General features: G+C 35.9%; 48 protein-coding genes and 2 tRNA genes. 32 read left to right on the top strand and 18 right to left on the bottom strand.

Going from position 1 to position 54,158, the window contains the following annotated elements:
• From A8L32_RS09025 to A8L32_RS09015, 3 genes are all read left to right on the top strand, one after another.
• Positions 1-741: BadF/BadG/BcrA/BcrD ATPase family protein (locus tag A8L32_RS09025; protein WP_158027218.1), on the top strand; the 741-nt coding region annotated here is incomplete at its 5' end.
• 22 nt (positions 742-763) lie between these two features.
• Positions 764-1,939 carry a methyl-accepting chemotaxis protein gene (locus A8L32_RS09020; protein ID WP_075590452.1) on the top strand — a complete coding sequence of 392 codons (1,176 nt, stop codon included), beginning with the start codon at positions 764-766 and terminating at the stop codon, positions 1,937-1,939.
• Positions 1,940-2,063: 124 nt separating this feature from the next.
• Positions 2,064-2,492, top strand: a complete 429-nt coding sequence (locus A8L32_RS09015; protein ID WP_075590451.1) for a hypothetical protein — start codon at positions 2,064-2,066, stop codon at positions 2,490-2,492.
• A gap of 102 nt (positions 2,493-2,594) precedes the next feature.
• On the opposite strand, the gene A8L32_RS09010 is transcribed toward A8L32_RS09015, so the two are convergent.
• From A8L32_RS09010 to A8L32_RS09000, 3 genes are all read right to left on the bottom strand, one after another.
• Entirely contained in the window at positions 2,595-3,677 is a 1,083-nt protein-coding gene (locus tag A8L32_RS09010) for a hypothetical protein (RefSeq protein ID WP_075590450.1), read from the bottom strand.
• 24 nt (positions 3,678-3,701) lie between these two features.
• Entirely contained in the window at positions 3,702-6,449 is a 2,748-nt protein-coding gene (locus tag A8L32_RS09005) for a TonB-dependent receptor domain-containing protein (protein WP_158027217.1), read from the bottom strand.
• Positions 6,450-6,880: 431 nt separating this feature from the next.
• On the bottom strand, positions 6,881-9,160 hold the full coding sequence (locus tag A8L32_RS09000; protein WP_075590449.1) for an inorganic phosphate transporter: 2,280 nt from the start codon (positions 9,158-9,160) through the stop codon (positions 6,881-6,883).
• A 304-nt stretch (positions 9,161-9,464) separates the two neighbouring features.
• On the opposite strand from A8L32_RS09000, the gene A8L32_RS08995 reads away from it, so the two are divergent.
• The 3 genes from A8L32_RS08995 to A8L32_RS08985 all read left to right on the top strand — a co-directional run bounded on the left by A8L32_RS08995 (position 9,465) and on the right by A8L32_RS08985 (position 11,878).
• A complete protein-coding gene (locus tag A8L32_RS08995) occupies positions 9,465-10,502 on the top strand; it encodes a sensor histidine kinase (RefSeq protein WP_075590448.1) in 1,038 nt (345 codons plus the stop codon).
• A 126-nt stretch (positions 10,503-10,628) separates the two neighbouring features.
• Positions 10,629-11,330 carry a response regulator transcription factor gene (locus A8L32_RS08990; protein ID WP_075590447.1) on the top strand — a complete coding sequence of 234 codons (702 nt, stop codon included), beginning with the start codon at positions 10,629-10,631 and terminating at the stop codon, positions 11,328-11,330.
• A 122-nt stretch (positions 11,331-11,452) separates the two neighbouring features.
• On the top strand, positions 11,453-11,878 hold the full coding sequence (locus A8L32_RS08985) for an SPOR domain-containing protein (RefSeq protein WP_083631242.1): 426 nt from the start codon (positions 11,453-11,455) through the stop codon (positions 11,876-11,878).
• Positions 11,879-11,987: 109 nt separating this feature from the next.
• On the opposite strand, the gene A8L32_RS08980 is transcribed toward A8L32_RS08985, so the two are convergent.
• Positions 11,988-12,626, bottom strand: coding sequence for an HAD family hydrolase (locus A8L32_RS08980; RefSeq protein ID WP_075590446.1), 639 nt, complete (start codon positions 12,624-12,626; stop codon positions 11,988-11,990).
• Positions 12,627-12,712: 86 nt separating this feature from the next.
• Between A8L32_RS08980 and A8L32_RS08975 the strand changes: the two genes are divergently transcribed.
• From A8L32_RS08975 to A8L32_RS08955, 5 genes are all read left to right on the top strand, one after another.
• Positions 12,713-12,786, top strand: a tRNA-Ile gene (locus A8L32_RS08975).
• A gap of 343 nt (positions 12,787-13,129) precedes the next feature.
• Positions 13,130-13,327, top strand: coding sequence for a sulfatase/phosphatase domain-containing protein (locus A8L32_RS08970; RefSeq protein WP_075590445.1), 198 nt, complete (start codon positions 13,130-13,132; stop codon positions 13,325-13,327).
• A 62-nt stretch (positions 13,328-13,389) separates the two neighbouring features.
• On the top strand, positions 13,390-14,889 hold the full coding sequence (locus tag A8L32_RS08965) for an alpha-L-fucosidase (protein ID WP_075590444.1): 1,500 nt from the start codon (positions 13,390-13,392) through the stop codon (positions 14,887-14,889).
• Between the two features lie 3 nt (positions 14,890-14,892).
• Entirely contained in the window at positions 14,893-16,125 is a 1,233-nt protein-coding gene (locus A8L32_RS08960) for an extracellular solute-binding protein (RefSeq protein ID WP_075590443.1), read from the top strand.
• 285 nt (positions 16,126-16,410) lie between these two features.
• Positions 16,411-16,914, top strand: coding sequence for a MaoC/PaaZ C-terminal domain-containing protein (locus A8L32_RS08955; protein WP_075590442.1), 504 nt, complete (start codon positions 16,411-16,413; stop codon positions 16,912-16,914).
• A gap of 81 nt (positions 16,915-16,995) precedes the next feature.
• Here the strand turns inward: A8L32_RS08955 and A8L32_RS08950 are convergent, their stop codons facing one another.
• The 5 genes from A8L32_RS08950 to hpt all read right to left on the bottom strand — a co-directional run bounded on the left by A8L32_RS08950 (position 16,996) and on the right by hpt (position 22,181).
• On the bottom strand, positions 16,996-17,874 hold the full coding sequence (locus tag A8L32_RS08950) for a helix-turn-helix domain-containing protein (protein WP_075590441.1): 879 nt from the start codon (positions 17,872-17,874) through the stop codon (positions 16,996-16,998).
• A gap of 314 nt (positions 17,875-18,188) precedes the next feature.
• Positions 18,189-20,015: a MutS-related protein gene (locus tag A8L32_RS08945; protein WP_075590440.1), complete on the bottom strand. Its 1,827-nt coding sequence runs from the start codon at positions 20,013-20,015 to the stop codon at positions 18,189-18,191.
• Positions 19,973-20,983: a GTPase ObgE gene (gene obgE, locus A8L32_RS08940; protein ID WP_075590439.1), complete on the bottom strand. Its 1,011-nt coding sequence runs from the start codon at positions 20,981-20,983 to the stop codon at positions 19,973-19,975. Before obgE ends, A8L32_RS08945 begins: the two co-directional genes overlap by 43 nt.
• Positions 20,984-21,055: 72 nt before the next feature.
• Complete coding sequence (locus A8L32_RS08935) at positions 21,056-21,628, bottom strand: adenylate kinase (RefSeq protein WP_075590438.1); 573 nt, start codon at positions 21,626-21,628, stop codon at positions 21,056-21,058.
• A 16-nt stretch (positions 21,629-21,644) separates the two neighbouring features.
• On the bottom strand, positions 21,645-22,181 hold the full coding sequence (gene hpt, locus A8L32_RS08930) for a hypoxanthine phosphoribosyltransferase (protein WP_075590437.1): 537 nt from the start codon (positions 22,179-22,181) through the stop codon (positions 21,645-21,647).
• Between the two features lie 121 nt (positions 22,182-22,302).
• On the opposite strand from hpt, the gene purE reads away from it, so the two are divergent.
• The 3 genes from purE (at position 22,303) to A8L32_RS08915 (ending at position 25,737) form a co-directional block, all read left to right on the top strand.
• Entirely contained in the window at positions 22,303-22,809 is a 507-nt protein-coding gene (gene purE / locus A8L32_RS08925) for a 5-(carboxyamino)imidazole ribonucleotide mutase (RefSeq protein WP_075590436.1), read from the top strand.
• A 100-nt stretch (positions 22,810-22,909) separates the two neighbouring features.
• Positions 22,910-23,734, top strand: a complete 825-nt coding sequence (locus A8L32_RS08920) for a PorV/PorQ family protein (protein WP_075590435.1) — start codon at positions 22,910-22,912, stop codon at positions 23,732-23,734.
• Entirely contained in the window at positions 23,734-25,737 is a 2,004-nt protein-coding gene (locus A8L32_RS08915) for a helix-hairpin-helix domain-containing protein (protein ID WP_143525045.1), read from the top strand. Before A8L32_RS08920 ends, A8L32_RS08915 begins: the two co-directional genes overlap by 1 nt.
• A 22-nt stretch (positions 25,738-25,759) precedes the next feature.
• On the opposite strand, the gene recQ is transcribed toward A8L32_RS08915, so the two are convergent.
• A complete protein-coding gene (gene recQ / locus A8L32_RS08910) occupies positions 25,760-27,940 on the bottom strand; it encodes a DNA helicase RecQ (protein WP_075590433.1) in 2,181 nt (726 codons plus the stop codon).
• Positions 27,941-28,270: 330 nt separating this feature from the next.
• Between recQ and tatC the strand changes: the two genes are divergently transcribed.
• The 6 genes from tatC to clpX all read left to right on the top strand — a co-directional run bounded on the left by tatC (position 28,271) and on the right by clpX (position 33,604).
• Positions 28,271-29,086, top strand: a complete 816-nt coding sequence (gene tatC / locus A8L32_RS08905) for a twin-arginine translocase subunit TatC (protein WP_075590432.1) — start codon at positions 28,271-28,273, stop codon at positions 29,084-29,086.
• Between the two features lie 25 nt (positions 29,087-29,111).
• Entirely contained in the window at positions 29,112-29,873 is a 762-nt protein-coding gene (gene lptB, locus A8L32_RS08900; protein ID WP_075590431.1) for an LPS export ABC transporter ATP-binding protein, read from the top strand.
• Between the two features lie 94 nt (positions 29,874-29,967).
• Positions 29,968-30,052 (top strand) — tRNA-Leu (locus A8L32_RS08895).
• 138 nt (positions 30,053-30,190) lie between these two features.
• Positions 30,191-31,552 carry a trigger factor gene (gene tig, locus A8L32_RS08890; protein ID WP_075590430.1) on the top strand — a complete coding sequence of 454 codons (1,362 nt, stop codon included), beginning with the start codon at positions 30,191-30,193 and terminating at the stop codon, positions 31,550-31,552.
• 75 nt (positions 31,553-31,627) lie between these two features.
• Positions 31,628-32,305, top strand: a complete 678-nt coding sequence (gene clpP / locus A8L32_RS08885) for an ATP-dependent Clp endopeptidase proteolytic subunit ClpP (protein ID WP_075590429.1) — start codon at positions 31,628-31,630, stop codon at positions 32,303-32,305.
• Between the two features lie 84 nt (positions 32,306-32,389).
• A complete protein-coding gene (clpX, locus tag A8L32_RS08880; RefSeq protein WP_075590428.1) occupies positions 32,390-33,604 on the top strand; it encodes an ATP-dependent Clp protease ATP-binding subunit ClpX in 1,215 nt (404 codons plus the stop codon).
• A gap of 63 nt (positions 33,605-33,667) precedes the next feature.
• Here the strand turns inward: clpX and nirD are convergent, their stop codons facing one another.
• The 3 genes from nirD to A8L32_RS08865 are packed head-to-tail and all read right to left on the bottom strand — an operon-like array spanning position 33,668 to position 40,075.
• Entirely contained in the window at positions 33,668-34,012 is a 345-nt protein-coding gene (nirD, locus tag A8L32_RS08875) for a nitrite reductase small subunit NirD (RefSeq protein WP_075590427.1), read from the bottom strand.
• Between the two features lie 46 nt (positions 34,013-34,058).
• A complete protein-coding gene (gene nirB / locus A8L32_RS08870) occupies positions 34,059-36,551 on the bottom strand; it encodes a nitrite reductase large subunit NirB (RefSeq protein WP_075590426.1) in 2,493 nt (830 codons plus the stop codon).
• A 20-nt stretch (positions 36,552-36,571) separates the two neighbouring features.
• Positions 36,572-40,075, bottom strand: a complete 3,504-nt coding sequence (locus A8L32_RS08865) for a nitrate reductase (protein ID WP_075590425.1) — start codon at positions 40,073-40,075, stop codon at positions 36,572-36,574.
• Between the two features lie 226 nt (positions 40,076-40,301).
• Here A8L32_RS08865 and A8L32_RS08860 point away from each other — a divergent pair, with 226 nt between their 5' ends.
• Complete coding sequence (locus A8L32_RS08860; protein WP_143525044.1) at positions 40,302-40,844, top strand: molybdenum cofactor guanylyltransferase; 543 nt, start codon at positions 40,302-40,304, stop codon at positions 40,842-40,844.
• A gap of 9 nt (positions 40,845-40,853) precedes the next feature.
• The gene (locus A8L32_RS08855) at positions 40,854-41,378 is read left to right on the top strand and encodes a P-loop NTPase family protein (protein ID WP_075590423.1); all 525 of its coding nucleotides are present in this window, start codon (positions 40,854-40,856) and stop codon (positions 41,376-41,378) included.
• Here the strand turns inward: A8L32_RS08855 and A8L32_RS08850 are convergent.
• From A8L32_RS08850 to A8L32_RS08840, 3 genes are read right to left on the bottom strand one after another with little or no spacing between them, the layout of a single operon-like run.
• On the bottom strand, positions 41,375-41,908 hold the full coding sequence (locus A8L32_RS08850) for a molybdenum cofactor biosynthesis protein MoaE (RefSeq protein WP_198931748.1): 534 nt from the start codon (positions 41,906-41,908) through the stop codon (positions 41,375-41,377). The genes A8L32_RS08855 and A8L32_RS08850 overlap by 4 nt on opposite strands.
• Complete coding sequence (locus A8L32_RS08845) at positions 41,865-42,104, bottom strand: MoaD/ThiS family protein (RefSeq protein ID WP_143525043.1); 240 nt, start codon at positions 42,102-42,104, stop codon at positions 41,865-41,867. Before A8L32_RS08845 ends, A8L32_RS08850 begins: the two co-directional genes overlap by 44 nt.
• Positions 42,105-42,108: 4 nt before the next feature.
• On the bottom strand, positions 42,109-43,053 hold the full coding sequence (locus A8L32_RS08840; RefSeq protein ID WP_075590421.1) for a GTP 3',8-cyclase MoaA: 945 nt from the start codon (positions 43,051-43,053) through the stop codon (positions 42,109-42,111).
• A 359-nt stretch (positions 43,054-43,412) separates the two neighbouring features.
• Between A8L32_RS08840 and A8L32_RS08835 the strand changes: the two genes are divergently transcribed.
• The 8 genes from A8L32_RS08835 to A8L32_RS08800 all read left to right on the top strand — a co-directional run bounded on the left by A8L32_RS08835 (position 43,413) and on the right by A8L32_RS08800 (position 52,107).
• Positions 43,413-44,018: a Crp/Fnr family transcriptional regulator gene (locus tag A8L32_RS08835; RefSeq protein WP_198931747.1), complete on the top strand. Its 606-nt coding sequence runs from the start codon at positions 43,413-43,415 to the stop codon at positions 44,016-44,018.
• A 397-nt stretch (positions 44,019-44,415) separates the two neighbouring features.
• A complete protein-coding gene (locus tag A8L32_RS08830) occupies positions 44,416-45,768 on the top strand; it encodes an alginate export family protein (protein WP_158027216.1) in 1,353 nt (450 codons plus the stop codon).
• A 61-nt stretch (positions 45,769-45,829) separates the two neighbouring features.
• Complete coding sequence (locus A8L32_RS08825) at positions 45,830-47,215, top strand: CmpA/NrtA family ABC transporter substrate-binding protein (RefSeq protein WP_075590419.1); 1,386 nt, start codon at positions 45,830-45,832, stop codon at positions 47,213-47,215.
• A gap of 142 nt (positions 47,216-47,357) precedes the next feature.
• Positions 47,358-48,446 (top strand): ABC transporter permease, encoded by a 1,089-nt coding sequence (locus A8L32_RS08820; RefSeq protein WP_075590418.1) that lies wholly within the window; start codon positions 47,358-47,360, stop codon positions 48,444-48,446.
• A gap of 23 nt (positions 48,447-48,469) precedes the next feature.
• Positions 48,470-49,330 carry an ABC transporter ATP-binding protein gene (locus tag A8L32_RS08815; protein WP_075590417.1) on the top strand — a complete coding sequence of 287 codons (861 nt, stop codon included), beginning with the start codon at positions 48,470-48,472 and terminating at the stop codon, positions 49,328-49,330.
• Between the two features lie 11 nt (positions 49,331-49,341).
• Positions 49,342-50,127, top strand: a complete 786-nt coding sequence (locus A8L32_RS08810) for an ABC transporter ATP-binding protein (RefSeq protein ID WP_075590416.1) — start codon at positions 49,342-49,344, stop codon at positions 50,125-50,127.
• A 12-nt stretch (positions 50,128-50,139) separates the two neighbouring features.
• Positions 50,140-50,847, top strand: coding sequence for a Crp/Fnr family transcriptional regulator (locus tag A8L32_RS08805; RefSeq protein WP_198931746.1), 708 nt, complete (start codon positions 50,140-50,142; stop codon positions 50,845-50,847).
• 54 nt (positions 50,848-50,901) lie between these two features.
• Positions 50,902-52,107: a molybdopterin molybdotransferase MoeA gene (locus A8L32_RS08800; RefSeq protein WP_083631238.1), complete on the top strand. Its 1,206-nt coding sequence runs from the start codon at positions 50,902-50,904 to the stop codon at positions 52,105-52,107.
• Between the two features lie 8 nt (positions 52,108-52,115).
• Here A8L32_RS08800 and A8L32_RS08795 read toward each other — a convergent pair whose 3' ends face one another.
• Together A8L32_RS08795 and A8L32_RS08790 are read right to left on the bottom strand one after the other, a co-directional pair.
• Complete coding sequence (locus tag A8L32_RS08795) at positions 52,116-52,934, bottom strand: MBL fold metallo-hydrolase (RefSeq protein WP_075590414.1); 819 nt, start codon at positions 52,932-52,934, stop codon at positions 52,116-52,118.
• A gap of 15 nt (positions 52,935-52,949) precedes the next feature.
• Complete coding sequence (locus tag A8L32_RS08790; RefSeq protein ID WP_075590413.1) at positions 52,950-53,393, bottom strand: DUF2147 domain-containing protein; 444 nt, start codon at positions 53,391-53,393, stop codon at positions 52,950-52,952.
• A gap of 53 nt (positions 53,394-53,446) precedes the next feature.
• Here A8L32_RS08790 and A8L32_RS08785 point away from each other — a divergent pair, with 53 nt between their 5' ends.
• Entirely contained in the window at positions 53,447-53,737 is a 291-nt protein-coding gene (locus A8L32_RS08785) for a hypothetical protein (RefSeq protein ID WP_075590412.1), read from the top strand.
• A 133-nt stretch (positions 53,738-53,870) separates the two neighbouring features.
• Positions 53,871-54,062, top strand: a complete 192-nt coding sequence (locus A8L32_RS08780; RefSeq protein ID WP_027472784.1) for a cold-shock protein — start codon at positions 53,871-53,873, stop codon at positions 54,060-54,062.
• The last annotated feature ends 96 nt before the right edge of the window (positions 54,063-54,158 follow it).

Raw genomic sequence — 54,158 nt, 5'->3', positions numbered from 1 at the left:
TTGCTCGATGAGCTTGATGAGGTAGTTCAGCAAGGACTTTTTGCTTCAGGTATTGATTATCCCGGATTATTATCCGAAATTACAGGTAAAATCAATTTAACCAAACCAGTAATGCTAGGCGTTGCTGGTGTAGGAAGTGATAATCCAATCTTTAAAGAAATGGTTCACCGCCAAACCACTGAAATGAACGCTTTAATAAATTCGTGTCAGAAGCTTTTTAAAAGCCGCGAAGAGTTGCTTGTTATGGACATAGGAACTCAGGATGTTAAGATTCTGAACTTTGCTGACATGAATTCTTCTCCTTGGATAAATACCAATAAAAGTTGTGGTGCTGGTACAGGTATGGTGTTAGTCCAAATTCTTGAAAGATGGAAACAAACCAATTCATCATTTACATTTGAAACATTAGATAATTTGGCATACGAAGCCGAAAGTGGAGAGATTATAAATACTACTTGCGGAATATTTGCGGTAACCAATGTGGTATCTGCATTAATACAGGCTTCGGATGAAAAACGTAAAGCTATATTAAGAGGTTTATATGAATATGTAGCTACTCAGGCTATAAAACTTTTGCCAAGAGAATTACAAAAGGGCGGAGAAGTTTTCTTAACTGGGGGTGTTGCTAACCATAAAACGCTTCAAAAAGTCTTTATGGAAAAGGGATTTAAACTGATTACGCCAGAAGTGGAAATTCACCCACAGTATTTGGTGGCTTTTGGTTCAGCCCTATCAGTCTGATACTATTTTAAAACTTTATATTATGGATATTTTTATTTTGGGTAATGTGCTTATTATGCTGGCAGCAGTTTTATGTTGGGGCTTGTTATATATGGCATTCAAACGCACGTTTGTTTTATTAATCGGTTCTGTATTTTTATTCGTTATTGCATCAATTGCATGTTTTGCTTTCACGGTTGGTCAAAAAGGGCTTATTCATCTAGCTTGGGCTGTACCTGTTGCCATTGTAATGATATTAAGTAGTTACTTCTTATTATCAAAAAAGGTAAAGGATCCTATTCAGCATTTAACGCATGTGATTAAATTAATGAGTAATAAAAACCTGACGGTTAATATCGACCCAAAATATTTTAATGAAAAATATGAGATAAAAGAGATTGTTGATTCTATGCAAGCATTAATTGTTTCTAATAGAGGATTAATGTCTAATTTAGATACCAGTTCTACAACGCTATTAAATTCGAGCGCTCATATTAATTCAAGTTCTCAGAGTATTAGTAATGGTGCCACGGAACAAGCTAGTGGTATTGAAGAAATTTCATCTTCAATAGAAGAGATGACTGCTAATATTCAGAATAATTCTGACAATGCCCAGGAATCCAAGAATATAAGTTTAAATGCAAATAAACAGCTTTCCTCATCTTATAAAGGGGTTGAGGAGGCTGTTGTTTTAATGAATAAAATTAATGCTGAAGTGGGGGCTGTAACGCAAATTGCGGGACAAACAAATATATTGGCGTTAAATGCGTCTATTGAGGCCGCAAAAGCTGGTGCTGCAGGTAAAGGTTTTGCAGTTGTAGCAACAGAGGTGCGTAAATTAGCTGAACTTTCAAGTGAGTCGGCTAAGCAAATTACAGAATTAGCTAAAGAGGGAGTTTTTAAAGTTAATCAGGTTATGGCAGAGATTGGTAAATTGGATAAAGAAACATCAAGATCTTCTGAATTAGTTTCTGAGGTAGCTGCTGCAAGTCAAGAAATGAATATTGGTGCAAACCAAGTTAATTCATCGGTACAAGAACTAAGTAAGGTAGTTCAGGAAAATGCTGCTTCGAGTGAGGAATTAAGTGCTACTTCGCATTCGCTGTTAGAGACTGCTCAGAAACTTGCTGATATTGTAAAAACATATGATTATAAAGAGGCTCAGATAATCTCAATTGATAGAAAACTTAAAAAAGGAAAGAGAAGTAAAACCGCTTAATTGCTGTTTAATTATATCGACACAACAACAACAATTTTAAAGTTTAATAAAAAGTATAGAATGAAAATTAGTTTTTAATTACGTATGTGGTTAAACCAAACCGCCTACTCAAAATGAAAATATTATGGTGTCGTTTAATTATAATCATAACAGTGCACATGTTGATGCAAGGTTTATTGGTGATGTAAGCCAAAGTGAGATTATTAATTTTATATATGACCTTAGGGTATGTGAGACTTACCCTTGTGATCTGAACATACTAATTGATGCTACAGATGGAGCCTTATCTATAAAACCCAATCAGTTATATAGGATATTTGAGGAGAATGCTAAGATGTTTGGAAAGTATTCTTCGTTAAGAGTGGCCTTGGTTATGAAAAGACCTTTAGATACTGCCTTAGCTTTGATATATACCAAAATAAGTAATATGGAGGATTACAAATATCAAGTTTTTAGTACAAGAAGTGCTGCTTTAGTTTGGTTGCATAATGGGTGTCAGAACGACAAGTATACAATTGGATCTAATGGTCCTAGGCCTAATGTGGCGCGCTAGATTATAATAAATACAATAAGAAATTTCTGTTTTTCCAAATCAATAAAAAGGGGCTTTGCAAACGTGCAAGCCCCTTTTGTATTTTATCAGTAATACGTTGAATTATTCAACAGGAATACCAGTAACATCAGCTGGTGAACCTTCTACTATTACATTTGCAGTTGGCCCGTCATCTTTCATATCCAATTCAACATCATAACCATCAATATAAAGACCAGTTATTGTAGCTCCTGATTCTTTTTTGAATTGTAGAGCAGTTCCTCCAGTAGAAGAAATACAAGTTACGTTAGTGAACATTGGGTTTGCATTGTCTTTATCTGCTTCAAAAGCAGTAGAAAAACCATCAATGTTATGTTTGATGTAGGTGTTCTTTACAGAACCATCCCATCCTTCTGTCCAATCTACAGCATCATCTTCGTTATCTACAAGGTAGATATTCTCTACTATGGCTGATCCACCAAAGAATTCGATACCATCATCTGCACCGTTAATCACGGCAATGTTCTCAAAAGTTGTTCCTGAACCTACAGCGTATAAAGAAACACCATTATATTGAGATTCAGAGTTGATAGCTGCACCCGTTCCTTTAATAACAAGGTAAGTTACAGAACCTGAGTTGTCAGTAGGCTCAGTTCCACCGTATCTAAAACCACCAACTTCTGCTTCTGCATTCTCTCCTGCAGTGGTAACAGCTTTACCACAAATGGTTAAACCACCCCAGTCACCTGGCTTAGCGGTTTTTGATGACATTACAACAGGTGAAGTAGCTGTTCCTTGGATGTCAATTGTTCCACCCATCATAACTGCGATATATACAGAAGTAGCTTCCGTGTTAGCATCAACTATTACTTCAATCTCTGTACCTGCAGGAATAGTAAGTTTTAAACCTTCAGGAACGATATATGCTCCGGTTAATTTGTATTTAACATTAGCATCCAATGTTACGTTATCTGTAATTGTTCCTTCTAAATTTTCAGTTGTAGGATCATCGCTTAAAGAAGCTTCTGTCCAAGTCCACCCCGATACGTCAACGGTAGCAGCATCTTGTAAACCAGAGTTGAAAGTATATTTACCTGGTTGTAACTCAGGTTTTGGATCTGGATTATCATCATCATCACAACTTGTTAGTAATGGTGCTACTAATACTCCTAATAAAAGCCAGTTTAAAAATAATAACTTTTTCATTTTCGTTTTTGTTTAAATAATAGTTTAGTTCAAATTAATTTTTACGCCTAAATTTAGGCTTATACCCTTTTTGTATGATTGTACTATAGCGGTTGAGCTAGGGCGCGATAAAGGCTCAATAACTTGAGTCTGCTCAATGGTTGGGTTTAAGAGGTTTTTACCTGTAAATTTCAATGAAACTCTTTCGGAAACCTTTTTAATCAACACTAGGTCAACTGTTACAAACCCTTTTTCTATAATTTCATTGTTAAAATATCTATCACTGTTAGTATAGTCTTCTGGTGCACCAAGTGCAAAAATTTTATCCGACGAATAGTTTGCACTCAAAGTTGATATAAACTCTTTAGGTTTATGATTATTAAAAGTTAAACTTCCGTTAAGTATAAGGTCAGAAGCACCTTGTAAATCAGAGTTTGTTTTGTTATTGTATTGAAATTCTTTCAGCAAATCTTGCTCAAACCACATTTTGGTAGCATTAAAAACTAAGCCTAAGCTTGGCTGGCCATCTTCTTCAGCTTTAATTAAATCAAATCTTCCTTCAACCTCGAAACCATAAATATTGGCCTGCTCACCTGTGTTTGCATAGTAGAAGTAACCAGATGAACCTCTCGTTTGAGTCATATTTATAGGATCGTTAATAATTTTATAGAAAGCTGTAGCAGATATTAGTTGTCCTCTTGATGGGAACATCTCATATTTTAAATCGAAATTATAGTTGTCCGATTTTTGTAGATTCGGATTACCTTTAGTAACACGACCCGTCGGAGATACGTACTCAAAAGGAGCTATTTCTTTAAATTCTGGTAATGTTATTGTTTTGCTTGTAGCAAAACGAAGTGCACTCTTGTCGTTTAAATTATATTTTAAATTGAGCGCTGGTAAAAAATTATTATAATTGTTGGTAACTGAGCCAATGCGACTTTCTCCAGTTTCAGGGTTAATATAGTTAGCCACGTCCCATGCTACATTAATTTTGTCAACTTCATAACGTGCACCAATGTTGATAGCTAATTTATTAACATCGTAAGTAAAGTTGGCAAACCCACTATAAACCGAAAGATCTGCGTTATACAAGTCGGAATTTCTATTTTTTATTTGTAACGAACCATTATTGTAAAGTTCTTCATCTAAAAGAACTTCATCCATATTGTCGATGGATTCAAACTGAACACCTTTACCTTTAACTCCAACAAATAAAGAATTAAAGTCTCTTGACTTATTTCTGAAATTTGCACCTACATCAACCTTTATTAACTTATTGTCCTCGTCAATAATTTTAATTTCATCCTTAAGGTATCCGTTAAGCTCGTTATCATTTATTCCTTGAGTTGATTTCCTTTGTTGGAAATCTCCAACGTGAGCGAATTGGTTGTACGAGTTATACATATTTGCCTCGTTACGAATTCGATTGGGCTCTTCGGCATTTACCGTGTTGTATCCCAAGGCCCATTTCACTGTATTATTACCTAAAGTATGTGTACCCAAAAGTTGATTGACAAAAATACTTGTTTGCTTAAGGTTTTGATCTCTCACAAATGCTTCAGTTTCTTTCGGATCCTGATCATATACAAAACCATTCCCATTTCTTCCTTGCTCGTAATTGATATCTGTTGTTTTGTGAACGTAGAGGCTATTGAATGATAATATATTATTGATATCGAAATCGTATGTTAGGCTCGCTAATGCTGTTGTATTATACTCTGTTTGAAATTGCTCTACATCATCAAAGGATGTGTTTAATACATTGGAACGATAACTCTTAAACTCACCTATGTAATAATCTGATGAAGCTGTCTGAGAAAGAGAACCAAAAAATGATAGTTTATCTACTTTACCACCTCCTGCTAAAGAAACACCATAATTTAAAGGCATTTTTTTTGTAGTTGTATTCCAGCTTTGCTGAGTGATTGCATCTTTGGTATTGTATGGAGCGCTATAATAACCTAAAGTTTGGTCGTTATAGTTTTGAGAGGCCTTAAAGTCACTGAAAACACCATTTGTAAATACGTTTGTGTTTGCGCCTCCTGCAACACCTAAAGTTACTTTACGGGCAGTCGTTTTTGTGCTGATGTCAACAATACCTGATGTTTGATCTGCATAACCATCCGGACTGTATGTTTTACTAATCCCAACGTTTTTTATTACACCCGTTCCAAACAAGTTAAGGTCAATGTTTTTCTTCTCCACATCATCAGAAGGAACAGGTAATCCGTTAAGAGTTGTGGTTAAGTAACGGTCTCCAAGACCACGAATATATACATCGCCAGAACCTTCACTTTTAGTAACTCCTGATATTTTTGAAGTAGCATCAGAAGCATCGGAAACACCTAATGTTGCCATTCTTTTTGCTCCAATACTTTCTTTAATGATAGAGGCTTTCTTTTGTTCCATCATTAGGTAATTCTCAGACTCTCGGTTTGCTTTAGCAACAACTGCTACTTCTGCAATATCCATGGTAGCCTCAGCTAGTTGAATATTTAATTCAGTTTCTTTACCTGCTGTAATAACTACGTCGTTAAATACTATAGGATCGTATGAAATATACTGCACTCTTATTGTATATGTACCAGCGTCAAGTGCTGGCATAATATATTCTCCCATGAAGTTAGTAATGGTTCCAGTTGTGGTTCCATCAATAACTACTGCTGCTCCTACTAGTTCTTCACCTGTGTTTTTATCGGTGATTTTCCCTTTTAAAAAACCTTGCTGTGCAATTCCTGTTCCCATTCCAACCATTAAGAACATAACTACAGCAAATAACTTCTGTCTCATTTTTATTTCTTTTTGCATTCGAGACTCATTAATTTTCCTTCCCGTGTGTATAAGGTTGAAATTGTATAATGAGTGCTTTGTTTTGTAATTATTACTTTAAAACTCGCCAGCAAAAATATGTCTTGACTGTGATGGAACCGATAAGTAAATATTAAGGGTATATGAAGTATTGATTAATGTAGGAAAGAGTGAAGTGGGTTGATATTGAGTAGTGTATGTGTTTTATCTGATAAAATACAATGTTAAAAAATAGACCAGTTAACATTTTAATAATACTGCAGTAACTTTAACAAAGTATTGAAGCTTTATTACCTATTTTCGTTGTCTAGTTTTTGTAAAAGTGAAACGTGTTTTCTGAAATATTTAGGTATTTTATATGCATTTCATCATACCAAAATACAGTAAGCTTTAGTGGACTATACTAATATCAACTATCTGCTAATTGTATTGGTATGGAAATCGCGATGCGACTTAAGTAGGTTTAGTGTATAATGGATGAGGTTTTTAGATTCCGCATAACATTCTAAGAGAAGAATGCTAGAGCGCGTTTTACCATCACCATCCATGATTCTTTTAATCTGTTTAGTTCTTAAATCCTCAATTAGTGCAACGATGTACTTTTGCTTTTCAACCATCTCAGGTACCGAGCTGAAACGTTTTTCTTTTTCAATATGAACCAAGAAGTTGAAGAAGCTCATAATTTCTTCCAAAAGTAATAATACATCTTCTTTCTGTGTGTCAGATAAACCTTTGTGTTGATTCTCTATATGGTTGTAAATAGGTTCAGCAATCTGAATTAAAGTATTAGAAAGCTCTCCCAAATAATCAATGGCCTGTATAAAGTAATGGCCCGAATCAAAAGTTTCAGTATCCATGCTAGAAAAGCTATTGAATAAATCTCGCTTTATCGATTTGGATACTTTTTGTAGATACTTACTTTTTTCGCAAGTTTCCTTTACTTGTTTTTCATCATCTTCAACAAACCCTTGAATGATGAGTATATATATTTTAGATGTTTCAAGAATGTGTTTTCTTATTCTTTCATTGCCCGCATCTAATAAATTGTCAATGTCGCTGGCAATCTGTTTAGTTCTTTCATCCTTAAGTTCTATACGCTGTAGCCTAGCTTTTTTATGTATTGTGTTGGTTCGGTATATAACGATGCAAACTGCTATTAAGAGTGGAATTATTGCGTAAATATTACCCCACCAAATAAATACGGTAATTATAAACGCACCAACAAAACCTGCACTGGCTGTAATAAACCATCCTCCTAAAACGGATAAAACTCCAGAGATTCTGTATACAGCACTTTCTCTACCCCAGGCCTGATCTGCCAATGAAGTGCCCATGGCTACCATAAAAACTACAAAAGTGGTGGATAGTGGAAAATGTAAATAGGTGCCGATGGTAATTAATATACTTGCAACTACTAGATTAACGCTAGCTCTAACTGTGTCAAAATATACTACGGCGGCATCCGAGTCCTGTTCAGCATCCTCAATGTTACGCTCATATCTGTTAGAAAAAAAATCTACCCATTTAACAGGCATGTTTCTTCTGGTGTAATTATATAAGCTTAAAAAACTTTTAACTAAAGTTCGCGATAGTTGTGATGGTTCAAATTCTTCTTGACCAGCATCTTGCTTTCCTAAGTATAATTCCGTATTGGTTACAGTTCTTGCCTTTTTTGAATAAAAAAGAGTGATCACCATAATTAAACCTGAAGCAAAATATATGAGGCGGTACGAACTACTCTCCCAAAGTGTGTTATTTAAAACGCCTCCTTGCCAAATATTCATCAACAGCATACTTGGATTACTAAGTCCTGATTGCTTAAATACATTAACGCCTTCAAAAGCGGATAGAGGAACGCCGATAAAGTTAACAAGGTCGTTAGCTGCGAATGATAGTGCTAAGGCAAACGTTCCGCAAAACACTACAATTTTAGGAATGTCTGCATTAAACACATAAGCTAGCAATGTAAATAAAGTAAAAGCGATTGCGAAGAACACTAAAAGTACCAGTGCTAGACTTTCGTGAACCAATAGATCTATATAGCCTGTTAAGTAATTAGCAAATGCGATATCTTTTTTGAGCAGAAGAAAGACAATAGAGGTAAGTGCAATTGCTCCTGCTAATGAGAACATAATTTTAAATCTTCCACGATATCTGAAGGTGAAAATATTACGTGCAACAAATTGAACCAGTGAGCCTGTTGCAAACGCAAGTATGATGGATATTGTAATACCTGCTAAAATTACCAATACTCGTTGTGTGTTGATTAGATCGGTTATTACCAAACCGTCAGGATTTTCGCCACTTATAATAATAAGTCCCATGGCTAAGGCCCCACCTAATAGTTCAAATACAATAGCAATGGTTGTTGAGGTAGGAAATCCAAAGGTGTTAAAAAGATCTATTAATATGATATCGGTTATCATAACGGCTAGAAATACCACCAATAACTGATTGAGATAAAAGTTCTCAGGATAGAAAATACCTTTTCTGGCCACTTCCATCATATCTCCTGAAAAACCAGCGCCTAGCAATAAGCCTGCTCCAGCAACTATATAAATATAATGTCGCTTAGCCACGTTGGAACCAATAGCTGAGTTTAAAAAATTCACAGCATCATTCGAAACTCCAACTACCAGGTCAACAATACCTAGGGCTAATAATACAACTATTATAAAATATAGGTAATCCATTCAATTTTATTTATTGAGCTGCAAATATAATTTGGAAATACCTAAAAAGCTAAAAGACCTACTTTTATTAACGTTTTAATAATTTAGTAACACTTGCGGGTAAAATATAATGTAAAAATTACCTTCGTAACTTGTCAGTTCTATATTATTGGCATTATTTTGTTTTCATTAATTTGGTCATGGTATGACCTGACAAATAGAAATTGTAAAATGAAACTGGCATGGCCAGAGCAGATATTAATAGGCACACAGGAGCTTGATTAAAATTTGCGTTTGTTGTTAAGGTTTTGCTAATTTTAAACATATGAAAAATATTACTTCAAAGAAACTAACTGCTTTATCCACCTCTATTTATTTTTTTCTTACAATTCTATTTTTTCTGGTTAATTATTTTTCGTCTGATATTATTATCTCTTTAGTGATATCTATACCCATATTATTGGTTTTGTATAGCTTGTATGCTGGTTACTTTATCAATAGTTTTATAAAGTCTAAAGTAAAACCCATTTATAAGACAATCCATCATTTTAAACCATCTACCACTGGTGATGAGCCAGATAATGATAAAGATCCGTTTGCAGAAGTTAATAGGGAAGTGGCTGATTGGATGCAAGGAAAAACCAAGGAGATTCAGCAGCTAAAGCAGATGGAGAAATATAGAAAGGAGTTTTTAGGTAATGTATCGCACGAGCTAAAAACACCTATTTTTAATATTCAGGGATATATACTTACGTTGCTGGATGGAGGAATTGATGATGCAGATATCAATATGTTGTATTTAAATCGTACAGAAAAAAGTATTGATAGAATGATTACCATTATTGAGGATTTAGAAGCAATATCAAAACTGGAGGCAGGAGAATTAGAGATTAATTCTGATGGATTTAATGTTTTTCAATTGATTGAAGATGTTTTTGATTTGCAAGAAATTAGGGCTACGGATAAAAATATAGAACTCAGTTTAAATAAAGCAGGCGAAAAGCAATTGATGGTGAATGGTGATAAACAGCGTTTGTTTCAAGTGTTTAGTAATTTGGTAGTTAATTCCATTAATTATGGTAAGCAAGGAGGAAAAACCACTATCAACTATTACGATATGGATAATCGTTACTTGATTGAGGTGAAGGATAATGGAATTGGTATTAAAGCCTCTGATTTACCCCGAATATTTGAGCGTTTTTATAGGGCCGATAAAAGTAGATCGCGAGAGCAAGGAGGTACAGGTTTAGGCTTGGCCATAGTAAAACATCTAATAGAAGCGCATAATCAAACCATTAATGTAACCAGTACTTTTGGTAGTGGAACAAGTTTTACCATAACGTTGGATAAAGCTAAAGCCTAGTCATTTAAGGCTTGGTTTTTGGGAATTATAAATAATATAACTTTATATTTACAATCAGTTAACAATTGAAAAGTGCAGAAATGAATCATTTATGTACCTTTCCCACCGAATTCAAATGCTTTAAATATGATAGAAGCTGATAATTTTAAGATTTTATTAGTTGATGACGAACCCGATATTTTGGAGTTTGTTAGTTACAACCTTAAGAAGGAAGGATTTCAAGTAATTACTTCTCAAAACGGAAGTGAGGCTATAGAAATAGCAAAAAAAGAAATTCCAGAGTTAATAATTTTAGATGTTATGATGCCTGAAATGGATGGCATTGAGACATGTGAAGAAATAAAAAGAATACCATCTTTAAAAAATACCATTGTTGCCTTTTTAACAGCACGTGGAGAAGACTATTCTCAGATAGCTGGTTTTGATGCTGGTGCTGATGATTATATCTCAAAACCAATTAAGCCAAAGGTGCTAATCTCTCGGGTAAAAGCATTGCTAAAAAGGTATAATCCTGAGAATGGAAGTGCTCCTGAGGAAAAGTCGGATGTGATAAAAATTGGTGATTTAGTTATCGATAGAGAAAAATACATCATTATTAATAAAGGAGAGGAGTTGGTACTTCCTAAAAAGGAATTTGAGCTACTTATGCTTTTAGCCTCCAAGCCAGATAAGGTTTTTACACGTGATGAAATTTACAATTCTGTTTGGGGTGATAGTATTATAGTGGGAGATAGAACCATCGATGTGCACATCAGAAAGGTAAGAGAGAAAATTGGGCAAAACCATATTAAAACAATTAAAGGAGTAGGGTATAAATTTGTTGAGTAACAATATTCTACAACTATTAAGGTAATATAAAAAGGGAAGCCAGTAGGTTTCTCTTTTTTTATACTCGCAAAAAGAATTATCTTACGCTAGTAAAATAAGATCATATATCATTTTAAGAAACTATGATGTACAGAGCAATATTTATATGCATTGTCTTATCGATAACATTTGTTGGTTGTGGTAAGAAGAAAGAAGAGCCTAAGAAAAAGGTAAAGCAGGAAACGATTAAACCAAAGCCTGTAGTAAATAAGGACACGGTAAAAGTAGTGGAGAAACCAAAGCCTGTGGTAGTTCCTCCAAAACCTGATAATAAGTACTTTTTAATTGCTGCAAGTTTTGTGAAAGAGGCAAATGCGATTAAGTACAAAGACGAGCTTAAAGAGCAAGGTTTTGATTCAGAAGTGATTGTGCGTAGTAGAGGTGTAAATCAAGATTTCTATAAAGTGTCGTACAAAGGCTTCTATGATAAAGATGAGGCTTTTAAAGAGCTAGCCCTTGAAAAAAGAAATTCACAGTACGAGGGGGTTTGGTTATTGATTAAGAAATAAGCGAATACATCATCGTTAATCTATTATGGCATTAACGATGATTTGTATTAGGAGTATGGTATAATTGTTTTTCGAAGCAGATGATTAACGCTTACTCAGAGTCTATATTTTAATATCCAGCTTCTTGAATTAATGCATTCATACGAGGCACCCATTCGTCGGGATGCTCTATGAGCCACGATTCAATTCCTAGGCGTTTTGCAGTCTCTATATTAGCTGGCCCGTCATCTAGAAATAGCGTTTCTTCAGCCTTAATGTTTGCATGCTCCAATAGGGCTGTAAATATGTTTTCGTGAGGTTTGCTCATATTCATTTCATAACTATAGTATACCTGATGAAAAAGATTGCGGAGATTCCCGACAATCGGCACAGAGTTTTCGCAAGAATCAATGTGTAACTCATTGGTATTGCTTAATACATATATATTATGTGTCTCCTTTAGTTTTAGGATAGTTTCTATTCTTTCGGTTTTATAATTCAATAGCAAGGCATTCCAGGCATCTTTTATCTCATCACTACTTACCTCATCCGGCATACGTTTTTTAATTTCCTGAATAAACTGTTCGCTATTTATTTTGCCTTCTTCAAAATCGCAGAAAACACCTATTTGTTTGTACTTACTTAAAAAATCACCTTTCTCGCTAAAACCTAGTTTTCTAAAGCGTTCATAGGTGATATTCAGATCGATATCTATAATTACGTTTCCTAAATCGAATATAATATTTTTTTTATCTCTCAAATTTGTCATAAAATGTTGATATAGTATTTGAATTATTCAGATAACTTACTATTTTTGCATCCGCAATATACAAAACGCTTTTTGTATAACAAGCCGGGCCTATAGCTCAGTTGGTTAGAGCACCTGACTCATAATCAGGTGGTCCCTGGTTCGAGCCCAGGTGGGCCCACTATAATAAAGCCACTTACGTTATTTCGTAAGTGGCTTTTGTTTTTTCTGCATACGGCTTTTTAATATACCCTATGAATTAGAAATTCTACACGTATATTCTTCTCTTTAAATATCGTTTGCTGCAATTAGTAATTCGATTCCTTATTCAATATTCTTTGTTTCAGTGCATGTTGGCCATTACTTCTGTCAATTTTATGATATTCTATGTTCTAATATCGGAAATGGACTATGATTTACAGGTTTTGTGGTTTTATAAAAATACCTTTTCAAATAATTTTACATACCAATAAATAGGGATAATTCAACTACCTTATAATAGAAGGAAATATGGTGTAGCTGACATGACTCCTCACTCTTGGGAGTTTTACGTTTTAAGGAATGATCCCCAGGAGTTAAACAATTGTTATGATGGCCTAGAATACAAGTGTACAATGAAAGAATTAAAGGCTGAATTACTGAAACAGAGGGAAGAGTTGAACGAAACGGGTGTGAATTGTCCAGAAATTCAAACGATTGTTGATAAACATTGGAATGAATAATAGAGCCAGATGTCAATTCAAAATAAGCTGAAGCAAACTAATATTTGATAAATAATATACATATGAAAATTAGCAATTATATCATCATGTCTTTATTGCTTTTGGCCGTTTATAGCTGCCAGCAGAAGGAAGCAGAGAAAAAAGAAGTAAAACATTTTGAACCTACTTGGGAATCGTTGCAGCAATACGAATGTCCAGAATGGTTTAGGGATGCTAAGTTTGGTATTTATACACACTGGGGTGTTTATTCGGTTCCTGAAGATGAGTCGGATTGGTATGGCACTTATATGTATACCGAAGGACATCCAAATAATAAGACCCATAAAGAAAATTATGGTGATCCTAAGGAGTTTGGGTACAAAGATTTGGTACCACTTTTTACTGCACCTAAGTTTGATGCTGATGAGTGGGCTGACCTATTTGTAGAGTCGGGAGCACGTTTTGCAGGTCCTGCAGGTGAACATGCTGATGGTTTTTCGATGTGGGATTCAGAAGTGAACCCATGGAATTCAGTTGATATGGGGCCTAAGCGCGATATTGTGGCTGAAATGGAAAAGGCCATTCGTAAGCGTGGCTTAAAATATGTTGTAAGTCTGCACCATTCATGGTTATGGGGATGGTTTCCAACATGGGACGAAAATACGGATTGTTCTGATCCAGCAAATGCATCCTTATACGGAGAGAAAGTACCTGTATCGGCTTGGAAGGTAGAAGGCAGCAAAGGTTATTATACGGTGGATCCAATGCCAAGTGCCGAATTTGAACGTGTATGGCTCGAAAAGGTAAAGGAGGTTGTAGATGGCTATAATCCAGATTTACTTTGGTTTGATAATAGAGTGCAGATATTATCTGAGAAAACTCGCCAGAAGATGATGGCTTATGCCTATAATAATGCAGCTAAAAACGATCAGGAATTTGTATTAACGTTTAAGCGCCCTGACTTTCCGTTAGGAACAGGAACGGTTGATCTTGAGCGTAATCGTATGCCAAAGATATATCCAGACCCATGGTTAACAGATAACTCAATCTCTAAACAACGATGGATTTGGCACAAAGACTTAAAATGCTACCCTACCAATAATCTTATTGATGACTTGGTTGATATTGTGAGTAAAAACGGGAACTTACTATTGAACGTGGCACCGCACCCTAATGGCACCATTCCTGATGATCAAAAGCAACGACTTCGCGAAATGGGTAAGTGGTTAAAGTTGAACGGGGAAGCTATTTATGAAAGTCGTCCATGGTTGATATTTGGTGAAGGTCCTACCGAAACAAAAACGGGGCATTTAGCCGATATGAAGTTTGATGGTTTTGGTGATGAGGATATTCGTTTTACAACACGCAACGGGCAGTTATATGCCATTGCTTTAGGGTGGCCCAAATCAGGTATTCTTCCAATTAAATCATTAAGTACCACATCTTTTAATGGAAGCATTGATAAAATAGAATTGATTGGTTGTGATTCTCCATTGACATGGAAACGTAATACAACAGCCTTAGAAATTCAATTGCCGGATACTAAGCCTTGTGAGCATGCCTTTGTGTTTAAAATTAATTAGTAGATGAGTACAAACAAGCTAAGAGTTGCAGTTAGGAAATATGATCCTTTTCAATCTGCAATGAAAAAAATATGGCGCAAGTTTAAGCAAGAGTATAACTGCACCATCGAGGCAGAATTTGTTGCCTTAGATTTGCATCCTTTATATGAGGAGCTTATTGATAAAAATGGATTGAAAAATGGCGATTGGGATATCACTTTTATCAATACCGATTGGATTGCGGAAGCAGTTGAATATGGTCATGTAGAGAATTTAAACCAGTTTTTTGAGAAGTCGGCACCGCAGCAATATCCAGATGCATGGTCGCCATCTTTGTTGAGAATGCAAGAGTTTAATGGTTGTGTTTATGGGCTTCCCATGCATAATGGTCCCGAGTGTTTGATTTATAGAAAGGATCTTTTTGAGAATCCGATAGAGAAAACAGCATTTAAAGAGAGGTATGGTAAGGAGTTGAAGGTGCCAAGTACCTGGGAAGATTTTAATATTATAGCTGAATTTTTTCAACGACCTGAAGAGGATTTATACGGGACTGTTTTTGCTGCCTATCCCGATGGTCATAACACGGTTTTTGACTTTTGTTTGCAATTGTGGACAAGAGGAGGTGAATTGATGACATCGGATGATAAAGTGGTGCTGAATTCTAAAGCGGCAATAGAAGGTATGAATTATTATAGAGCTGTTTTAAATAATAGCAAAGTGATACATCCTAAGTCTCGCGATTTCGATTCTGTACAGTCGGGAATGGCTTTTGCGAATGGCGAGGTTGCTATGATGGTAAATTGGTTTGGTTTTGCACCTATGTGTGAGGTTTCCGATAAGTCCAAGGTAAAAGGTAGGGTGGATGTGGCTAATGTTCCTGCAGGAGAAAATGGGCAAGGGGTTTCGCTTAATGCATATTGGTTGTATGCTTTAGGTTCAGGCAGCAAGAATAAACAGCTGGCCTACGATTTTATGCAATATGCCATTCGTCCTGAAAATGATAAGTTAATGACGATGGAGGGAGGAATAGGCTGCAGAAAGCAAACTTGGCAAGATGATGAGGTGAATGAAATTGCACCATATTTTCATAAGTTAGAGGAGTTGCATAAAAACACAAGAGCCTTGCCGTGTATGGCTGATTGGGCCAAAATTGGTGAAGTAATTGATAAAGTTGTTCTGGATGTAATAAATACAGATGAGGCTATTGAGCAAATATTAAATAGGGCACAACAAAAGCTTGACAATATTCAAATATAGAAGTCTGTGAATATCGATTATAAACAGACTTTACCTTAAAAAAATAGGACCATCATTATTATAGTAGGTGGAGGCATTGTTAATGATGCTCACTTACCTGCATATAAATTGGCTGGTTTAAAGGTTTATGGTATTACCAATAAAACAAAGGAAAGAGCTATTAGCTTAGCCAAAATTTAATATTTCGAGAGTTTTTGATAGCGCAGAAGCAGCTTGCATTTCAAGTGATAATGGAAGTGTGAAGTCATTAAATAATAAGAATAATTAACTTTTAATTTTACAGATATGCCAGAAAATACACCAGTAGAAAAGCATAACGACATTAAGCTTTACAATACAGAGGATTGGCTTTATGAAGATTTTGTAATCGGTCAGAAAGATCGTTCTATAAGTAGAACCATTTCAGAAGGGGAGTCTATGATGTTTAACGGACTTGTATTAGATATGCACCCTTATGTTGGAGATGAAAAGTTTGCCCAAGAGCAAGGGCTTTTTGGAAAGCGCTTGGTAGCTGGAGCTATGGTCTTTAGTTTAGGTTTAGGTTTAATGGCCAATAATAATGTGAATACATTTAGCTATGGATATGATAAACTTCGCTTTATAAAACCTGTTTTTATTGGTGATACTATTTATACCATCAGAACACATCTTAACAAACAACCAAAGTATGATGAGATGGGATTGATTACAGTAAGTTACGAGGTGTACAAGCAGCCGGGAGAATTAGTGTTGTATTGCGAACACTTACAGACGGTTAAGTATCGAGATTCAGAGAGTTTTAAAAAATAATATTAAGCCTATTAGTTGTGGATTATTGAAAGCGGAGGGTTTGGTTTAATACTTCCCTCTGTTATTCAACTTTTAAGTTTACTAAAACGGATTAAACTCGTTTGTTAAGTTGTTTTTGTATTCTCTTGGGGCTTGATGAATATACTTTCTAAATACTTTTCCAAAACTGGTAGTCGACGAAAAACCACATTGATGGGCTATGTCAGTAATTGAGTTTGATGTTGTATTTAATAACATTAAAGATGTTTCAATACGTTGTTTGTTAATGTAGTCCAAAGGAGTTTGAGCTGTTAATTCTTTAAACTTTCGCGTAAAATGGTCTGGCGACATATAAGTAGATTTAGCTAAATGTGCAATCGTAATATTCTCATGCAAATGCAGATGAATGTATTTTATTGAGCTTGATATATGATTATCAGTTTCATTGCTCAGCTTCATTCGCGAACCTTCTATAAATTCAGATAAAAACAGGTTCAGAATTCCTGCAGATTTTAGGATGTCACTAGCATCACTATCTATATTTCTATTAATACCTAGTTTCATCTGCTTTTGATAAACCTTAGGGTTGCCTGTTGGAAGTCCCATTCCTTTATTTATTTCACAAAGCTCTTTGAAGTATTCGTAATGGTGCGCAGCTGCTTTAATTTCATTCTTGAACCTATACAATAAGTAGATACTTAAATTGTTGGGTAGATTTATGCTGAAGGTAGCATAATATTGCTCCATAAATTCAGGACATTTGTATGTACACTGAATGTAACTTGGAATTAAATAGAGGTAGCCTTTTTTAAGCTTAACGGATGTTTCGCCAATCTGAATAAACCCTTCACCTTCCGTAATTAAATACAATCGCGAAAATGGACTAATGATATTCTTATAGTCCCATTCTTTACCTAGCTTACAGTGGTCAATAGAAGAAAGGTTATATGATGTGCTATTTAATATGCTAAAGACGTTCATGTGATATAGCTTCAATTCTTATGTTCAGGCTGTTATCCTTCGTTTTTTACGATTGTAAATTAGTGATATTATCGGAAATAAACGAAAGTGAAATTGTGTAAAAACGATGAGACATAAAAAAACGAGTCCAAATTAATGAACTCGTTTATTGCAAATTTTGTGAACCGAAAATAATTTAACGGTAAATAACTCTCCTTGTAAATAAGTTTATAAAAACTTAGTCAATAGGAGATTGAGTAATATCAACGTAAAAAAAATCAAAAAAATTATTAAAACATAACGTTTTAGGGTTTTTTTTACTGAAAATGAAAAAATTAGTTAGATATGATAATTCCCATTTTTTTCATGAGGTAGGTGGCGTTATGATTTTGCGTAACTCCATCATGTAATTTGTAATCAAAAATAAGTTGGTTATTTCTGTTTTCAACCTCAAAGCATAGGTTGGTGATTTTACCTTTGGTTTCCTCTTCAAGCACGCCTAATTCAAGGTCGTGGGTAGCAATCATACCATAGGCATTGAGTGAAAGCAAATGTTTAATTAACTCCATGGAGCCATAAGTTTTATCTTTGGAGTTGGTGCCTTTTAATATCTCATCCAAAATGATAAATACATCCTTGCCTTCTTTTAATTGGTCTATGATATATTTTAATCTTTTTAGTTCGGCATAAAAATACGATTCGTGTTTCATCAGCGAATCGGTAGTTCGCATATTTGAAATTAAAGGCATAGGTTTAAAGACCATTTCTTTAGCACATACAGGCATGCCACTTCTGGCAACAATATAATTTAATCCTACGCTACGTAAAAAAGTACTTTTCCCCGACATGTTGGCTCCTGTAATCAAAGAAAAAATGGAATCTTTAAAGTCGTAATCATTGCAAATACGTTCGTTTCTATCTAACAAAGGGTGACCTAGTTGAGTAGATTGAAGCACAGTGGATGAGTGGGGTGTAGGATAAGTGAAATCGGGATGGTTATAGGCATAGCCAGCCATACTATTTAAAGCGTCAATCTCATGAACTACATCCAGCCATACTTCCATATTTTTAGTATTGCTTTTTAGCCATCCTTCAATTTTAGCCACCCATTTAAAATCCCATAACATTATTCCATTCAGTATAACTCCAGCAAGCATGCCGTTTCTTTGGTCAAATTGACCCATATATTTACTCAGCTGTTGAATAACTGCAGAAGCCTTTGTTTTATCTGAAAGTAAATTTTTTTGCAGTTGATTTAACTTTTCTGATGAGAATTTCTCTTTTGAAATAAGATCGGTTAAAATGGCGTATTTCTGAAGTATTCCTGTTAATGAAGAAAACTGATGATTGATTCTGTTAAGGCTTTTTAGGTTAGACCCGATGAAACTTAAGTTTAAGAAAAACAACATTGTAGGGACGGAGGCAGGCAGTCCAACGAAAGTAAGTCCAATAGAAATAAAAAATACCCAAGGTAGTATAGCGGTTAAAATTTTAAATGCCTTTCCTTTGCCTTCAATAAAAGGAGTGTAGTTTTTAAAACCATTGAGTTTGTCTAAGTCTTCTTTAGTTTCGTTCAGCATATTCCCTTTGGCATAGAAATTCTGACGGAAATCTAATCGGGTGGAGATTTCTTTTATACTCTCTTGTTCACTCAGTATGTCTTCTTGTTCTAGCAAAGGATCACTAATCTTTTGCTTTAAGCATTCAGTTCCTGCTAGTGTTGAAGACCTGTTGATGAATTGAAAAAAAGATCCTGGACCATATAAATCAAGATCGTGGGCAAAGTCGTGCTGAGGATTAATAAACTCTTCACCCGATTCAAATACGCTCCAATCGCGATGTAAAGCTTTAAGTTCGTTTTTATTGAGTTGAATGAGAGACTGGAGTTCTGCTTTATGTTTTTTTAATAGGATAAAGCGCTTAACTAGCACTCCAAAACAAACTGCAAATCCAATAAATAAAAGCGCTGCAGCTATTGGTGAATAATCGTAAATATAAATTGGAGCGGCAAATAACGAAAGGAAGATAAGTACCCTTATCCAGCCCGACTTTATAATCTTTTTAGATATTTGCTGCAGTTGGCCTTCATACAAGGAACTTAATTCCTCGTATTTACTTTCTATTTCGTTATATCCTTGTTGGATTCCTCCAGTGATTTCCATATCATATCTTTTAGTTCGGTAATGCCCAAATTGGCCACCGAAGATATAAAAGTATATGGAATTTCAGGAAGGTCTTGTTTAATTTCAGTCATTAACTCTTCGTCAAGCAAATCGCATTTCGAAATAGCTAATATTCGTTGTTTATCCAGTAATTCAGGATTGAAGTTTTTAAGTTCGTTTAATAGAATTTCGTACTCTTTCTTAATATCATCAGCATCCGACGGAACTAAAAATAAAAGAATGGAGTTTCTTTCGATATGTCTTAAAAAACGCAGACCTAAACCTTTTCCGTCACTAGCTCCTTCAATAATCCCAGGGATATCTGCCATTACAAAAGATTTGTAATCTCTGTAGTTTACAATTCCCAGGTTAGGCACTAATGTAGTAAAAGCATAATCTGCAATCTCGGGTTTTGCTGCAGAAACCACCGAAAGTAAAGTCGATTTCCCTGCATTGGGGAATCCCACTAAACCAACATCTGCTAATACTTTTAATTCCAGAATAACAGGTACTTCAACTAAATCCTGACCAGGTTGTGCATAACGAGGTGTTTGATTTGTGGAGGTTTTAAAGTGCATATTACCTCTACCTCCTAAACCACCTTTAGCTAAAATGTATTCTTGGTTTTCATCGGTAATCTCGCAGATTACTTCTCCCGTTTCTGCATCTTTGGCAATGGTTCCAAGCGGAACGAAAATCGTTTTGTCTTCTCCTTGTGCTCCATAGCTGCCCTGGCCACTACCCGACATACCATGTCCAGCAAAAACGTGGCGTTGAAACTTAAGGTGTAATAAAGTCCAATGGTTACGGCTACCTTTTACAATTACGTGACCACCTCTACCACCATCGCCACCATCGGGTCCACCCTTAGGGATAAACTTTTCGCGACGCATATGCATAGAACCAGCTCCACCCTTTCCTGAACGACAGAAAATTTTAACGTAATCAACAAAATTGCTGCTTGCCATAACCTAGTTTTTAAAATAATAAGCCACGGTAAGATATAACTTCCGTGGCTTTTATAAAATTATTGTAATTTCTTATTTAGCTGCATCAATAGCTTCGGCAATTGCACCAAAGATATCATCAACAGAGCCAACACCTTGAATTGATTTATATACTCTTTTCTTTTTATAGAAATCAATAACTGGTTTAGTTTGCGTTTCGTAAACGTTGATTCTTTTTTCAATTGTTTCTAAGTTATCATCAGAACGACCAGAAGTTTCACCTCTCTTTAATAAACGCTCCACTAACTCTTCTTTAGGAACTTCAAGGTTTACCATTACAGAAACCTTTGTTTTGTACTCTGCAAGTAATTCGTCAAGAGCAGTAGCTTGTGCCTCTGTTCTTGGGAAGCCGTCAAAAATAACACCGTTAGTGTTTGATAAAGATTCAATTTTGTTGTCAATCATTCCAATGATAGTCTCATCAGGAACTAATTCTCCTTTGTCGATGAAGCTTTTAGCAATTGTGCCTAATTGAGTATGGCCGCTAATTTCGGCTCTCAATAAATCTCCGGTAGAAATATGAGCTAAGTTATACTTCTTAATAATATTTTCACTTTGGGTACCTTTACCCGACCCCGGAGGGCCAAAAATCACTACATTCAACATTTTAACTATATTTTATTTATTCAACAACGGTGTAAATATCAGGTAAATTCCTTCCGTAACCATCATAGTCAAGACCATATCCAACAATAAAATCGTTAGGAATATCCATGCCTACATAATCCACATCAATATCAGCTTTGCAAGCCTCTGGCTTAAACAGCATGCTGGCTACTTGTAAATCCTTTGGATTATAACCTTTTAGTTGTTTTAGGATTTTTTCAATGGTTATACCTGTGTCAATAATATCTTCTAGTATAACAATAGTTCTACCTTCAATATCTTCGGTTAATCCAATTAATTCTTTAACCTTACCTGTGGTTCCTGTTCCTTCGTAAGACGATAATTTAACAAAGCTTATTTGGCAAGGAAAATCAAGTTTCTTCATCAAATCTGCAGCAAACATAAAAGAGCCATTTAAGATACAAATCATTAATGGGTCCTTATCTGCTAATTCTCTATTCATTTTGTGGGCAATTTTTTCAATTGCCGCGTCAATTTCTTTAAAAGGAATAGACAGTTCAAACTCTCTGTCTAATAGCTTTATACGCTTCATTAAATGGGGGAATTTTTAATTTAATGCCGCAAAAATACAAAAAATTACCATGTAAGAGGTATTTTATTTTTATAACTTGTTAATTTTGCGCTAGTTTAAACAATTTACAAACAGAATTACTATGCAAGCAGTAGTTAGTATTATTATGGGTAGCACATCCGACTTGCCTGTTATGGAAAAGGCAGCTCAAGTGCTTAATGATTTGAAGATTCCATTTGAAATTAATGCTTTATCGGCACACAGAACGCCTGAAGCTGTTGAGAAATTTGCAAAAGGTGCAGAGGAAAGAGGAATAAAGGTAATTATCGCTGCTGCAGGTATGGCTGCGCATCTTCCTGGTGTAATTGCATCTATGACTAAGTTACCAATTATTGGTGTACCTATTAAGGCATCTTTAGATGGTTTAGATGCATTGTTAGCAATCGTTCAAATGCCTCCCGGAATTCCTGTAGCGACAGTTGGAATTAATGGAGCTCAAAATGCAGGTATTCTTGCAGCACAGATGATTTCTTTAGGAGATCCTGTTTTAGCTGAAAGAGTAGCTGATTTTAAAGATAACCTGAAGGTTAAAATCGAAAAAGCGAATAAAGAGTTAAGTGAAATTAAATATGATTTTAAAACAAACTAAGATAAGTTTGATTATTGTACATATTTATTGACTTCTTTATTTGGTCAAATTTTATAAAAAAGGTAACTTTTAAGGTGCAAACTTAAAGTTACCTTTTTTTATGGGCCCAAACCAACTATTACTATGGATCTATTTTATGCTGTTGTCATCTTCAGCCATAGGACAATCTAGTTTTTTTATTTCACCAAATGCCATGGGCAAAGGTGGTGTTGGAGTAACAGATAATGATAGCTGGAGTAGCATTATAAATCCTGCAGGTACTGCTCAATTAAAAAGTGCGAACATTGCGGTTGCTTATCATCTTCCATATTTTGTGGATGAATTAAGCTATAAGTCTATCTCAGGAATACTTCCCTTCAAATTTGGTGTTATTGCAGCTTCCGTAAATCAATACGGTTTTTCTCTCTATCAAGAAAATACATTCAATTTGGCTTATGCTAGGGGAATAACATCAAACTTGGATGTAGCCTTTCAATTCAATTATTTACGGACTCACATTAGTCAATCTGGATCTGGAGGCAATTTATACGCGGGCTTAGGATTGCGATACGCCGCTCTAGAGAACCTCGTTTTGGCGTGTTATATTTCTAACCCTGAAAAAGCAAATATTCAAATTAATGATGAAGTAGAAAAAATTACATCCTTGTTTGTGCTTGGTTTTAAGTGGTTAAGCTCTGATAATTTTAATGTTTCTGCTGAAGTTGAAAAGCAAACAGACTTAGAGTTGATATATAAGCTTGGTTTAGAATATAGCATTAAAAACAGAGTTTGGTTAAGGACGGGTATTTTAGGAAAGCCATCTGTTTATACAATGGGCTTAGGTTTTAATGTACATCATTTTAATTTGGATACGGGTATTGCTATTCATCCAAGCTTGGGTGTTTCATCATGCTTTGGTATTTCTTATCAATTTAATAAAAAGTGATGAAACAGTTTCTGCTTCTTATAATGTTTCTGTCGTATATGGTTGTCGTTCATGCGCAAGAGACCATTAATCCGGTAAAAGTTATCGAGGATTTATTGGAGTCTATGGCCGAGAATAAAAATAACTTAAAGAATAATGCACAGGTATTTGATGACTTGGTAGAATTATATGAACGCCCTGTTGAGTTAAATTTAGCTAATAAGGATGATTTAGAAAAGTTGGTATTTCTATCGGATATTCAAATAGTTAATTTGATGGAGTATGTTAAAAATGCCGGGCCAATATATTCAAAATATCAATTGCAAGGTGTGGATGGTTTTGCCAGGTCTGATATTGAGCGATTAATGATGTTTACCTTTGTTGGTGAAGCTAAAGCTGACAGTTATAAGCCAAAGTATATAAACGGTCAAGTTATATTTCGCGATCAGTTTAATGTTGAAAATGCTAAAGGATATTTAGCTGATGAAGGAGCTTTAGGATATGAAGGCAATAAGCATCATTTATATTCACGCCTTCAATTATCTTACGGTAGCAAATATAGCGGAGGTTTAGTAATGGATAAAGATCCAGGAGAGAAAATGTGGCCTCCTGATTTTATTTCGGGATACGCCATGTATAACGGTAAGGGTATTGTAAAAACAATAATAGTAGGCGATTATCATGCAAATTTTGGTCAGGGTTTAGCTATGTGGACAGGCACCAGCATGGGGAAATCTTCAGAGCCTTTAAGTATTCGGAAAAGAGGAGCGGGTATTCGTAAATATTCATCGGCCAACGAGTTTGCTTTTTTAAGAGGCGTTGCCACTGAGGTTAGTGTAGGAAAGTTTGATGTGTCTGGATTTATTTCCCATAAACAAAGAGATGCAGGTCTTTCAGAATTAAAATTGGTTTCGTCCATGCCTGAGACAGGTTATCACAGAACAGCCAATGAATTGCAGAATAGAAATACCCTTAGGCAATCTATTTATGGTGTCAATGTTAATTACCGACGCAGTCATTTAACATTATCAGCTGGTGGTTATTGTCAAAAATTTAATGCTGATTCGATTGAAGTTGGTGATTTGTATAAATATTTGTCACATGAAAGAATCCAATCTAAACAGGGGTGGTTATCCTACAATTACGGACTCCATAAAGTATTGATGTTTGGAGAGCTAGCTTATGCAGATAACGGTGGATTTGCCATGCTTAATGGACTCCAATTTAAGCCTGTAAATAATGTTTCTTTGGCCTTGTTGTATCGGTATTTTTCTAATAATTACTATTCAACATGGCAAAATGCTTTGACTGAAAATTCTTTAGCTGCAGGCGAATCTGGGTTTTATTTAGGGATGGATATCTATCCTGTTTCAAAAGTGAGAATATCTGGTTATGCTGACTTCTTTAAAACCAATTGGTTAAAGTATTCTATAGATAAACCTTCATATGGCTATGATCTTTCCTTGCAAGCAGATTACACCTTTAATAGGCAACTTAAAATTTATTTGAGGTATAGAGAAAAAGATAAGCTAAAGAATCAGACACTTGAAGAGTTGTCTGGCTTTAATGTAGTGCAGACAAATATTAAGAAGCTTCGATTGCATGCAGATATGCAAACCAATGAAAACTGGATGTTGCAGATGAGAATAGAAAAGTCGTTTTATAAAGAGGAGAATAAGACTGATTCGCAAGGTGTATTGTCCTATGCAGGAATAAAGTATTCTTCTTCCAATACTAAGTGGGCTTGCTGGGTGCGTTATTTAATTTTTGATACGGATAATTATAACACTCGTTTATATGCATACGAAAACGACTTGTTGTACAACTTTTATACTCCATCGTTTCAAGGAGAAGGTTCAAGAGTTTATGCTATGCTTCGATATAAGCCATTGCCTAAAGTTAAGCTATGGCTAAAAGCTGGGCAAACCAGATATAATGATAGAGAAGAGATGGGCTCTGGTTTGGAAACTATATACTCAAGCACCAAAACAAATATTCGCTTACAGATGCAAATTAAGTTTTAAGTAGTATGTTATAGCATTTGAATTAATTGCCTACCTCCGATAAAAATTTGATTCTAACCAAACGAATGTTCTCTTCAGAGTATTCGTCCTCACCAAGTTCATCCAATGCGCTACCTATATCATCGGTTTCAGCATCTTCCTTGAAGTAGTAAAAAATATCATCTCTGTGGTCTTCATCCATCACTTGATCGATAAAATAATCAATATTCACTCTTGTGCCAGAATATACAATTGATTCAATTTCTACCAGTAGTTCTTGCAAATTTAAACCTCTTGATTCAGCAATGTCATTAAGCGGGATCATTCGGTCGATGCTTTGAATAATGGCAATTTTATTTTTAGATTTGTTGGCTACGGATTTAACTACCATATCAACAGGACGCTCAATTTCGTTTTCCTCAACATGGTTTTTAATCAGTTGAACAAATTCTTTTCCAAAACGATTGGCTTTACCAGAACCAACACCTGGAATATTCATCATTTCTTCCAAGGTAATTGGGTAATGAATGGCCATGGCTTCCAACGATGGGTCTTGGAAAATAACAAACGGAGGAAGATTTTTCTTCTTGGATATCTTTTTACGTAAATCCTTTAGCATGTTAAAAAGCTGTGGGTCGACTGCTGCTGTGCCACCTACTGCTTTTTCTTCCATATCGTCAACGTCAAACTCGTGCTCCTGTGTAATCATAAACGAACGAGGCTTTTCTAAAAAAGCTTTTCCTTTATCGCTTACTTTAAGGATTCCGTAGTTCTCAATTTCTTTAACTAATAAGCCCGCAACTAATAACTGACGAATAACTGCATTCCAGTATTTTGACTCCTTTTCTTTTCCAGCGGCAAATAACTTGTGCTCATGATGCTTGTACGATTTAATGGCAGAGTTAGCATCTCCTGCAAGGAATGGGGAAATATGGTCTGCTTTAAAACGCTCTTTAAGCTCTAGCACCGTTTTTATCATTAATACAACGTTGTCTTTGCCTTCACTTTGTTCTTTCGGATTAGTGCAGTTGTCGCAAGTATCACAATTATCTTCATGATGGTGTTCACCAAAGTAATGCAGTAATATCTTTCTACGGCATATTGAAGATTCTGCATAGGAAACCGTTTCTAACAATAGTTGCTTGCCAATTTCTTGTTCGGCAATAGGTTTCCCTTGCATAAACTTCTCGAGCTTCTGAATATCTTTGTAGCTGTAAAAAGTAATACACTTTCCTTCGCCACCATCTCTACCAGCTCTACCTGTTTCCTGATAATATCCTTCTAAACTTTTCGGAATGTCGTAATGCATCACTAACCTCACATCAGGTTTATCAATACCCATTCCAAATGCAATGGTAGCAACTATAACATCAGTTTCCTCCATCAAAAAGGCATCCTGATTTCCTGCTCTAGTGCCAGCATCCATACCTGCATGGTACGCTCTTGCTTTAATACCATTTACCACAAGCATTTCTGCCAGTTCTTCAACTTTTTTTCTGCTTAAGCAATATATGATGGCCGATTTGCCAACGTTTTCTTTAAGGATTTTGATGATTTGTTTAGTGGCGTGCTTTTTAGAGCGTACCTCGTAAAACAAGTTTGGTCGGTTAAACGACGATTTAAAAACCAAAGAGCCCACCATGCCTAAGCTTTTTTGAATATCGCTTTGTACTTTGGGCGTAGCTGTGGCCGTAAGTGCCATCAGTGGTTTAGTGCCAATCTCTTCAATAATTGGTCGTATTCTTCTATATTCTGGTCTAAAGTCATGACCCCATTCTGATATACAGTGTGCTTCGTCTACTGCATAAAACGAAATCTCAACTCTTTTTAAGAATTCTATATTTTCTTCTTTAGTCAGTGATTCAGGAGCTACATACAAAAGTTTGGTTTTGCCAGAAAGCATATCCTCTTTAACCTTTGCTATAGCTGCTTTTGTCAGGGATGAATTCAGGAAATGAGCAATGCCATCGTCTTCACTGAAATTACGCATGGCATCCACCTGATTTTTCATTAAAGCAATTAATGGAGATATGATTATCGCTGTGCCTGGTAGTATTAATGCCGGCAATTGATAACATAAGGATTTACCTCCTCCAGTAGGCATTAATACAAATGTATCATTACCTTTAAGTACATTCTCAATAACTTCTTCTTGGTTTCCTTTAAACGTGTCAAAACCAAAGTGTTTCTTTAGATGAGCTCCAAGATCAACCTTTTTTCCCATAACAATCTATCATTATCCTCTTACTTACCGCATCAAACGGACAGGAGACTAAAATGTTTCTTTTTATTCCAAACGATCACCATAAACAAAAATACTTTTTATTCGAGAAATTCTTGTACTTATCTCAAAAAAAACTACAAATATCTAATTTTTAGTTAGCAAGATATGCTGTAATTGCTGCTATATCTACAATTCGGAGATTTAAATAAAGAATAAGAAGTCCTAATTCCTATTATTGGCAATGTAAAATTACTGTGTTATCTTCGCAAACATTAAGAAAACTATTTAAATTTTGTTTTTAGCGTTTAAGCTAATCTAAGAATACTTTCAATGGCAGAATCAGAGAAGGAAGAAATGACATTTTTACAACATCTTGAAGAGTTGAGATGGCATTTGGTAAGGGCATTTGTATCGGTTTTTATTGTGGCTGTGCTTGCCTTTATGTATAAGGAGATACTGTTTGATGTAATTATTTTTGGCCCCAGTAGGCCTGATTTTTTCACCAACATAAAGCTTTTTGAGTTAGGTCAAATGATTAATATGCCAGCACTTGGTATAAATCAAACAAAATACGATTTTCAGAATATATTAATGGCTGGCCAGTTTACCATGCACTTAAAAGTGTCATTTATTGCTGGATTAGTGGTTGCCTTTCCATATATCTTTTGGGAGTTTTGGAGGTTTATAAAACCTGCTCTTTATCAGCAGGAAGTAAAGCATTCCAGAGGAGCCATATTTTTTGCTTCGGTGTTATTTTCGGTAGGTGTATTATTTGCATATTATGTGATTTGTCCATTGTCTGTTCACTTTTTGGCAAACTATAAAGTAAGTGCCATAGTTGAAAATGATTTAAACCTGGGGTCTTACATATCAACAATAACGTCTATTGTGTTAGCTGGGGGAGTCATTTTTGAATTACCTATCCTTATTTATTTTTTAGCTAAAGTAGGCCTTGTTACAGCAGTAACATTAAAAAAATATCGAAGACATGCTATTATCGTTAGTTTACTTTTAGCAGCAATAATTACACCTCCTGATATTATTAGTCAGGTGTTGGTATGTTTTCCTTTAATATTTTTATACGAAGGCGGCATACTAATTGCTAGAAATATTGAGCGTAAAAAACTAAAAGAACAAATGCAGTAGGTCTCGATTAAAAAATAGTAGAATTATGTCTGAAGAAAATTTAGTACTACATACTAGCAAACTGGTTAAAAAATATAAAAGTCGAACTGTTGTAAAAGGTGTTTCGGTAAGAGTGGAGCAGGGAGAAATTGTTGGATTATTAGGTCCTAATGGAGCAGGTAAAACAACAACTTTCTACATGACGGTGGGTTTGGTTACCCCCAATGAAGGAGAAATTTACCTGAATGATACAGTGATTACTAAAGAGCCAGTATACAAAAGAGCGCAACGGGGGATCGGATATCTAGCACAAGAGGCGTCTGTTTTTCGTAAATTAAGTATAGAAGATAATATTAAGGCTGTACTTGAGATGACCGATTTTACGAAGGAATATCAGAAGGAACGTCTTGAAGAGCTTTTGGATGAATTTAGTTTAGGACATATTCGTAAGAGTTTAGGAATTCAACTTTCAGGAGGAGAGCGTAGACGTTGCGAAATTGCACGTGCATTAGCGATTAACCCAAAGTTTATTCTTTTAGATGAACCGTTTGCTGGGGTAGATCCAATTGCGGTTCAGGATATTCAGGAAATTGTAGCCAAGTTGAAGTATAAAAACATTGGTATATTAATTACGGATCACAATGTACACGAAACACTTTCGATAACTGATAGAGCCTATTTATTGTTTGAAGGTAATATTTTAAAGGCAGGAACAGCCGAAGAATTAGCTGAGGACCCTGAAGTAAGAAGGCTTTATTTAGGAAATGATTTTGAATTGAAACGCAGAGTTTTTGATATAGGAGGTTGATAATTAGAGTGTAGTAATTTAATTTGCTTTTTTTTGAAAATAAATTTGCAGATTAAAATAAAAAGAGCTTATCTTTGCATCGCAAAAAAATAACGCGGATGTGGCGTAATTGGTAGCCGCGCTAGACTTAGGATCTAGTGCCGAGAGGCGTGGGGGTTCGAGTCCCTTCATCCGCACCAAGCAAAAGATACAAAAACCGTCTCACTTACGATGAAAATCGGTAGTAGGACGGTTTTTTTAAGTTTAAATAAGTTGATAACGACCTAAGGTAGGTCACAAGTGGTCACACAAAAAGTTCACTAATAATATTTTAGCTGATGAACATCTCAAAAGAAAACATTGATGACTTAAATGCAGTACTAAAGCTTACTGTAGAGAAAGAAGATTACGAGAGCCGCGTTGATGAGGTATTAAAGGATTATCGTAAGAAAGCCAATATGCCAGGTTTCCGTCCTGGGAAAGTTCCTACTGGCATGATTAAAAAGATGTATGGGAAACATGTGTTGGCCGAGCAAGTGAACAAAATTGTTTCTGAAGAAATTTCGAAATATTTATACGAGAGTAAATTAAATGTTTTAGGTGAGCCACTTCCAAGTGAAAACCAAGAAACAATTGATTTTGAAACGCAAGAAAGCTTCAACTTTAACTTTGATGTAGCAGTTGCTCCTGAGTTTGAAGTGAAGTTATCTAAAAGAGAAAAGCTTCCTTTTTACTCTATCGAGGTAACTGACGAAATGTTAGACCAACAAGTAAAACAAGCTACTAGCCGTTTTGGTACTTCTGAAAATATTGAAGAAGCAACTGAAGAAGCTATGTTAAAAGGTGATTTCGTTCAGTTAGATCAAGATGGAAAAGTATTAGAAGAAGGTGTAATTACTGAAGATACTGTACTTTCTCCTGTTTCTATTAAAAACGAAGAAGCTAAAGCTAAATTAGTTGGTGCTAAAGTAGGTGATGTTATTGTGTTAAATCCTAAATCTACATTTGAGGATGCTACGCAAGTTTCATATATGTTAAAAGTTACTGCTGAAGAGGCAGAGCAAATTGACGGTGATTTTCAATTTACTGTTAAAGAAATCACAAACTACGTTGCTGCTGAGATGAACCAAGAGTTGTTCGATCAGGTATTAGGAAAAGATGTGGCTTCTACAGAAGAAGAGTTTGTAGCTAAAATTAAAGAAGATTTAGAAAAGACTTTATCTTTTGAAAGTGACTATAAATTCTCAATGGATGCTAAAGACAAGTTGATGAATAAAATCGACATCGCTTTACCAGAGGCATTCTTAAAACGTTGGATTTTAACAATCAATCACGATAAAGAAGAAATTACTCCTGAGTCAGTTGAAAAGGATCTACCAAAATATATGGAAGATTTAAAATGGCAATTGATCAAGAATGAAATTCTTCAGAAAAACGAGATTAAGATTGAAGAAGAAGATGTTCTTGAAGTAGCTAAGAAAAATGCTAAGATGCAGTTTATGCAATATGGTTTATCTAATATTCCAGAAGAGCATTTAATAAGCTATGCACAGGATATGATGAAGCAAGAGGAGCAACGCAGAAATATGTCTGAAACAGCTGCTCAAGAAAAAGCGTTAGCGTTTATCAAAGAGTCTGTTAAGATTGAAGATAAAACGGTTAATCGTGAAGAATTCAACAATCTGTTTGAAAAAAATTAAGCGATTAAGCTAAGCAAGGTTATTTTTTTATAATTTAGCTTTTCGTATTTGTAGAAAAGTAAAAAAATAAAAATCATGATAGATCCAAAAGATTTTCAAAAGTTCGCCACTAAGCACGTGGGGGTCAATAGCCTTGCATTAGATAAATATACATCTATTACAAGCGGGTATATTTCACCAACTATTATTGAGGAGCGTCAGTTAAACGTTGCTTCAATGGATGTTTTTTCTCGCTTAATGATGGATCGTATTATATTTTTAGGTTTGCCTATTGACGATACTGTTGCTAATATTATTCAAGCACAGCTATTGTATTTAGAGTCGGCAGACCCACAAAAAGATATCTCAATTTACTTTAACTCTCCTGGAGGTTCGGTATATGCAGGATTAGGTATTTATGATACCATGCAATATATCTCTTCAGATGTGGCTACTATCTGTACAGGTATGGCGGCATCAATGGGAGCTGTTTTATTAACAGCTGGAACAACAGGAAAGCGTTCTGCTCTTCAACATTCAAGAGTAATGATTCACCAACCAATGGGTGGTGCTCAAGGACAAGCTTCGGATATTGAAATCACAGCACGTGAAATTCAAAAACTGAAAAAGGAGTTATATACCATTATTGCGAATCACTCTGGAAATACTTATAAAAAAGTAGAGAAAGATTCTGATCGTGATTACTGGATGACGGCAACTGAGGCGAAAGAGTATGGTATGATTGATGAGGTATTGACAAGAGATAAAAAGTAAAATAATAACTGATATTGCACATGCAGAATACTGTATTTATACGGTATTCTGCATTGTTGTTTATATATTTTCAACGGGTGATTTATGGATAAGTGTTCATTTTGCGGAAGAGAGAGAAAAGATACAAACCTGCTGATTGCTGGTGTTTCGGGGCATATTTGCGACAGCTGTATCGAGCAAGCTCATGGAATTCTTGAAGAAGAATTTAAAAAGAAGGGAGGATTTAATGTGGAGGATATTACCCTACTTAAACCAACTGAGATTAAGCTTTTTCTTGATCAATATATCATCGGTCAGGATGAGGCAAAAAAATACTTGTCGGTAGCAGTTTACAATCATTATAAGAGATTACAGCAACGTAAGAGTACTGATGATATTGAGATTGAAAAGTCGAATATTATTTTGGTTGGTGAAACAGGTACAGGAAAAACGCTATTGGCGCGTACTATTGCCCGTATGTTACATGTGCCATTTACCATTGTTGATGCAACCGTGTTAACTGAAGCTGGATATGTAGGTGAGGATATTGAAAGTATATTGACTCGCTTGTTACAAGCTGCAGATTACAATGTTGAAGCTGCAGAAAAAGGGATTGTTTTTATTGATGAGATTGATAAGATTGCACGTAAAGGCGATAATCCAAGTATTACACGTGATGTATCTGGAGAAGGTGTTCAGCAAGGACTACTTAAGTTATTAGAAGGTTCTATTGTAAACGTTCCACCGCAAGGAGGGCGTAAGCATCCAGAGCAAAAAATGATTCCGGTAGATACTAAAAATATTCTTTTTGTTTGTGGTGGTGCCTTTGATGGTATTGAGCGCAAAATTGGTCAGCGATTAAATACTAAGGTGGTTGGTTATGCAGCAAGTAAAGCCAAGGATAGAGTAGATCAGAAGAATCTGTTACAATATGTTGCTCCTCAAGATTTAAAATCGTTTGGTCTGATTCCTGAAATTATTGGTCGTTTACCAGTATTGACTTATTTAAATCCTTTAGATAGAGACATACTGAGAAGAATTTTACATGAGCCAAAAAACTCAATAATCAAGCAGTACGAAAAACTATTTGGTATAGATGATATTTCTTTAACCTTTACGGATGAGGTGCTAGATTATATTGTTGATAAGGCTGTAGAGTTTAAATTAGGAGCACGTGGATTGCGTTCTATCTGTGAAACGATAATGATGGATATGATGTTTGAAGCGCCATCACGTGATGATAAAGAATTGGTGATTACTGTAGAGTACGCCAAGGATAAAATCGATAAAGAAAGCTTAGCGCGCTTAAAAGCAAGTTAATAGCTTAAAAAATACATCAAGTAAAAGCCCCTCTCCTTATTAAAGTTGAGGGGCTTTTGTAATCTAATCTAAACCTATATAGACTAAATCTCCTTCTACCTTTACGGGATAAGTGTTAATCTCGTAATCCTCTCCTGATAGGCATTTACCCGATTTTAGAGAGAATGATTTTTTGTGGAAAGGACAAGCCACCTTAGGCTCGTCTCCATCGCTCCCAATCATACCTCTGGATAAGGCTTGTTGTTTTTGGTGCGGACATTCGTTATCTGTAGCATACCATTCGTCTCTATCTTGAAAATAATATACGGCAATTTGTTTGCCTTCAATAATAACTGCTTTTCCTCCATCTACTTCAAATTCAGAAAGAGGGGCTACTTCTATCCATTTTATTGTTGCTGTATCTGTCATGTCTGAATGTTTTATTGCTTTATACTAAGTGCTTTAATTCTATAGATTACCAATTGGCTGGCTTTTTCATTTCGCGCATTGGCGTAAATTTGATGGAATCATCTGTGGCATCTGAGTTTACAAATGGTCTGAATTTTTTAATCATCTCAGGGTCTTCAACTACCTTTTTCCATTCACAAGCATAAGTATCAACTAGTTTCTCCATGTCTTTGTCTAATTGCTCGCAAATGCCCAAGGAATCTTCGATAACCACCTCTTTCAGATAATCTATTCCACCATCCAAATTGTCTAACCACTTGGCAGTTCTAGTTAATGGAGCGGCTGTTTTAATGTAGAACATTAAAAATCTATCCAAATATTTAATACAGGTTTCTTCATCTAAATCCGTGGCAAAAAGTAAAGCATGTTTTGGATTTGCTCCACCATTACCGCAAAGTAATAAGTTGTATCCTTTATCGGTAGCGATAATACCAAAGTCTTTGCCTCTAGCTTCGGCACATTCTCTAATACAGCCAGAAACCCCTCCTTTTAATTTATGCGGCGAACGAAGACCTTTATATCTATTTTCAACTTTCAGCGCAAAGGAAACAGAATCCTGCTGCCCGTATCTGCACCAAGTTGAGCCTACGCAACTTTTTACTGTACGCAGGGATTTTCCATAGGCATGACCGCTTTCAAACCCTGCTTCAATAAGCTCTTTCCATATTTCAGGAAGTTCTTCTACTTTGGCGCCAAATAAATCAATACGCTGACCACCTGTAATCTTAGTATATAAATCATATTTTTTAGCCACCTGACCAATAACAATCAATTTATCAGGGGTAATTTCACCACCTGCAATCCTAGGTACAACCGAGTAAGTTCCTCCTTTTTGGATGTTAGCTAAAAACTTATCGTTGGTGTCTTGAATATTAGAATGCTTGGTAATATGCTCATTCCAAATGCTGGCCAATAAGGATGCAGATAGAGGTTTACATATTTCGCAACCACTGCCAGTTCCGTGTTTTTTTAGTAACTCAGGATAGGTCTTTATTTCTTCTACTTTAATAAGATCGAATAATTCCTGACGTGTATAATCAAAATGTTCGCAGATTACTTTTTTGACTACTTTGCCACTGGCTTCTAGTTTTGCGGTTAGTAAATCATCTAACATAGGAACACATCCTCCACAACCAGTTCCTGCTTTAGTCGCTTTTTTAAGCTGGCCCACTTGAGTAAAATCAAACTCATCCACAGCTTCAATCAAGCTTTTTTTGGTGACATTTTCACAAGAACAGATAACAGCTTCATCAGGTAAATCAAGCACACTTAATTCAAATCCTCCACCATCACTTTTGATAATTAGTCCTTCTGGGTTAGCAGGTAGTTTTATTTTTGAAGCATAGGTTTGATACAGCATGTTGTAATCTTCGGCATCGCCAACCAAGATTCCTCCTAATAGATGTTTGCCATCTTCCGAAATAAAAATCTTTTTATAAATACCGTTGGGGATATTATGGAAGACAATCGGTTTAGCTCCTTCTGTAACACCAAAAGCATCTCCAAAACTGGCCACTTCAATACCTATTAATTTAAGTTTGGTGGATAAATCTGCGCCTTCAAACTTAGCCTCTTCTCCAAGTAGGTTATTGGCACACACATCGGCCATGTCGTAGCAAGGTGCCACTAAACCCCATATAGACCCCAAAGCTAAAGCACATTCGCCAATAGCAAAGATAGATGGGTCGGAAGTACGCATGGTTTCATCTACTAAAATACCACCTCTTTCACCAACGGTTAGTCCACATTCGCGAGCTAACTCATCACGAGGTCGGATTCCCGCAGAAACAACCACCATGTCGGTTTCTAAAATGCTACCATCGGCAAATTCCATGGCCGTAACTTTTCCATTGCCATTTATACTCTTGGTGTTTTTACTCAAAAGAATATCTAAGTCCAGTTTCTCTAATTCGCTTTTTAACATATTAGAACCATCGTCATCAAGCTGACGAGGCATAAGTCTTGGCGCAAATTCAACAACGCTGGTTTTAAGCCCATCATCCATAACAGCTTTTGCCGCTTCTAAACCTAATAGTCCGCCACCAATAACGGCTGCAGATTTTGCGTTGGTAACATATTCTTTAATGGCATCTAAGTCTTCAATTCTACGATAAACGAAAACGCCTTTTTTATCTACGCCTGGGATAGGTGGTACAAAAGCATCGGACCCTGTTGAAAGTACCAAGGTGTCGTAGGTAAATTCATCACCATGCTGATTGTAAGCAATTTTCTTATCTCTATCTACGCTTGTAATCTTATAGCTGGTTCGTAATTCAATACCGTTTTCCTCGTACCACTCACGCGGCGCCATCTTTAAGTCACGTACCGAAGTGCCCGTATAATAATCAGTTAAGTGAACACGGTCGTAGGCCGCCCAAGGCTCCTCACCAAATACCGTGATATCATATATTTTAGATAATCCTTTTTCAATAAATTTTTCGCAAAACTTGTAGCCAGTCATTCCATTTCCTACTACAATTAATTTCTTTTTAGTGCTCATACGTTTTGTTTTTTAGTGACTTATGATTGAGCATAAGCGTTGGTGTTTTTTGCTTTTTCTATCATCATGGTAATTTCGGGTTTGCAGCTTCCGCAGCCAGTTCCCGCATTGGTTTTTTCGCAGATTAGTTTAAGGTCTGTGATGCCTTTTTCAATCAGCTCACTGATATTTCCTTCGCCCACATTATTGCACGAGCAAAGTACTTTCCCTTTTACTTCAACTGCTGAGGTTCCTCCTCGCAGTAGGGTTTTGCGCTTGGCAAATAGTTCTGTTTTAGATTGAATAAGGCCTTTGTATTCGCCAAATTCAGCTCTGTCACCCATCAGTACGGTGCCCACCATCCTATCTTTGTGGATGATGCATTTTTTATAGTATCTGTACTTTTTATCCAGTACAGTAATTTCTTCGTATTCGTCATTGTCTGGTGTTATGACCATGCCCACTGAGCAAAGTTCTATGCCTGGAAATTTTAAGATATTCATCGGCACTGAGCCTGTATAGATGGACATTAAATCGCCCAGAAAATATTTGGCCAGAATAGAGGCTTGCTCTTCGGCGGCTGAAGTAATACCGTATAAGTTGCCTTGGAATTCAGCAATTTCGCCCATGGCAAAAATATTTGCCTGGGAAGTTTCTAATCGCTCATTAACAATGACTCCTCGGTTGGTGTTTAAGCCTGCCTCAATGGCAATTTCAATATTAGGCTTTGTACCTATGGCATAAACCAAAGCATCAGTTTTAAACTGTTTACCCGATTTTAATTCTATTTCAATGCCCCCATTAACCAAGGTTTCTGATGTAAGAATTTCATCTTTCAAGTACAGATTCACATCCATCTCACCTATGGTTTCGCTCAACATTTGGCTTGAAATTTCATCCAATTGTTTGTCCATCAATCGCGCATTGCGATGAATCACATTTACCTGAATGCCAAATTCGAGTAAGGAACTAGCAATCTCCAAACCTAATAACCCTCCACCTACAATGGTTACAGAGTTCTTTCCTTTTAAATTCTCTTTTAGGCGGTCGGCATCTTCTTTACTTCTGATAGTATAAGTAGACTCAAAATCAATCTTAACTTGAGGAGGAACGTTTGGACGAGAGCCTGTACAAATAATTAATTTGTCGAATGCATAGTCGTTACCATCACCATCAACAATGTATTTTTTCTCCTTATTAATTTGAACGATTTCACATTCTGTATGTAACTTGATATTCCAATCCTTTATATCGCTAGCCTTATGTTTTTGAATATCTTCCCACGACTTGTGTTCGGTCAAATATTCAGGTAGCAAAATACGGTTGTAAAATGGATGCTTCTCTTTAGAAAATACCTCTATACTATCCGTTTTATTAGATGTACGGTATTCCGAGATAAACTGATAGGCCGCAGCTCCAGCCCCAATAATAGCTATACGTTCTTTTGCTTTTACAAACTTTTTAACCTCAACGGCGGCAAACTTAAAATCGGGTTCTTTCGATTTTGGGTCTGTTACATCACTGGTTAAATTGTTGGCTCTGGAAAAATCAGAATTCAACATTTTTCCCCAATGCATTGGCAGAAATACTACGCCTTCGCGGATGTTTTCAGTAATTACCGTCTTAACCTGAACTGTACCTCTAATGTTTTCTACAACTGCCGTTTCTCCGTCTTTAATACCTCTGATTTCTGCATCTTTAGGGTGAATCTCTAAAAATGGTTCTGCAATATGTTTGTTGAGTTTCGAAAGCTTACCAGTTTTGGTCATCGTATGCCATTGGTCTCTAATGCGGCCAGTGGTTAAAATCAATGGAGCCTCTTCGCTTAAAGCTTCCGATTGGTTATCCATGTCAACAGCAAATAGCTGTGCCTTTTGGTTAGGTGTATAAAACTTGAAGTCTGTAAATAAACGTTCTTCACCTTTGTCGGCACCTTCGATAAACGGCCATTGAGCCGAACCATTTTCAATTAAATGACGATAGTCAAGCCCACTAATATCGATGTTGGTTCCTTTGGTTAGCCCTTTGTGTTCGTTGAATATAGCTTCGTTATTTTCAAAATCCATATTCTTAAAACCCATCCTTTGGGCAAAGTCCAATAGAATATCTACATCAGAACGGCATTCGCCAGGAGCATCAACAGCTTTGGGTAAATAACTAATTCGTCGATCTGAATTAGTCATGGTACCTTCTTTTTCAAGCCAAGCTGCGGCAGGTAAAACGATATCAGCAAACTCAATAGAAGTGGTGTTTTTAGAAATATCCTGAACCACCACTAAGTCAGCCATTTTTAAAGCCTTTTCAACTCTTCTGGCATTCGGAAGACTTGTTAATGGGTTAGTGCAAATAATCCAAATGGCTTTTAACTTACCATCTAAAATAGCATCAATCATTTGAGTGGCGGTAAAGCCCGGTTTAGCAGGAATAGTATCTACTCCCCAATAATCTGCTACTTCTTGTCGGTCATTGGCATCCGCTAAATTGCGGTGAGCAGGAAGTAAATTGGCCATTCCTCCAACCTCGCGTCCTCCCATGGCATTGGGCTGACCAGTTAAAGAAAATGGTCCATTACCTGGTTTTCCTATCTTACCCGTAAGGATAGATAGATTGAGCAAGGAAAGATTTTTGTTTACTCCAATGCTACTCTGGTTAAGTCCCATAGCCCACATCGAGATAAACCCTTTCGATTGCCCAATAAGTTCTGCTGTTTCGTGAATAAGTTCAATAGGAACACCGCATGATTCTGCCAAATCAGCTATGTTAAGTTCGTCTAGTTTTTCTTTAAGCCCTTTAAATCCATCGGTGTATTGCTTGATAAAATCAATATCAGCATAACCCTTTTCGATGATTAATTTTGCTATTGCATGATTCAAGAATACATCCGTACCAGGCTTTAATTGCAGATGAATATCAGCCATAAAACATGTTTGTGTTTTACGCGGATCGGCCACTATAATTTTTACATGAGGATTTTCTTGCTTGTGCTTTTCAATTCTCCGGAATAGAATTGGATGACACCATGCAGGATTAGCTCCTGTAATAAAAATACAGTCTGATAATTCAATATCGTTATACGAAATAGGTACAGCATCCTCACCTAAGGCCATTTTGTAACCAACTACTGCCGAACTCATGCAAAGGCGCGAGTTGGTATCAATATTATTGGTTTGTATACAAGCCTTAGCGAGTTTGTTAACTACGTAATACTCCTCGGTTAAACATTGACCGGAAACATAGAATCCAACCGCGTCGGGTCCATGTTTTTCAATAATGTTTGAAAAAGAATTTACTACCGTATTTAAAGCATCTTTCCAAGAGGCTTTTTTAAGCTTGTCGGATTTTTGCTCGCGTATAAGAGGATAGAGAAGTCTATCGGAAGTGTCGTTTACAACATGTCCTAATCCCAAACCTTTGGAGCATAACATACCCTTATTTACCGGATATAATTTATTGCCCGAGACTTGAATGTTGTTTTGATTATCCTTAACTATGGAAACGCCACAACCAACACCGCAATATGAACAAGTTGACTGATATTTCTGCATGTTTTGTTGATTTTAAAAGTCATGCAGTATTCTTATTAAGAGAACCGAGATGACTTTTGATTTCAAACTATTAGCAGAATCAACTCAAAAGTAAGTATTTGTAAGTGGGAACAAATATAAAGCATTTTTATCGAACAATAAAAGATAAATAACTCTTTTATTTAAAAATATATATTTTTGAAGTCGTAATGTGTTATTATTGCAGGGTGTAAAAGTTAAAATAGCTATGAAAAACATAACAGGAGTATTAATTGCAGGGGGTAAGAGTATAAGAATGCAAAAAGATAAAGCTTTGATGCTTTATAAAGGTAAAAAGATGGCCACCTATAGTGCAGACCTAATACGTCTGTTTTGTAATCCTGTGTTGGTGGCTAGTAGTAATGCTGGTCATGCGGAGTTTGGCGATTGGCTAGTAAAAGATATGATTGGCGCCGGACCTATTGCAGGATTATATGCAGGATTATTTCAAAGCACAACGCTGCATAATCTTGTTTTGCCCTGCGATACACCGCATATGAGGGCTGATATTCTTGAAAAACTAATTTCATTTAAAGATGATTTTGAGGCTGTTGTTGCAGTAGATGCGAATGGTAAGGTGCATCCTTTAATAGGAGTATATGATAAGCGAATTATTGGTTTTATGAAAGAAGAGATTGAGGCTGGAAGTTACGCCTTAATGAATATTCTAGATAAGGTAAATGTAAAGTTTGTAAAGTTTGAGGAAACAAAGGCATTTCAAAATATCAATACGATAGAGGATTTAAAATAATTTAAGGGCATGATAGATTACGGAAATGTAGTTATGGTTTGTGGTTCGGGTAGGCATGTTGGGAAGACTACGCTTTCTGAGCTGATTGTTAAATATTACACTCAAAAAGGAAAGGAAGTTTATGCCATTAAAACATCATCTCACTTGCACGATTTAGATAAGGAAGAACTAGTGATCGATAGAGGCCTAGATTATGCTGTTGTTAAGGAGTTAAGGAATACTACTAAAGATAGTGCTCTATTATTAAAGGCTGGTACAAAAGAGAGTTACTATATGCAATCTACCAGCCAGGAGCGTTTATTCGAAAAGTTTAAAGCACTTTATGGTCAAATACCTTCAGATGCTATTGTCATATGTGAATCTGGCGGATTAAGAGAGTTTTTTAAGCCAGCTCTGTTTTTATTTGTGTCAGGTAATGCTGTTACTAAAAACCTGCGCTATAAACCATATGCCGATTTTGATTTACAACTGGATGTTGATTTTAATCAAACAGCTATTTTAAACATGGACTTACCTCTGGAATCATTACTTTAATCATGATGATGAGGTTCGGCACAATCGCAATTGGTTCCCCATTCGCTTGTTCCATCAGCAAAAAACTCATGCTTCCAAATTGGCGCTTCTTGTTTTACTCTATCTATAATATATCGGTTGGCAGCATAAGCCTCTTTTCTGTGTGCAGAGGAGGTTATTACCACAACGGCAGTTTTGCAAATGCCCACTTTTCCTACTCTATGAACACATTCGGAGGCTTGTAAGTCCCATTTTTCATTTGCTTCAGCAAGTATTTTGGCAATTGTTTTTTCTGCCAGAGGTATATATGCTTCGTAATCTATATATAATACTTCCTGACCTTTATTTAAATCGCGAACATCACCACTAAACATGACGATTGCGCCTGATCTTGGATCCTTGGCTTTGTTATAATACTCGATTACGTCAATATTTTCTTCAGTAATATGCATTTCGTTTTCTTCAATGGAATAAATTAAACTAACAACTAATAATATACAGCTATAATCAGCCTCCACTCGATGGTGGAATAATAAAAACCTCTGTACCATCCTTTAGTAGGGTTGCCATTTCTACAAATTCTTCATTAATGGCAGCTCTCGACCTAGTTAGTAATTCTTCTGCGTCTGGGAAGTTGCTTTTTAATTCTTCAATAAGTGAATTTACACTGGTATTTTCGTTCACTTCCCATTCTATACTTTTAGGGAAGGTTCTTTTTAAGCCTGCGAAAAAGTTTATTTTAATCATCCATCTATCCTCCAATATGTCTCATGCTCATCTCATTTCCTATAAAACGGATGGGCTGTTTTTGTTTCAGAGCCAAACTTAATTCTGGCTCAATATTTTCTTTGTTTTTTATTTTTTGTAATACAGATATGCCCTTAATAGCACTGATACAGCCATAGAGTTTTCCATAACTATCTAACCTCAACCTATCACAGTCGGAGCAAAAGGGTTCTGTTTCGTTGGCTATTATTCCAAATTTATAGTTAGTCTTATCAATCTCCCAATAGTTAGCAGTTGCCGAGATTTTCCTTAGTTTTCTATGGGTGCTAAATTCTTGGTTTACTTCTTCCAAAATTTCAGCTTGCGAAAAAGAATAATCCTGATAGTTATGATGTAAATATCCCATCTTCATTAATTCTAGAAAGCGAACAGGTATTTGATGTTGAATACCAAATTTGATTAAAGGAATGATTTGGCTACTGTTGACGTGTTTTAAAATAACAGCATTAATTTTTATAGGAAATCCTTCATGAATAGCGGCGTAAATTCCCTTTAGGGTCTGCGCTAACATATCTTTACGTGTCATCTTTTTAAATATCTCCTTATCTAAGGCATCAATGGAGATATTAATGGATTTTACACCAGCTTGTTTTAATCTGGAAGCAAGGTTTTCGAGATAATAAGCGTTTGTTGTTAGAGCAATATCGTTAATACCTAATAATTTAATCTCTTTAATTAGATGAACGATGTTTGGGTACATTAAAGGTTCTCCACCAGTGATCCTAATTTTTTCAAGCTTTAATTCTTGATGGAGTGCTTTAATTATCTTAACCATATCGCCTGCTGTAAGGCTTGGTTTTAGTTGGGAACGAATTCCATCTGCATCGTCTTCGGGTACGCAATAGGTACATGCCATATTGCAAGTGTCTGTTAGACTTATTCTTAGTTTCTTAAATCTACGCTTCTCCATAATTCATCCTTCGTTCTCATATCTGCAAGAACTTAATGTAGTACACTTAATGTGTAAAAAGGTTTAATGGTAATTCATGTAGTTTTATCTACGAAAGAATGAACGATTAAGTATATCATGTGTTTATCTATAGTCTTAAAAAAATAAAAAAATTAAGATTGTGTAGCAATTACTTCATCTATGTGATAAAATAATTGTAATTTTTCGGCCTCAACCCCTTGGTAAGTTCTAGTTAATTAAAATAAAAGTAAATGTATCCTAAAAGTACGGACTGTATTAGTTGTGTAAATACGAGTTGTTTGATTAAAAAACACATCTCAGAGCCTGGTATCGAATCTTATATACAAAATAAAGATACCATGAAGTGTAGAAAGGGCCAGAGCATTGTTATTGAAGGGTCGCCTATACATGGAATGTACTTTGTTCATACGGGTCAGGTTAAGGTATTTAGTACGGGTATAAATGGAAGGGAGCAAATTTTGCGCTTTGCTGTAAATGGCGAAATGTTAGGTCAACGTGGTTTCAGTTCCAGACAGATTTATCCTGTAGGTGCTGTGGCCTTGGAGGATACTATTATGTGTCATTTTACTTTGGATGCCATGCGAAGTATGCTGAAGTCTTTGCCAACAATGGCGTATGACTTTATGGTATTTTATGCTGAGGAGCTAAATAGAAGCGAAACAAAGGTGCGTATGTTTGCTCATATGACGGTTCGTGAAAAAGTAATTGATGCCTTATTATATATTAATAGGAAGTTTGGACAAACGAACGGGGTTTTAAATATTCAATTGAGCAGGCGGGATATTGCCGATTTTGCAGGAACAACAGAGGAGCAAGTAATACGTGTTTTATCAGCCTTAAAAAAGGAAAAACTAACAGAAAGCTTCGGGAAAAAGATTGGAATTCCGGATGTTGATTTACTGGGAAGGGAAATTGACGAGCATCACTACTTTATTCAAAGTTAAGCTAAACGCTACTAAATTAACCATATATAATATTAAACCTGCGCATGCGCAGGTTTTTTTATGCACTAAAACGTGGTTAAAAGATGACAAAAAGACTTTTGAAAACATGTTAATGACATAAAATACCCGTTTCACTATCCTTAGTTTTACATCAGAATCATTTCTTAAAAGTAAGTAAGTAGGTAAGTGATTAAAAAAATCCATTGAGCAACGGCGTAATGGTAAATTGATTTAAAAGGGTTATTCCTTTTTTATTTAAACACAAAAGAGATATAAAGCTCTTAAATGCTGTAAATAAAAAAGGAAGTTATTTTTTCTAATTCAAACACATCAAAAAATAAATTCAGGTTAAGATGATTGAAGTTGTTTTTTGATGGGTTTAAAACTTAAACTCAAAATGAAAAAATTATTCACATTAATGTTTGCAATTTGTTGCTTAGGAGTAATGGAAGCTCAAGTTTCTTTTACAGGTCAATATCGAGCCAGAGGTGAGGTACGTAACGGATTTAAAAAACCTATATTAGATGGACAAGAGCCAGGGGCATTTATCGAACACAGGGCTCGTTTAACGGCTAGTTACAAAAAGGAAAAAGTAGGATTTAAAGTTTCGGTTCAGGATGTTAGAATTTGGGGTGAAACAGGGCAAATTAATAAATCAGATAATCTTTTAAGTGCGTACGAGGCTTATGGAGATTTTTATGCTTCTGAAAAAAGTACTTTTCGTGTAGGTCGTCAAGAGGTAATTTATGACGATCATCGTTTCTTCGGGAGTTTAGACTGGGCCATGCAAGGACGAGCTTTAGATGCCGTTCGTTATATGTATAAGTCGGATGATACACAGTTTGACGTAATGGTAAGCTGGAATCAACCAGGATTTGGTGATGGAGCGCCAGAACCGGCAAAACTAGTAGGTAATGAGTATAATATTATGACGGGTGGAGGCGCAAATCCACGAATCTTCAACTTAGCTTTACCTAAGAGCCAGCAAATGGTGTATTACAAAAAGAGTTTTGGTAGCGGTAATATTGGTATCATGTTAGAAAATGATATTTACAATGCGGCTACTGTTGCTAACGAAACATACAGCAACCTTACCTTGGGCGTTTCTCCTACTTTCACTTCTGGTAAAATGAAATTTGGAGGTCAGTTCTTTTATACTGGAGGTACGGCCAATAAAACAGAAAGTGATGCAGGCGATATTGTTAAAACAGACCTGTCGGGTTATATGATTAATGCCTTTGTACAAGCTACAGGAGTTAAAGGAAAACCATTGTTAGGATTTGATTACTTAAGTGGAGATGACCAATCTACTGGTGATAAAGTTGAAGGATGGGCTCCAAAATATGGTACCAACCATAAGTTTTACGGTTTTATGGATTATTTCTACGTTGGTAACGGTCATGGTGGCGGAAATGCAGCCAGTGCAGGTTTAGTAGATATCTACCTAAAAACAAGTTTTAAACTGGGCGAAAAATCTTCCTTGTTAGCGCACTTGCATCAGTTTATGTCTGCTGAAGAAAGAATTAATGCAGACAGCGGAGAAAGTTATAAAGGAAATCTAGGTACTGAGATTGACTTAGTATATGTACAAAAGTTGGCGCCTGAGTTAGTGCTAAAAGCAGGATACTCACAAATGTTCGGAATTACGGATACCATGAAGCAATTGAAATTTGGTAATCCTAACCAAGAAATTCAAGGTATGCAATCGTGGGGCTGGGTGATGTTAGCCTTTAGTCCTAAGTTTTTATAAAAGCAACAAATTCTAATCTGTAAGGATGTAGTCTCATCCTTACATTTAAAAATATAATGAGATGAAAAAAATAAGCATATTTCATATAGCAGCTCTTTTTGTTGGAGCCATCGTGTTATTCTCTTCTTGTGGAGGAGGTTCAGGTAAAAAAGCATCTTCAAGCGAATCGGATGCAAGTGCAGATACAGGTTTGTTAATTGAAAAACCTCAGTTAACTTTTGGATTTATTAAGTTGACAGATATGGCTCCATTAGCTATAGCTAAAGAGCTAGGTTATTTTGAGGACGAAGGTTTATTTGTAACTATTGAAGCGCAAAGTAACTGGAAAAATGTTTTAGATAGAGTTATTGATGGCGAGCTTGATGGTTCGCATATGTTAGCGGGTCAGCCTATTGCAGCAGCAGCAGGATTTGGTCGTCAGGCTAATTTGGTAACGCCGTTTTCAATGGACTTAAATGGTAATGCCATTACGGTTTCTAATGCTATTTGGGATAAGATGAAAAAGCATATTCCAGCAGATGCAGAAGGTAAGCCAATTCATCCTATTTCGGCAGATGCTTTAAAGCCTGTTGTTGAGGAATATAAAAACAATGGTAGTCCATTTAAAATGGGAATGGTTTTTCCAGTATCTACGCATAACTACGAAATTAGATATTGGTTAGCTGCAGCTGGAATTCATCCAGGAATGTATACCGAAGGTAATATTCAAGGTCAGGTTGATGCAGATGTATTATTGTCAGTAACACCTCCGCCACAAATGCCAGCTACTTTAGAGGCAGGTACTATTTATGGTTATTGCGTGGGTGAACCTTGGAACCAGCAAGCTGTATTTAAGCAAATTGGTGTGCCTGTAGTAACTAACTACGAAATCTGGAAAAACAACCCAGAGAAGGTATTTGTAATGACCGACAAGTTTATTGCTGAAAATCCAAACACCGCTATTGCAGTAACAAAAGCATTAATTAGAGCTGGTAAATGGTTAGATGAAGCTGCAAACAGAGGGAAAGCAGTAGGTATTCTTTCTATGTCAGATTATGTAGGTGCTGATTCAATTGTAATTGCCAACTCAATGACAGGAACTTTTGAATTTGAAAAAGGAGACAAACGCTCGTTACCTGATTTTAACGTGTTTTATAAATACAATGCAACATACCCATTCTATTCTGATGCGGTTTGGTTCTTAACACAAATGCGTCGTTGGGGACAAATTTCGGAACCAAAATCAGATGAGTGGTATCAGGAAACGGCTAAAAAAGTATATCGTCCAGATATTTGGACAAAAGCGGCAGAGCTATTGGTTGCAGAAGGAAAAATTCCAGCTACTGATATTCCTGCAACAGATGGATATAAACCGGTAACTACAGACTTTATTGATGGAACAGAATTCGATGGTAAAAGCCCTAATTCTTATTTAACTAAATTCTCTATCGGGAACAAAGATCAATAATTCTATAAAAAATAAACACATTGTTTTTTAGTTGGTGAAAAGGGAAAGGCATATTCTCATCCGGAAGTAAGAATAGCCTTTCCTCACTGCTAAATCGCAAGTTGATGTTGTCATAAAACAAATCCAACTAAAAGCAAACAGTATGGAAAGAGTAATAAAAGCATTAAAATGGATTGGGCTCGGATTTTTTGAGCCGTTAATAATGCTCATTCAAGGAAAAGAAGTTGAAAAAAATATACGATTGGTATTTAGGCAAATTATTGTACCGGTACTGTCGGTATTTATTTTTTTAGGAGCCTGTAATATAGGAGCCGATTATTTGTTTAAGGTTGAGCGCGACCGAAAAATTGAAAAGACCAGAACAGTGCAAGGAGATGCTGCAGCAAAACAAATGCAAGAGTGTATTGATTCTGGTGATGAAAGCTGTAAACCAAACTCTCTTCCATCACCTGCTGATGTAAAAAAAGGAGCTATCTCACTTTGGGAAGATCATAAATCTATCTCAGCCAAAAAATCAGCCTTTAAGGAAAAAACGGCCGCTATCAATAAAAAAAGAAAAGAAGCTGGACAAAAAGCCATTGTTTATACAGGTCGACCATCGTTTGTTGATCAGATATATACCAGTTTAAAAACGGTGTTTGCAGGGTTTTTATTGGCCGCACTATTAGCCATTCCTGCGGGTATTGTACTTGGTTTAAGCGAAACCTTGCGCACTTCTATCAACTGGATAATCCAAATTTTAAAACCAGTATCTCCAGTAGTTTGGTTGTTATTGGTTTCTATGGTAGTGAAAACTGTTTTAGCAAATTCCGATTCTGATAAATCCTTTGTAATATCTTTTATTAGTGTGGGCTTGTGTAGTATGTGGGCCACCTTGGTAAATACCGCAATGGGTGTTTCGTCGGTTGATCAGGATTATTTAAATGTATCAAAGGTATTACGACTTGGGGTATTTAGCAATGTTTTTAAAGTGATATTACCTGCATCTATACCAATGATATTTACAGGTTTAAGAATTACTTTGTCTGTTTCGTGGATGGTGTTAATTGCCATTGAACTTTTAGCGCAAAGTCCAGGTTTAGGATCATTTGTTTGGGAAGAATTCCAAAATGGAGCCAACGATTCAAATGCAAAAATTATAGTAGCCATGTTTGTGATTGGTATCATCGGTTTTATGCTAGATAGAATCATGATGTTTATTCAAAAGTTGGCAAGTTTCGATAGTAAGTAATATCAACCCTAAAACCATTTAATATGGCTGCATTTTTAGAATTACGCAACGTATCTAAGTCATACGGAAGCGGAGATACTATGGTTGATGTACTGAAAAATGTCAACTTGACCATTGAAGAAGGCGAATTTATTGCCATTGTAGGATTTACAGGAAGTGGAAAAACTACACTCATTAGCTTAATTGCTGGATTAATAGAACCCGATGAAGGAGAAATTCTTTTAAAGGGAAAAAAGGTAAACGGACCAGGTCCCGATAGAGGTGTGGTATTTCAAAATTACTCTTTATTACCTTGGTTAAGCGTTAGAGGTAACGTGGAACTAGCGGTGAAGCAAGTTTTTCCTAAGCTCAATAAAACAGAATTGGCAGCGCATGTAGAGAAATTTGTGGGCATGGTAAACTTAACGCCAGCCTTGCAAAAAAATCCTACCCAATTATCAGGCGGTATGCGCCAGCGTGTATCGGTAGCCAGAGCCTTAGCTATGGATCCTGAAATATTGCTACTAGACGAGCCTTTAAGTGCATTGGATGCCTTAACCAGAGGATCGTTACAAATTGAAATTGAACGTATTTGGCGAGAGTCGAAGAAAACCATCATGTTAATTACCAATGATGTGGATGAGGGAATCCTTTTGGCGGATAGAGTTATTCCTCTAACACCTGGGCCTAATGCTACTTTAGGAACGGAGTTTAAAATAGGATTTGAACGGCCTCGTAATAAAATAGCTATTAATGCTGACCCAAATTTTAAGAAAGAGCGAAACGCCATTTTGGCTTATTTAGATGAAGTTGGAGAGCATAGGGGAGCAAGCAAAGAAGAAGAATTTGTTTTGCCAGATATTCAACCTATTGTTAAACCAAACCGTTTTGTCATTAACCGCTAATACTTTGTGATATGGAATCAGTAATAAAAGAAAAAATAATGCTGGAGTGTTCCGACCTCAAGAAATCGTATCCTACAAGTAACGGTGAGTTTGTGGTACTCGAAGATTTTCAGCTTCAAATAAAAGAAAAAGAATTTATCTCTATCATAGGTCATTCAGGTTGTGGAAAATCTACCCTCCTCACTATGATAGCAGGTTTAAACGATATTACCGAAGGAAAAATTTTATTGGAAGCCAATAAGATTCAAGGGGCAGGACCTGATAGAGCCGTGGTGTTCCAATCGCCTAGCTTATTCCCATGGATGACGGCTTTAGAAAATGTAATGTTAGGGGTGAAACAAGTATTTGGGCACGCTACCAAAAAGCAACGTGAGGATATTTGTAAATATTATCTGGATAAAGTTGGTCTGTCGGATGCGTTTCATATTAAAGCCAAAAGCTTATCGCAAGGTATGCAGCAAAGAGTAGGAATTGCCAGAGCCTTTGCCTTAAAACCAAAGGTGCTGTTGTTGGATGAGCCTTTTGGAATGTTGGACTCGATGACACGCGTTGAGCTACAGGATGTTTTGATTGATGTTTGGACTAAAGAAAAAATTACTGCCGTAATGGTAACGCATGATGTGGATGAAGCTGTATTTTTGTCGGATAGGGTTATCATGATGACGGGAGGTCCTTATGCGAAAGTGGGAGATATAGCACATATTAATTTGCCACGTCCTCGCCACCGTAAAGTCACCATTGAAGATCCAGATTTTTATAAGCATCGTCAGCATTTGCTTGACTTTTTAGATCATTAAAAACAGTGGAGTGTGATAAAAGCAGAATGTAAATCATGTATCAATGAGAATTGCTTGATAAAAAAGCATATCGATAAGGACAGTATGCAGGCCTTTATCGATAAAAAAAATGCTTTTGCATGTAAAACAGACCAACAGTTTATTCTGGAGGGAGCGCCAGTAAATGGACTATATTTTATTTATGAAGGTAGTGTAAAAGTATATAAACAAACCGATGAAGAAAGTTTTCAAATCATTCGCTTTTCGCGGAATGGAGAAATAGTTGGTCATCGTGGTTTTGGTACCAATTATGTTTATGATATTAGTGCCAGTGCTTTGTCAGACTCGGTAGTATGTCATTTTTCAACCGATGTTTTAATTGAGATGTTGCATAAAACACCCGAGTTAATGTTTGATTTTATGCTGTTTTATGCCGACCAGCTTCAGAAAAGTGAGGCCAATGCAAAACGTTTTGCTAAGATGACTGTTAAAGATAAAGTAATAAACGGATTGTTGTTTATTAAACGAAAGTTTGGTCAATCAGATGGATACTTCAATTTAACGATGTCGCGAAAAGATATTGCGGGTTTTGCAGGAATTTCGCAGGAGCAAGTTACCAGACAGATATCTGCTCTTAAAAAGGAGGGTTTGTTAGTAGTTAAAGGTAAAAAGATTGGTGTTCCTGATATTCCAAAAATAGAAGCGGAGCTAAGTAAAATGGGTTATTATCTCGAAGGTTAGTTTCTGTATTTAAGAGCAGAGTATTGTGTGCAAGATAAATCAGCCTAATGACCGATGACAAGAATTAATGAACCATTTAAAAAAATGATTGGATTTCAAGAGGCTATTAAGCAGATTGTAGTATGTGCGCAACCATTAGGTACCGAGTGGGTTCAATTAAATGAAGCTTTATCTAGGGTATTGGCAGAGGATGTGGTTTATGATATTAATATGCCACCCTTTAATAAGTCTGCCATGGATGGCTATGCTTGTGCAAAAGCCGATTTATATGAAGAACTTACTTTGGTAGATACCATCTATGCCGGTAAAAACGAAGTACCTTCGCTAAAACAGAAACAATGCGTTAAAATTATGACTGGAGCGCCCATACCTTTGGGAGCCGATATGGTTTTTATGCAAGAGGATGCACTGATAAAATCGGATGGTAAGGTTGTTTGTCAGAATAAAGATTCAAAGGAAAATGTCTGTTATTTGGGTGAAGACATCAAGAAAGGGGATGTTGTGGTGGCTCAAAATACAAAACTACAAGCAAGGCATTTGCCTCTTTTAGCTGGTGCAGGATATGACCAAGTAAAGGTTTTTATACAACCAAAAATAAATATTATAACCACGGGCACAGAACTTGTTGAGCCGAAAGAAACACCCCAATCACATCAAATTAGAAATAGTAATGCCTCTCAAATCATAGCTCAATTAAACGAATTAGGTATTCCGCATAATTATCAAGGTATTATTGAAGATGATGAGGATTCATTAAAAACTATGATTAAGGAAAGCTTACTGCAGTCAAATGTATTAGTGATGAGTGGAGGTGTTTCTGTGGGAGAGTTTGATTTGGTGCCAGATATCCTAAATGATCTAGGCTTTACTATACCTATTGATAAAACAGCAATACAACCTGGAAAGCCTATGGTGTTTGCTCATTGTAATGGCAAATATATTTTTGGCTTGTCTGGTAACCCAGTAGCTTCTTTTATCCAATTTGAGTTGTATGTAAAGCCATTCTTGTTTGCTCTACAAGGCTCTGTTTATAAACCATTGCGTTTTCAGTTACCTATATCCACATCGTTTAAACGCAAAAAGAGCGTCAGACATATGTTTGTTCCAGCGCAAATATTAGACAGTAATGAAATAAAGCCTTTAAAATTTAATGGTTCTGCAAATATTGGAGCCTTGGCTTATGCCGATTGTTTAATGGAGGTGCCCATTGGGGTTGATAGGATAGAGGAAAATACGATGGTATATATTAGGCCGCTATAGTTAGTGCCTTATAGTTTATAACAGTTACCTCCATAACCATATTCAATACTTCCTTGTAATTTCTTATTCATTAAAGGAATATTCTGGATACCCGAACAATGATTAAAAGCTGCTCTCTTAATATTAAACTTTTTCAGTTCAGAAATGGTATTCTCCAGTTGTTGTTGCGAACCTCTGTTTAAATGTGTTCCTCCTACAACAAATTCAATCTCCTTTATCTGCATATAATCAACCGCTGTTTTAAGCATGTTTTCTACGCCATTGTGTGCGCATCCCGTAAAAACAATCAGTTTTTTATCCAGTTCAATAGCCATAAAAAGCTCATCTTCAAAAGAATCTAAAACAAGTTGTTTATCTTGTTGAACGTATAAGTAGGAGTCTGTAAAACTGTGTGTTAAATGTTTTTTTATTTGAGGGAAGATGAAAAGACCTGGTGCAATTTCTTCGGTAGTTTCAATGAACTTGTATCTATTGCTTAATTGCTGGAAGCGTTTTCTTAGTGGAAATCCTATTTTACGATTATGCCCTTGCGAGATGCTCCATCGTTCATCCAAAACCTCTTTTTTAAGAATAATTTTGGCTGTTTTATTCAGCTCTAAAAAAGCTTCTAATCCACCCGTATGGTCGTAATGCGAGTGACTTAACACAACATAATCAACTTGAGTAAGGTCTTTGCCCAATACTTTTGCATTTTGAATAAAAGCATCTGTCTTTCCAGTGTCAAAAAGAATGTGGGTTCCATTAAATTCAATCAAGATGGACAGGCCATGCTCGCTACGATAAGCTTTATCGTTTTTTAAATTATCAACAAGAATGCATATTTCCATCGATTGCTGAGTCAGTTATTTTACACGGGTCCAAGAAACTTTTCGGCCAATGATCGAAACACCAATATACCCCTTTACATTAAGTGTGTTTTCATCTTTATCAAACCACATGTAGCATTTGTAAGTATTGCCTGTCTTAGGATCGTAGATAGTACCCGAATCCCACTCTTCATCATCCGCGTCATATTTAAAACCTTCCAGTAAGGTTAATCCTAAAATAGGGCGTGATTGGAGTTTTTCCTCAGGGTTTTCATCATCAAGCTGAGGTTTTCCATTTTCGGTTGGATTTTCTAGCCAGATTACTTTTCCAATAAATTTACCTGATTCGTCTTGAGTAATTTCAATTTTAGAATCCTTATCTTGTGTAAGCCATATCCCTATCACTTTATTTTTGTTGGCAAATGAAGGTGCTGATATTAGTGCAACGATAGCTATGAGGAGTAATGATTTCAATTTCATCGCAAATAAGTTTTAAAATTATACGGTAAATATATTGGTTAAAATATAAAAGTATGAAGAATTATAAGAAAATAGTTTTAGGTTTTGTTTTAGTATTGTTTGTATTCACCTTGACTTCTTGCTTGCCAGGTGGAGGTAATTATCACCCTTTAAAGCCTGCTGGTTTTTTTACTGGTGTTTGGCACGGATGGATAGCACCCTTTTCTTTAATACTGGGTTTATTCAATAAGTCCATTACCATATACGAGCCATTTAATACGGGATGGTGGTACGATTTTGGATTCTATATTTCTATTATATCAGGTTTTGGTGGAATTCAATTTTTCAGAAAGAAAAAGGGTTAGATGCTTATAATCAGTATTCGTGTGCTTATTGGCGTGAAATATTTTTAATTATTTGCGAAATAAATAGATACAAAAGTTGGGATTGTTAGAATTTCCTTTACCTTTGGCACATATATTTTTTTTAAATACAGTAATGAATAAAGGAACAGTAAAATTTTTCAATGAATCTAAAGGATTTGGATTCATTAAAGAGGACGAAACAAACCAAGAGTATTTCGTACACGTATCAGGTTTAATCGACGAAATTCGTGAAGACGATGCAGTTGAATTCGAACTTAAAGAAGGTCGTAAAGGAATGAACGCAGTAAACGTTAGAGTACTATAATATAGTAATTTTAATGAAGAAATTAGAATAGCTTAGGCTATTCGAGAGTATTAGATTAAGCCGGAATGTTTATACATTCCGGCTTTTTTATGCTTG

The organism is Labilibacter marinus (genome assembly GCF_001659685.2).
Classification (GTDB): Bacteria; Bacteroidota; Bacteroidia; order Bacteroidales; family Marinilabiliaceae; genus Saccharicrinis; species Saccharicrinis marinus.
The sequence above is the reverse complement of the archived record's forward strand: the minus strand, read 5'-3'. Positions and strand labels throughout refer to the sequence as shown.

Coding starts and splice junctions, on each gene's coding strand:
- A8L32_RS09020 (WP_075590452.1), top strand. CDS start 764: ATGGATATTTTTATTTTGGGTAATGTGCTTATTATGCTGGCAGCAGTT.
- A8L32_RS09015 (WP_075590451.1), top strand. CDS start 2,064: ATGGTGTCGTTTAATTATAATCATAACAGTGCACATGTTGATGCAAGG.
- A8L32_RS09010 (WP_075590450.1), bottom strand. CDS start 3,677: ATGAAAAAGTTATTATTTTTAAACTGGCTTTTATTAGGAGTATTAGTA.
- A8L32_RS09005 (WP_158027217.1), bottom strand. CDS start 6,449: ATGAGACAGAAGTTATTTGCTGTAGTTATGTTCTTAATGGTTGGAATG.
- A8L32_RS09000 (WP_075590449.1), bottom strand. CDS start 9,160: ATGGATTACCTATATTTTATAATAGTTGTATTATTAGCCCTAGGTATT.
- A8L32_RS08995 (WP_075590448.1), top strand. CDS start 9,465: ATGAAAAATATTACTTCAAAGAAACTAACTGCTTTATCCACCTCTATT.
- A8L32_RS08990 (WP_075590447.1), top strand. CDS start 10,629: ATGATAGAAGCTGATAATTTTAAGATTTTATTAGTTGATGACGAACCC.
- A8L32_RS08985 (WP_083631242.1), top strand. CDS start 11,453: ATGATGTACAGAGCAATATTTATATGCATTGTCTTATCGATAACATTT.
- A8L32_RS08980 (WP_075590446.1), bottom strand. CDS start 12,626: ATGACAAATTTGAGAGATAAAAAAAATATTATATTCGATTTAGGAAAC.
- A8L32_RS08970 (WP_075590445.1), top strand. CDS start 13,130: ATGACTCCTCACTCTTGGGAGTTTTACGTTTTAAGGAATGATCCCCAG.
- A8L32_RS08965 (WP_075590444.1), top strand. CDS start 13,390: ATGAAAATTAGCAATTATATCATCATGTCTTTATTGCTTTTGGCCGTT.
- A8L32_RS08960 (WP_075590443.1), top strand. CDS start 14,893: ATGAGTACAAACAAGCTAAGAGTTGCAGTTAGGAAATATGATCCTTTT.
- A8L32_RS08955 (WP_075590442.1), top strand. CDS start 16,411: ATGCCAGAAAATACACCAGTAGAAAAGCATAACGACATTAAGCTTTAC.
- A8L32_RS08950 (WP_075590441.1), bottom strand. CDS start 17,874: ATGAACGTCTTTAGCATATTAAATAGCACATCATATAACCTTTCTTCT.
- A8L32_RS08945 (WP_075590440.1), bottom strand. CDS start 20,015: ATGGAAATCACTGGAGGAATCCAACAAGGATATAACGAAATAGAAAGT.
- obgE (WP_075590439.1), bottom strand. CDS start 20,983: ATGGCAAGCAGCAATTTTGTTGATTACGTTAAAATTTTCTGTCGTTCA.
- A8L32_RS08935 (WP_075590438.1), bottom strand. CDS start 21,628: ATGTTGAATGTAGTGATTTTTGGCCCTCCGGGGTCGGGTAAAGGTACC.
- hpt (WP_075590437.1), bottom strand. CDS start 22,181: ATGAAGCGTATAAAGCTATTAGACAGAGAGTTTGAACTGTCTATTCCT.
- purE (WP_075590436.1), top strand. CDS start 22,303: ATGCAAGCAGTAGTTAGTATTATTATGGGTAGCACATCCGACTTGCCT.
- A8L32_RS08920 (WP_075590435.1), top strand. CDS start 22,910: ATGGGCCCAAACCAACTATTACTATGGATCTATTTTATGCTGTTGTCA.
- A8L32_RS08915 (WP_143525045.1), top strand. CDS start 23,734: ATGAAACAGTTTCTGCTTCTTATAATGTTTCTGTCGTATATGGTTGTC.
- recQ (WP_075590433.1), bottom strand. CDS start 27,940: ATGGGAAAAAAGGTTGATCTTGGAGCTCATCTAAAGAAACACTTTGGT.
- tatC (WP_075590432.1), top strand. CDS start 28,271: ATGGCAGAATCAGAGAAGGAAGAAATGACATTTTTACAACATCTTGAA.
- lptB (WP_075590431.1), top strand. CDS start 29,112: ATGTCTGAAGAAAATTTAGTACTACATACTAGCAAACTGGTTAAAAAA.
- tig (WP_075590430.1), top strand. CDS start 30,191: ATGAACATCTCAAAAGAAAACATTGATGACTTAAATGCAGTACTAAAG.
- clpP (WP_075590429.1), top strand. CDS start 31,628: ATGATAGATCCAAAAGATTTTCAAAAGTTCGCCACTAAGCACGTGGGG.
- clpX (WP_075590428.1), top strand. CDS start 32,390: ATGGATAAGTGTTCATTTTGCGGAAGAGAGAGAAAAGATACAAACCTG.
- nirD (WP_075590427.1), bottom strand. CDS start 34,012: ATGACAGATACAGCAACAATAAAATGGATAGAAGTAGCCCCTCTTTCT.
- nirB (WP_075590426.1), bottom strand. CDS start 36,551: ATGAGCACTAAAAAGAAATTAATTGTAGTAGGAAATGGAATGACTGGC.
- A8L32_RS08865 (WP_075590425.1), bottom strand. CDS start 40,075: ATGCAGAAATATCAGTCAACTTGTTCATATTGCGGTGTTGGTTGTGGC.
- A8L32_RS08860 (WP_143525044.1), top strand. CDS start 40,302: ATGAAAAACATAACAGGAGTATTAATTGCAGGGGGTAAGAGTATAAGA.
- A8L32_RS08855 (WP_075590423.1), top strand. CDS start 40,854: ATGATAGATTACGGAAATGTAGTTATGGTTTGTGGTTCGGGTAGGCAT.
- A8L32_RS08850 (WP_198931748.1), bottom strand. CDS start 41,908: ATGGTACAGAGGTTTTTATTATTCCACCATCGAGTGGAGGCTGATTAT.
- A8L32_RS08845 (WP_143525043.1), bottom strand. CDS start 42,104: ATGATTAAAATAAACTTTTTCGCAGGCTTAAAAAGAACCTTCCCTAAA.
- A8L32_RS08840 (WP_075590421.1), bottom strand. CDS start 43,053: ATGGAGAAGCGTAGATTTAAGAAACTAAGAATAAGTCTAACAGACACT.
- A8L32_RS08835 (WP_198931747.1), top strand. CDS start 43,413: ATGAAGTGTAGAAAGGGCCAGAGCATTGTTATTGAAGGGTCGCCTATA.
- A8L32_RS08830 (WP_158027216.1), top strand. CDS start 44,416: ATGAAAAAATTATTCACATTAATGTTTGCAATTTGTTGCTTAGGAGTA.
- A8L32_RS08825 (WP_075590419.1), top strand. CDS start 45,830: ATGAAAAAAATAAGCATATTTCATATAGCAGCTCTTTTTGTTGGAGCC.
- A8L32_RS08820 (WP_075590418.1), top strand. CDS start 47,358: ATGGAAAGAGTAATAAAAGCATTAAAATGGATTGGGCTCGGATTTTTT.
- A8L32_RS08815 (WP_075590417.1), top strand. CDS start 48,470: ATGGCTGCATTTTTAGAATTACGCAACGTATCTAAGTCATACGGAAGC.
- A8L32_RS08810 (WP_075590416.1), top strand. CDS start 49,342: ATGGAATCAGTAATAAAAGAAAAAATAATGCTGGAGTGTTCCGACCTC.
- A8L32_RS08800 (WP_083631238.1), top strand. CDS start 50,902: ATGACAAGAATTAATGAACCATTTAAAAAAATGATTGGATTTCAAGAG.
- A8L32_RS08795 (WP_075590414.1), bottom strand. CDS start 52,934: ATGGAAATATGCATTCTTGTTGATAATTTAAAAAACGATAAAGCTTAT.
- A8L32_RS08790 (WP_075590413.1), bottom strand. CDS start 53,393: ATGAAATTGAAATCATTACTCCTCATAGCTATCGTTGCACTAATATCA.
- A8L32_RS08785 (WP_075590412.1), top strand. CDS start 53,447: ATGAAGAATTATAAGAAAATAGTTTTAGGTTTTGTTTTAGTATTGTTT.
- A8L32_RS08780 (WP_027472784.1), top strand. CDS start 53,871: ATGAATAAAGGAACAGTAAAATTTTTCAATGAATCTAAAGGATTTGGA.